The following is a 52,434-nucleotide window of genomic DNA, read 5'->3' on the forward strand; positions in this document are numbered from 1 at the left end:
CCGAACTCGCCGACGGCCGTCGCGAATCGCCCTTGGAAACGCAAACCGCGTGGCAGGCGCACGGGGAAGGGATCCGTCTTGAGCCGCAGACCGTCATCCGCGACAGGGCGGGCGAGTGGGTGGCCACGGTCGACTTCACCGTTGCGGGATACAAGGTCGTCGTCGAGGTCGACGGTTTGGGCAAGTACCGACGCCCGGACGACCTGAAGAAGGAACGGGTGCGTCACAACCAGATCGAGGAGCTCGGGTGGCTCGTTGTCCGTGTCATCGCAGACGACCTGCGGTTCGGTCGGTTCGTGCCGCGCCTTCACGCGGCAATGGCGCGCGCCGAGCGCCGCTAGCTGGTGACGTTTGCTGCGCTTGGCTGCGTTGCAACGTCACCAACCGCAGAAAACGTCACCAGTTAGGCGTCGGTTGGGGCTGGGGCTGCTGCCGCATTCGCTTTCCGAATGCAGACCATCACGGCCAGGACGAGGGCCACCACGGCGAGGAGGTGCACGGCGAGGGCCGCGATGTCGCTGACGAAGCTCAGCAGGAGCACGAGGGCCGCGAGTACCGCGAGGATGACGGCGTAGCGGCGCAGGAACGGGGCTGCAGCGCGGTTGCCGACGAGAAGGGCTTCCGGCGAACGACGGGTCGTCGCCGTCCGGATCGACACGCGGCCACCGAACGGGAGGCGTCCGTCGTCGGCACCGCGCGCCACCCACGTCATGACACCGGCAATGACGAGAAGCGCGACAGCACCGACCATGGCGGCCACCGAGAGGTCCGAAAGCATGCGCCCCAGGGTAGCGAGGAACACCGGCTCCGGAGGCACCGGCTGAGAACCCGGACGGCGCGCCCGCGGGCAACCTGCCCCCCTGCTGGCGCAATCGTGCCCCGCGGAGTCAACGGCGTACCGCCAGCGCCGACCCGCGCGACGAAGCGCGGCCTCACCATCCCCGGGATCCAGACGACCCTGCGCGCCAAGAGCGGCCACCGCGACTGGAGCGACCCCGCCTTCCGCCTCCACTCGCCGACGCGCGGAGTCGGGTCGAGTCGATCGATGCCACAGGTGCCTCACCCCTTCCCCAGGTGAAAGGATGAGGGCCATGCCCACCCCCGACGTCGCACGGCTGCTCGCCTCGGATCGTGACCACCTGTGGCACCCCTACTCGAGCGCCACGAACCCTGCGACGACGCGGTTCGTCGAGTCCGCGCACGGGCCGCGCCTCACCCTGCGTGACGGCGACGGCGCATCGCGCGAGGTGCTCGACGCGATGAGCTCTTGGTGGTGCGCCATCCACGGCTACAACGTGCCCGAGCTCAACGCCGCCGCCGAGGCGCAGCTGCAGCGGATGAGTCACGTCATGTTCGGCGGCCTGACGCACGAACCCGCCGTCCGCCTCGGTGAGAAGCTCGTCGAGATCGCGCCCGCACCAGAGGCCGACCGACCGACGCTGACGCGCGCGTTCCTCGCCGACTCCGGCTCCGTCAGCGTCGAGGTGGCCCTCAAGATGGCCCTCCAGGTCTTCGCCGCCGACGAACGTCCGCGACGCACCGTCCTCACGATCCGCGGCGGTTACCACGGCGACACCCTGCACCCCATGAGCGTTTGCGACCCCGACGGCGGCATGCACTCCCTCTGGCGCGGCACGCTGCCGCAACAGCTCTTCGCCCCGCTCCCACCTGCAGGCCTTGAAGCCGACCCTGACGAACTCGAGGCATGGAAGCGCGAAACCGCTTCCCTCTACACGGAACACGCCGACGAGATCGCGGCCGTCATCGTCGAGCCACTCCTGCAGGGCGCCGGCGGTATGCGCATCTACGACCCCGAATGCGTGCGATTCCTCACCACCCTCGCCCGCGAGCACGGCGCGCTCGTCATCTTCGACGAGATCGCCACCGGCTTCGGGCGCACCGGCACCTACTGGGCTGCCAGCCGCATCGGCATCACGCCCGACATCCTCTGCCTGGGCAAGGCCCTCACCGGCGGCTACCTCACGATGGCGGCCGTGCTCTGCACCGACGAACTCGCCCGCACCATCAGCGAGCGCACCGGCGCGATGATGCACGGCCCCACCTTCATGGGCAACCCGCTCTCGTGCGCCGTCGCGCTCGCCAGCATCGACCTCCTCGACACCAAACGTCTCACCCGCGCAGCCGAATTCGCCGACACACTCGACACTCACCTCGCTCCCCTGCGCGAACTCCCCCACGTCGCGGATGTTCGCACGCTGGGTGCGGTCGGCGTCGTCGAGCTGACCCACGACGTCGACGTCGACGCGGCCACGGCAGCCGCCCTCGACGCGGGCGCATGGATCCGCCCCTTCCGCCGCCTCATCTACACGATGCCGCCGTTCGTCTGCACCGACGACGACCTGGGCACGATCTGCGAGGCTGTCACCGCCGCGGTCCACGCATGCGCCCCGGCGAGCGAGCAGGCGCCGTGAACCAGTACCTCGACGCCCTCGACGCCGCCGCGAAACGGCGCACCGAGCGCGACCTCATCCGCACGGCCGAGGCCGACCAGCTCGACGGTGTCCGCATCGATCTCGCGGGCAACGACTACCTCGGCCTGCGGCGCCATCCCGCGGTGCTCGACGGCGCGCAGCGAGCCCTCGACGAAGCCGGCGGCGGCGCGGGCGCGAGCCGCCTCGTCACCGGAACGCACGCCGTCCACACGACGCTCGAAGCCGAGCTCGCGGCGCACATGGGGCACGAGTCCGCGCTCGTGTTCTCCACCGGGTACCACGCGAACCTCTCCGCCATGACGGTGCTCGGCACCGCCGACACCCTCGTCATCAGCGACGCTCACAACCACGCGAGCCTCATCGACGGCATGCGCCTCGCCAAGGCTCGCGTCGCCGTCACACCGCACCTCGACGTCGACGCCGTGCGTCGCGCCCTCGCCGAACGCACCGAGCCGCGCGCCGTCATCGTCGTCGAGTCGATCTTCTCCGTGCTCGGCGACGCCGCCGACCTCCCCGCGCTCCTCGCGCTCGCCGTCGAGCACGACGCGCTGCTCGTCGTCGACGAGGCGCACGGTCTCGGTGTCGCGGGTGCGCGCGGCGAGGGGCTCGCCAGGGCCGGCGGCCTCCTCGACGGCGAGGGCGCCAACCGCGTCGTTGTCACGGTCACCCTGTCGAAGTCGCTCGCGAGCCAGGGCGGCGCGGTTCTCGGGCCGCGAGCGCTACGCGAGCACCTGCTCAACACGGCACGTCCGTTCATCTTCGACACGGGCCTCGCACCGGCTTCCGCTGGGGCCGCGCTCGGAGCGCTTCGTCATCTCGTCGCGCATCCCGAGCTCCCGGGCCGAACCCTCGCCGCGGCAGCCGCCATCGCCGATGCCCTCGGCGTCGAACCGTCGGCCGGGGCGGTGCTGTCCAAGGCCATGCCGTCACCCGCCGACGCCCTCGCCGCCGTCGACGCGGCCCGCGCGCAGGGTCTGCGCATCGGGTGCTTCCGCCCGCCGAGCACGCCGGACGGCATCAGCCGCCTGCGCGTCACCGCCACGGCGGGACTCACGGATGCGGAACTCGACGACGCCAGGCGTATCCTCGGCGTCGTCGCCAGCACGTTCGAAGGAGCACGATGAGCGCCCCCGTCATCCTCGTCACCGGCACCGACACAGAGGTCGGCAAGACGGTGACGACGGCCGCCGTCGCCGCGGCACTTGCCGCGCAGGGCATGCGGATCGCCGTCGTCAAACCTGTCCAGACGGGCCTGGCCCCGGGTGAGCCGGGTGACGTCGACGAGGTCGCCCGCCTGGCCGGCACCGAGGGCGTGACGACACACGAGTTCACCCGCCTGCCCGACCCCCTCGCGCCCGACGCCGCCGCGCGCCTCGCCGGCACGAGCATCCCGACCGTCGCGGAGCACGCCGAGCGCGTCCTCGAGATCGCCGACCGCGACGACGTCGACACCGTCATCGTCGAGGGCGCGGGCGGCCTGCTCGTCCACCTCGACGGCGGGGGCGCCACCCTGGCCGACCTCGCTGTTCACCTGCGCGACAAGGGCGTTCGCGCGGGCTTCGTGCTCGTCGTCGCGCCCCGTCTCGGCACGCTCAACGTCACGGCCCTCACCGCCGAGGCGCTGCGCCACCGGGGCCTCGACCTCATCGGCTACGTCGTCGGCAGCTACCCCGACGAGCCCGGCCTCGCCGAGCGCACGAACCTCGACGACCTGCCGAAGGCCGCCGGCGCGCAGCCGCTCGGGCGCCTGCCGGAACGTGCGGCCCAACTCGACCCGAACACCTTCCGAAACAACGCAAGCAAGTGGGTGCACCTGTGATGTTCCGAACCGACGGCCGTCTCGCCGATGGCCGCACGATCCGCTGGTACGACCGCGAGGAGGGCCGCGAAGCCGTGCCCGACCGGCGCGATCTGCCCGAGACGACGCCCATGTCGCAATTGCGCTACGACGTCCTCACCGACGAGTACATCGTGCTCGCCGCGCACCGTCAGAACCGCACCTTCATGCCGCCGGCGAACGAGTGCCCGCTGTGTCCGAGCCGCCCGGACTACGCGAGCGAAGTACCCTCGGAGGACTACGAGGTCGCTGTCTTCGACAACCGTTTCCCGGCGCTCTCGGACGCCGTCACGGGCGTCGAGGAGATCGACGACCCGCTGTTCGCCTCGGCGCCCGCGTACGGCGCGTGCGAGGTGGTCTGCTTCAGCTCGAACCACAACGCCTCGTTCAAGGACCTGTCGCTCGAGCAGGCCCGCCTCGTCGTCGACACGTGGGCCGACCGGACGCGCGAACTCTCCGCGCGCGAGAGCGTCGAGTACGTCTACCCGTTCGAGAACCGCGGCGCCGAGATCGGCGTCACCCTGCCGCACCCGCACGGCCAGATCTACGCCTACGACATGGTTCCGCCGCGGGCGCGCAAGGAACTCGACGCCGCCCGTCGCCACCACTCGCGCACCGGCCGCAACCTCTTCGGCGACATTCTGAGCCGCGAGCTGGCGGAGGGGTCGCGCATCGTCGCACAGAACGCGACGTGGGTGGCGTTCGTGCCGTTCGCGGCGCGCTGGCCCGTCGAGGTGCACCTCTACCCGCGCCGTCAGACGCCCGACCTCGCGGCCCTCGACGAGGCGCAGCGCGACGGCCTCGCGGAGCTCTACCGCGACGTCCTCGGCCGTTTCGACGCGATGTACGACGCCCCGCTGCCCTACATCTCGGCGTGGCAGCAAGCTCCTGCGAAGGGTGACCACCCGGACCGTCGCCTCGCGTGGCTGCACGTCGAGCTGTTCTCGATCCGGCGCAGCGCGGACAAGCTCAAGTACCTCGCAGGTACCGAGTCCGGCCAGGGCGCGTTCAGCAACGACGTGGCGCCCGAGGCGGTGGCCGAGCGCCTGCGCGAGCTGGGAACGTCGCGATGACGCAGGAGATCACCTCGAGCGACTCGCAGAGCCGCCTGCTCGCCGAAGCGGAAGCGCTGTTCGCGCGCGAGTTCGGCGACGTCACGCCGGACGGCGCGTGGTGGGCGCCCGGGCGCGTCAACATCGTCGGCGAGCACACGGACTACAACGGCGGCTACGTCCTGCCCATCGCTCTGCCGACCGGCACCGTCGCCGTCGCGCGGCGTCGTGACGACGACCTCGTCCGGCTCGTCTCCGAGGGCAAGCGCGTCGAGGCGCGCCTGGGCGACATCTCGCGCGAGGCGTCGCTCGGCTGGGCTTCGTACGCGGCCGGCGTCGGCTGGGCGGCCGCGCGTGACGGCCTCGACGTGCCCGGCCTCGACATAGCGTTCGCGGCCGACGTGCCGCGCGGTGCCGGGCTGTCGTCGTCCGCCTCGCTGAGCTGCTCGACCGCGAGCGCCTGGAACGACTTGGCCGGATGGGGCCTCGAGCGTCCGGCCATCGCCCGCCTCGGCCGTCTCGCGGAGAACGAGATCGCCGGCGCGCCGACGGGAACGATGGACCAGATGGCCTCGGTGCTGTGTGAAGCCGGTTCCGCACTACGCCTCGACACGCTGACGAACGACACCGAGCAGGTGCCGTTCGATCTCGACTCGGCCGGGCTCGTCCTGCTCGTCGTCAACTCCCACGCGCCGCACGAGCTCGTCGACGGGGCCTACGGCGAGCGCCGTCGCTCCTGCGAGGAGGCCGCTGATCTGCTCGGCATTGAGCGAGGTCACCTGTGCAGTGAGGTCGACGGACGCGACGTCAGTGCGGTCGATGCGCGCCTCGAGGAGTTGCCCGACGTTCCGCGCCGCCGCGCGCGCCACGTCATCACCGACTCGGCGCGGGTGCTTGCCGTGCACGAGGCGCTGGGGGCCGGCGTCACGCGCGAGAGCGCCCCCGCCGTCGGCCGCGTGCTCAGCGCGTCGCACGCCAGCATGCGCGACGACTTCGAGATCACCGTCCCGGCCGTCGACACGCTCGCCGCGGCCCTCGAGGACGGCGGCGCGTACGGCGCACGGATGACGGGCGGCGGCTTCGGCGGCTGCGTCATCGCCCTCATCGATTCGGGCCGTGTCGACGACGCCGTGGAGCTTGCGAAGCAGCGTGCCGCGAAGGGTGGCTTCGCCCAGCCGGAGCCGTTCGTCGCCCTCGCGAGTGAAGGTGCCAAACGTCTGAAGTGACCTCAGACGGCGGGCAGTTCGGCGCGCGCCATGCGTGACGCCCAGCGCAAGAGGACGACGTCGTCGGTGAGGCCGTTGGGCCGCGAGTCCGGGATGACGTCCTCCACGTCGACGAGGTAGACGAGCGCTGCCACGACGAGGCGCAGACGTGCCTTGCCGGTGATGCTGGTGGTGTGTGGGTCGTCGTGGCCGTCCACGGTGAGCATGCCCTCGTCGACGTAGGCGTCGACGACCGAGCAGATGATGTCGAGGTCAAGCCCTTGCGCGCCCTCGTACAGGCGCGGGTTGCTCTCGCGCTTCGACTCGACGCTGGCGAGCAGCCTGTGCAACTCCGTGCGGGAGGCGATGAGTGACGCCGCCCGGAGCCGCGCGCGCCGGAACGCTGCCGACGTGAGAATGCGCGCTTCGGCGGAGGGCTGGGTCACGGCGACAAGAGTAGGCCTCGTCGGGTCTTCATGGGCACGTATTGGACGCCTTATCCCGAACGTGCGACCCGATCACCGGGATCTGCGCAGGAGCCAGACACCCTGGCGGTTGTCGGTGGCCCGTGGTTGGCTGATGTCGAGCCGCTGAACTCGGCACTTCGAACGAAGGAGCTCCCATGCCCACCCGTGACACGAACTGGCCTGCAGGCACCCCGAACTGGGTCGACTGCTGCTTCGACGACGTGAAGAAGGCCGGCGACTTCTACGCCAAGCTCTTCGGCTGGGACGTGCAGGAGGGCCCGGCCGAGATGGGCGGCTACGCACTGTGCTTCAAGCACGGACGATCCGCCGCTGCCATCACGCCGCGTATGGCGCCAGAGGTTCCCACGGCGTGGTCGACGTTCTTCGCCTCCGACGACGTCGATGCCACCGCCGAGGCGGTGCGCGCCGCGGGAGGCAGCGTCATCGCCGAGCCCATGGGCGTCGCTGGTGCAGGCCGCATGGCGTTCTTCACCGACGCCGAGGGTGCCGCGTTCGGCGCCTGGCAGGGCGGTGAGCACCACGGTTTCGGCATCTTCAACGAGTCTGGCTCCGTGGGTTGGAACGACCTCATGACGCGAGACCTCGAGGGCGCGAAGGCGTTCTACGGCAAGGTCTTCGGGTTCAGCTACGACGAGATGGGCGCCGACTACGTCACGTGCAAGCGCGCCTCCGACGATGAGGTCGTCGCCGGAATCCATCTCGCGGGGCACCTGCCGGACGAGGTCCCGGCGAACTGGCTCACGCACTTCGTCGTGGCCGACCGCGACTCGAGCGTCGCCATCGTCGAGGAGCTCGACGGCGAGGTGCTCATGAGCTTCGACACCCCGTTCGGCCCCGAGGCCACCATCCGCGGCCCCGAGGGCGAGGTCTTCAACGTCATCTCCTACACCGCGGAAGCCGAGGAGGAGGCGGAGCACGATCGCGACGCCGAGTGACGAGCAGGTGAGGTGAGCCGGCCCTGACCCAGGAGAATCCCGGGGACTTGTCAGGTCTGCCGGTTCCGGACGAGAGCCTTCTCCTAGGTGGACGCGGTTGGCTGTGGGGACACTGCTTCATTCCACGCGAAGGACCATCATGACGAGCTCCACGCCCGCGAATTCCTCAGCCGCGACGGCACCCACTCGCACGTTCGCAGCACTCGTCGGCGTCGCGTCGCTCGCCGTGCTGCTGCAGGGCCTGTGGGCCGGATTGTTCATGTCGACGCCCGACACCGACCCGGAGAAGACGCCCTGGCTCGAGGTCCATTCGTGGTGCGGGAAGGCCACCATCGGGTTCGCGCTCCTCGCCACGGTGTGGGCGTTCCTGAAGCTGCGTGAACGCACCGACCTGACTTTCGGTGCGCTGGCGTTGACGGTGCTGTTGATCCTCGAGGCCTATGTCAGGTGGGCTCATCGTGGACGAGGGCAAGGACGTCATGGCCGCCGTCCATGTCCCGCTGGCGATGGCGCTCATGGGCCTGGCGGTGTGGCTCCCGCTGCGGGCCCGCAAGCGCTGACTCCACCGTGGGGATGAGCCTCGGATGCGACACGCGTCCGGGGCTCGTCGTTTGGAACAATGGGTGCATGCGCAGCCTCGCCGACACCCAGCCCGCCATCGCCCTCGGAGCCCTCGACGGCCGCTACCGCGGCGCCGTCGCCCCGCTCGTCGACCACCTGTCGGAGGCCGCGCTCAACCGCATGCGCGTGCACGTCGAGGTCGAGTGGCTCATCCACCTCACCGACACCGGCATCCTCGACGGCGTGCGCGCGCTGGACGACGGCGAGAAGGAGGCGCTGCGCGACGTCGTCGAGGAGTTCGACGGTGACGACATCGCCGAACTCGCCGAGATCGAGCGCGAGACGGTGCACGACGTCAAGGCCGTCGAGTACTACCTCAAGCGCCGCCTCACGCAGATCGTGGCCGCCGCGGGCCACGACGACGCCGAGCAGCTCTCGGAGCTCATCCACTTCTGCTGCACGAGCGAGGACATCAACAACCTCAGCTACGCCCTCATGGTGCAGCGTGCGACGCAGCAGGTGTGGCTGCCGAAGGCGACGACGCTCGTCGAGCAGGTCGCGACGATGGCCCGTGACATGCGTGACGTGCCGCTCCTGTCGCACACCCACGGCCAGCCCGCGACGCCGACGACGATGGGCAAGGAGTTCGCGGTGCTCGCCCACCGCCTGGGCCGTCAGCTGCGCCGCATCGGCGGGCAGGAGTACCTCGGCAAGATCAACGGAGCCACCGGCACGTTCGGTGCGCACACGGCTGCGGTGCCGAGCGCCGACTGGCCGGCACTGAGCAAGTCGTTCGTCGAGGGCCTCGGCCTCACGTGGAACCCGTTGACGACGCAGATCGAGAGCCACGACTGGCAGGCCGAGCTCTACGCCGACATCGCGCGGTTCAACCGCATCCTGCACAACCTGTGCACCGACGTGTGGACCTACATCTCGATGGGCTACTTCGCGCAGGTGCGCGGCCAGGGCACCGTCGGATCGTCGACGATGCCGCACAAGGTGAACCCGATCCGCTTCGAGAACGCGGAGGCGAACCTCGAGGTCAGCTCGGCGTTGCTCGACGTCCTCGGCTCGACCCTCGTCACGTCGCGCCTGCAGCGCGACCTCACGGATTCCTCGATGCAGCGCAACATCGGCACCGCATTCGGTCACTCGGTGCTGGCCATGGACAACGTCGCGCGGGGCCTCGGCGGTCTCGACCCCGTGCCGGGCGCCATGGCCAAGGACCTCGAAGCCAACTGGGAGGTGCTCGGCGAGCCGATCCAGACGGCGATGCGCGCGCTCGGCGCCCAGGGCGTGCCCGGGATGGAGCAGCCCTACGAGCGCCTCAAGGAACTGACGCGCGGACGCCGCATCACCGGCGACGACCTGCGCGAGTTCGTGCGCGGCCTCGGCCTGCCCTCCGACGTCGAGGAGCGTTTCCTCGAGATGACGCCTGCCACCTACATCGGCATCGCACCTCAGCTCGTCGATTACCTCGAGGTCTAACGAACCTGCGCTCACGCGACGCCCTGCCCGCAGCTGTGCTCCGCGGGCAGGGCGTCGTGCTGCGCGACGACAGGCGGCGTCAGGACACAACGTACGACCGCGCCACCACCGCACCCGAGCCACCCGCGGCTCTCACCCCCTAAGCACCCCTTGGGGCGGAGTGATTCGCCTATAGTTCTTGCATGTTCCGGGGGCATCGCGCAATCACTGCGCGTGGGGAACGGCCCCAGCCCTGTGTCGGCCGGGAAGGCGATGAATTCGATGACCGCATCCGATCTGCTCTACGACGTCGGGGCCATCGCGGCCTTCGCCATCGTCGGTTGTGCGCTCCAGGCGCTCGGCTACTTCATGACCGATCTGCTCACACCCGGTCGGCTCGCCGACATAGTGTGGCGTGACCGCAACCAGAACGCGGCCATCCTCGTCTCGGCGAACCTGGTCGCCGTGGGTCTCATCGTCTTCACGGCCATCCGTTCGTCCCACGACGGCCTCGCGGCGGGCCTCGTGAGCACCGCCGTCTACGGCGTCCTCGGGCTGATCTTCATGGCCCTGAGCTTCTTCGCCCTGGACGCCCTAACGCCGGGCAAGCTGGGCGCGTTGCTGCTGCAAGAGGACAGGCACCCGGCGGTCTGGGTGTCGGCGGCGGCTCACATCGCGGTCGCGCTCATGATCTGCGCCGCCATCTCCTGATCGACGCTCCCATGACCCACGACGCGCTGACCATCCGCCCCGGCTCGCACCTCTCGCTCGCGGGCGCTCCCGCGCGCGTCGAGGAGACCCTCGAACTCACCGTCGACGACTTCACCTGGCACTCGCACCGCCTCAGCGGTCATCCGGACGCCGACTGGCTCACCGTCGAGGACGACGAGGGCACGCTCAGCCTCACCCTGTGGAAGGACCGCCCGGCCCTGCCCGAGCGCGGCGAGCCTGGCGAACGCAACGTCGTCTGCGACGGCACGAAGCTGCGCCGCAACGAGGACGGCACAGGCACCTACCGCAGCCTTCCGTCGGGGCGCTCGGGCCGTTACGCCTACGCCGACTACCGCCTCGGCGGCACGCTCGTCGCCTTCGAGCGCTTCGACGACGGCGCGTGGGAGCCGTCGACCGGCCGTCACATCCCGGCGTTCGGCGTGCAGGTCACCGGGGGTTCGTCGTGACCCTTCACGCCATCGCGTCGCCGTTCGTCGACACCCGCGCCGCCGACCTACGCCTGGGGCTCGGCTTGGCCCCTGTGGAGCCTCTCGCCACCTGCTTCGTGGCGGGTGCCGACCTGCGCGTGCTCGGGGCCTCGCACCAGGTCGTCGTCGAGACCGAGGGCGTCACGTTCAGCGAGACGATCGCCTACCTCCCGAACGTGTCGCTGCCGCTGCCGTCGCAGCATGCCGCACCCGGCTACGCGTTGCGCTCGCGCGTCACGCACCTGACTCCGCACGCCCTGCGCGAGGAGGTTGACGCCCTCGTCCGCTCACTCGCCGACCGTGACGACGCCGTCGTCGCGCGATTTCCCGGCCACGAGCTCGCCGTGACGGCCCTCGTCGCCGAGCGCCGCGACGACGTCCTCACGTGGCGCACCTGGCACGTCTACCCGCAGCACGGAGAACTGGTCGAGACCGCGTCCTCGCTCGACCTGCAGCGACGGAGGGATCCGGCATGAAGCGCACCGTCAACGTACTGCTCGTCGCGGCCCTCGGCCTCGGGTTGAGCGGCTGCGGCACGAGCAAGGAAGAGGAAGCCTGCCGCGAGCAGCAGCGTCAGATGGCGCGAGCGCAGGGCTTCACGCCCAACGAGCGGGCCGTCAAGGAGGCCTGCGACAACGATCACCGCAGCTCGACGACGCGCCGTCACGGTAGTTCCTTCCGCGGTGGCGGTTCGGGCAGCGGAAAGTGAGCGACGCTGTTCGCAGCATTCGCGCGATCGAGGTGAGCCGTGCGCTCACCGTCTGAGGCTCCCCGCCTCGCCCGCGCCCTCGTCTTCGGCGCCGTCCTGCTGTGCGCCGCATGCGGTCTCGTCTACGAGCTCGCGCTCGTCGCGCTCGGCTCGTACTTGCTAGGCAACTCGATCACGCAGACGTCGATCGTCCTGTCGGTCATGGTGTTCGCCATGGGCATCGGCTCGCTCGCGGCGAAGCGGCTCGTCGGCCAGGCGGCCCGCAACTTCGCCCTGGTCGAGCTGGCCCTCGCCGTCATCGGCGGCACGAGCGTCATCGTGCTGTACGCCGCCTTCGCGTGGTGGTCGCTCTACGGGCCAGCGCTCGTCGCTCTCGCCTTCACGATCGGCGCGCTCATCGGTGCCGAGATCCCCCTGCTCATGACGTTGCTCCAGCGCATCCGCAAACAGAATGCGTCGGACGCCGTCGCTGATCTCTTCGCCGCCGATTACGTCGGCGCCCTCGTGGGTGGCCTGGCGTTCCCGTTCCTCCTGCTGCCCCTCTTCGGCCTGCTCCGCGGCACACTCGCCGTCGGCGCCGTCAACGCCCTCGTCGGTGTTGCCTTGTGCCTGTGAGTGTTTCGTGACTCGTTCACGACGTGGGGGCGGCGCCTCGTCGGCGGCGCGCTCGCCGTGACGCTCGTCGGGCTCGCGGGGCTTGCCTGGTTCTCGGGGAAGTTCGAGCTGTCCGCGCAGCAGCGCATCTACCGCGATCCGATCGTCGTGAGCGAGCGTTCGGCCTACCAGGACATCGTCGTCACGTCCGGCCTCGACGGACGCGACGTGCGGCTGTTCCTCAACGGTGACCTGCAGTTCTCGACGCTCGACGAGTACCGCTACCACGAGGCGCTCGTCGCTCCTGCGATGAACGGGCCGCGCACGAAGGTCCTCGTGCTCGGCGGGGGCGACGGACTGGCGGCACGCCGGGTGCTCGCGTACCCCGGCGTCGAGAAGGTGACGCTCGTCGACCTCGACCCGGCGGTGGTCGACCTCGCGCGCACGCGGCCCGAATTCGTCGCGGCCAACGCCGATGCGATGGACGACCCGCGCCTGACCTATCGCGCCGCCGATGCGTTCACGTGGCTGCGCACCCAGAACGAGACGTTCGACGCCATCGTCGTCGACTTCCCCGACGCCGACGACGTGGCCACCGCGAAGCTGTACTCGCAGGAGATCTACGGGCTGATGAACAGGGCCCTCGCCCCCGGCGGCCGCATGGTCGTCCAGAGCGGCTCGCCGTTCTTCGCCCGCGAGGCTTACTGGACGACGGAGGCGACCCTGCGCCGCGCCGGGTTCGCGACAACGCCGTACCACGTCGACGTGCCGAGCTTCGGCGACTGGGGCTTCCACCTCGCGACGCGCTCGTCGACGCCGCCGTCGCTCACGCTGCCCGATGACGCCCCGGCGCAGCGCTTCGTCACGCAGGACGTGCTGCGGGCCGCTGCCGTCTTCCCGCCCGACCGTGGCCGGCTGCCCGTGAAGCCGTCGACCCTGCTGGCACCCACCATCCTCGACGCGCAAAAGGGCGCCTACCGAGGCTACTGAGACCGCTACCGTCAGCGACGCGGGTTGAGGCGGGCGAGGGCGCCGGTGAGGCCGGCCGCGAAACCGGTCCACGCAGCATAGGGGGCGAGCAGGACGCCCCGCTCGGGACTGGTGCGGGCGGCGCAACGCACGAGGTCGGCGCTGCTCACGGCGAGCGCGACCGCGTCGACGCAGGCCGGGCGCACCTGTTTCCTGGTGAAGAGCAGCACGCTCCACCCCGCGTTGAGCGCGAGATTGCCGGCGAGCGCCGCCGCGTACCGCTTCTGCTCGCGCGTGCGCCCCTGCTCGCCGATTTCCGCGAGCACGAGGGAACTCGTGGGCGCGATGCCGGCGTACAGCGCGGTCCACGCCACGGGGAAGACCCACGCAGGCGGCTGGAAGGCGGGCTTGCGCAGCGTCCGGTACCAGAGCGAGTCCGGGTCCGTCGCGAGGCTTCCGACGAGCGCCGTCGTCACGGGGGTCACCAAGCCCACCCAGTACGCGGCAAGGCCGGGCGTCGTCACGGGTGCCGTGAGCACGAGACGCCGACGCAGCCCGACCGCCTTCGCGTACTCGCTCATCATGCCGGCGTACTCGATGGCCTCGGGTGCCCCGATGTCGAAGGTGCGGTTGACGTGCTCCGGCAGATCGGCCGCCGCCACGAGGTAGTGCACCGCGTCGGCCACCGCGACGGGTTGGATCGTGTTGCGCACCCACCGCGGCGCAACAGCCCCCGGCAGTCGCTCGGAGAGGTGGCGCAGCATCTGGAAGGACGACGGCCCGTCTCCGATGACGAGGCCGGCCTGGAGTGCGGCCGTCGGAACACCCGATGCCATGAGCGCGTCGCCGACCGCAACACGGGACGCGAGGTGCTCCGAGAGCTCTTCGCCCTCGGGGTGCAGGCCGCCCAGATAGACGATGCGTGCGACGCCGGCCTTCCGCGCCTCCGCGCCGAAGGTTCGCGCCATGTCCAGCTCTGCCTCAGCGAAGTCGGACGCGTCGCCCATCGAGTGCAGGAGGTACCAGGCGACGTCGACTCCGCTCAGTGCCTTGGCGACCTCGGCCGCTCGGGCGGCGTCACCCTCGACGACCTCGCACGACTGCGACGACCACCAGGGAAGTTGCTCGACCTTCTCCGCGCTGCGGCTGAGCACGCGCACCTGCCATCCTCGCCGGAGCAGTTCGGCGGCCACCTGCCCGCCGATGTACCCCGTGGCGCGCGTCACGAGAGCGAGGCGCGGGTGTGAACGGTCCATGGTCAGCTCCCGAGGTCGAGGGCTCGGGGAAGGAGGAGGACCATGCCGAGCGACCACGCAAGAGGCGCGGCGATGCACGCCGTGATGCCGCCCGTGCGGTGCCTCATCACGGCACACACGCCACCGAGCACGAGGCCGGTGAACGCGAGCATCCAGATACCTGCGGCGGCGGTGACGAGGGTGTAGACCACCGTCGTCGAGACGATCGGCGCGTACGGATGCAGAGCGTCGTAGAGGGCCCCGCGGAAGAAAAACTCCTCCGCGACGCCGTTGACGAGCGCCAGCGTGAGGACGACGGGGAAGATGCCGCGGTCGGCGTGGTCGAGCAGAGCCTGCACCGGATCCCGTAGGTCGGGAATGCGGGTCAGCACGAGGGCACCCGCGAGGAAGGCCAGGGCCAGGGCCACGCCGACGACGACACCGAGAACAGCCGCGCGCGCACGGACGACCGGCACGGACGACGTCGAGCGGGTGCCCGCCCGACGGGCCGCGTACCCACCACCGAACCACACCGCAGCCAGCGGTGCCGTCGCGGGATAGAAGAGGGAATCGGCGGGCTCGATCGACAGGCTCCACGCCAGGACGAGCGCGCCGATGACGAGTGTCACCGCGCAGACGAGGCGCTACTGAGCCATCTGCGTCATCGAGTCACCGCATCGTCCACTCGCTCATCCGACCACGTCGAACGCACGAGATCAACCGCGCCCGACGGGGACACCGACGGGCCGGCACCCGGACTGGGTGCCGACCCGTTGGCTGCATCGTGGAGCGTGGCTGCGTCAGATCGTGACGTCGCCGCGGGGCGTCGTGAACGCCACCGACAGCACCGATGGGGTGCCGTGCGGGGCGACGAAGGAGAAGTCGACGGACGGCTCCCACTCCTCGCGGTCGACACCCGGCTGGCCCGAGAGGCCGAGCCACTCGCGCACACGCTCGGGGGCACCCGCGAGGGTGATGCCCTTGAGGGAGACGTCGCTCGAACCGTCGGACGAGGGGTGCTGCGCGTCGTCGTCCCACTTGATGAAGTACGGCAGCTGCGGGTCGACGACGAGGTCGCTCACACCGATCTGCTGCCAGGTGATCTCCGCACCGTCGGGGCGGTGGCGACGGCCCTCCGTCGTACCGCGGCCCAGCTTCTCGACCGGGGCGCTCATGTCGTCGAGTTCGACGACCCAGCCGATCCAGCCGCCGCCGTTGGCCGAGCGCGCCTTGACGGCCTGGCCGTACGGCATCTTGTCGACGCTGGGGTGCTCGAGCGCCTCGACGACCTCGAGGAACCGGTGCTCGGTGAGCGGCAGGATGACGTTGCGGGTACCGAACCGGGGGTGCACACCACCGTCGAGTGCCTCCACGCCGAGCTGCTGCGCGAGTCGATCGGCCGTTGCCTGCAGACCGTCGGACTCGGCCGCATACATCACGTGGTCAATACGCATGGTGACACTGTGCCACGCACCGGCGCGAGGGGTGTAATCAGGGTCACGCTCCCCCGGCGTCAGGCGATGGGCGCGTCCCTCGCGATGGGCGCGAAACTGTGCCGGTGGGAGCGCTGCGGTGCTCCCACCGACGGTGTTCTGCTCCACCGCCAGGTTTGCTCCCGCGGGCGGTCAGCCGCGAACGCCCCGCTGACGCATCGCTTCGTAGAGCAGGACGGCGGCGCTCGTCGCCACGTTGAGCGAGTTGACCTGGCCCACCATGGGGATGCGCACGCGCGTCGTCGCGGCAGCGAGTGCCTCGTCGGTGAGGCCGTACTTCTCGGTGCCGACGGCGATGGCGACCGGTCCGCGGTAGTCGACGTCGGTGTGCATGACGTCGGTGTCCGGCGTCGCCGCGACGAGGGGGATGTTCTGCTCGACGAGCCAGCCGAGCGTCTCCGCTGTTGACGCGGCCGCCACGGGGACGCTGAAGACCGTGCCCTTGGACCCTCGCACGACGTTGGGGTTGCCCCAGTCGGTGACGGGGTCCGCCGCGATGACGCCGTCGACGCCCACGGCGTCGGCCGTGCGAAGCATCGCGCCGAGGTTGCCGGGCTTCTCGACGCCCTCAGCGACGAGCAGGAGCGGGTTCTCGGGCAGCTCGAGTTCGCGCGGGTGGGCCTGGACGCTCGGCACGACGGCGAGGAAGCCGTCAGGGCCTTCGCGGTAGGCCACCTTCTCGAACGCGGCGCGCGCCACCGTCACGATCTCGGCGCCCGCATCGCGAGCGGTCGCGACGACGTCCTGCTGACGCGACGCGTTGAGCATCAACTCCTCGCACATGTAGAGGGAGCGCGGGCGGACGCCGGCCTCGAGCGCCAACGCGAGTTCCTCGTAGCCCTCGAGGAGCGTGACGCCCTCGCTCTCGCGGGTGCGGCGCTTGCGCAAGCCGACGAGCCCCTTGAGGCGCGGATTGGTCGCGGAGGTGAGGTGAAGGTCGGCCACCCGCCCATTCTCCCACCGCGAACGCGCCCGGCCAGCACGGCAGAATGGGGACGTGACCGAACGAGCGCAGCGCGCGGAGCAGTTGCCCGTGGAGCGGGCGCGGGTGCTCGCCGACACCCCCACCACGGCGCCGACAGCCCTCTTCGCCGTCGACCTCGATGCGCTCGAGCTCGGCGATGCGGCGCCTCTGCCGCGCGGGTTCGACCGGCTGAGCGAAGCCGCGCCGCTTCGGCGTCACGACCTCGCCGCGGCCGGTGACGAGGTGCTCGCGTGGGGCCTCCAACTCGGTGCGGGGATGACCGTGCGAGCGAGTGACACCCCGATCGTCGCGGGCGCGCTCGTCGTGCTCGGACTCGGCGTCGGGCGCCTCCGACTCCCGATTCCGTGCCTCGTCGTCGAGGTGATCGACGAACCCGAGCGACGCGGCTTCGTCTACGCGACGCTGCCCGGTCACCCCGAGTGCGGCATCGAACGCTTCCTCGTCGAGCGTCGGGACGACGGCGTCTGGGTCCGCATCGACGCCATCAGCCGGCCGGGATGGCTCCTGACGCGTGTGGGCGCTCCCGTAGCGCGTGTGGCACAGCGCTGGATGACGCGCCGCTACCTGCGCGCGTTGGCGCGCTGAACGGACGGAACTGGCCTATCGGTCGAGACGTTGCGCCGCCGCGAGCACCTCGGGCGCGAGCATTCGGCGGGCTCCCAGCACCTCGACGCCCACGAGTCGGCCGTTGGCATCGACGTCGAGCACGACGTCGATGCCCGGCTCATCGCCGGTGTCGACGGGCACGCTGCGCGCCACGCCGCCGACGCCCGGATCGGGGCCGAGGGCGACGTACGCCGCGTCAGCCTCGGCATCGAACGTCAGCCGCGCCGCGCCCTGCAGCGCGTCCGGCCAGGGTTCGCTCACAACAACGAGCGCAGGACGTCGGCGGCGCCGTCGTCCTCGATGGAGGCGGTCACCTCGTCGGCGGCTTCCTTCACCTCGTCCGGGGCCTGGCCCATCGCCACGCCGCGCGCGGCCCACTCGAGCATCTCGAGATCGTTGCGCTGATCGCCCACGGCGACCGTGTTCGACGGCTCGATCTCCAGCTTTCGTCGCACCAACTCCAGCGCGGAGGCCTTCGAGACGCCCTCGGGGTTGATGTCCATCCACGCCGTGTAGCCGACGGCGTAGTTGACGTGGTGCAGACCGATGCGATCGGCGAGTTCGAGGAAGTCCTCGCTCGTACCGGACGGCGAACGGAACGTCACGCGCGTCACGGGCTCCGACATGAGCTCCTCCCACTCCACGACGGTCTGCTCACCGTCGAGTTCCCCGTCGGGGAAGGGCGCGGTGACCTTGAACCCGTCCGGCCCCTCGACCGCGATGACGGCGTCCTCCCACTGCCCGCGCAGCATCGACAGCGCCGGCGCGGGGTCGAACGTCACCCGGTCGACGATCTCGTAGCCCGCGTCGAGCGAACTGTCGAGGCGCAGCGTGATGGCACCGTTCGAGCACACGACGTAGCCGCGGTCGAGGTCGAGCATCCGCAGGATCGGCGTCGTCGCGACGACCGCACGCCCCGTCGACAGAACGACATGGTGGCCGGCGGCGACGGTGTCGCGCACGGCGTCGCGAGTCGCGTCGTGCATGGTGCCGTCGTACTGCAGGAGAGTGCCGTCGATGTCGAGGCAGACCATGAGCGGTGGCCATTCGTGCGAGCCGGCACCTGCGCCGGGTCGGGCGCTGTTCGCGGCCGCAGCCTCGGGAATGACGGGCGTCGTGTCGTCGGACGGAGTCACACGCACACCCTACGCGTCGCGCCTTCCCGCGAACGTCACGGCGTGAGTTGCACGGGCGGCAGGAGGAAGGACGAACAGACGCCCAGGGCCCCTTCCGATCGCTCGGAAGGGGCCCTCGTCAGGTAAGGCAGATCAGTGGTTCTGGCCGAACCCGCCCTGCGGGGCCGAGCCGTACTGCTGGCCGTTGCCCTGACCGAACTGCTGCTGGCCCTGCTGGTAGCCACCGTTCCACTGCTGGCCGCCGTTCGTCGCCGAGGCGCTCGAGCCCTTGCGGCTCTGCAGGAACGCGACGACACCGACCGCGAGCGCCGCGAGCCCCGCGAGGAGCGTCAACCACACGCCGGCGCCGATCGTCGCCGAGTAACCGGATGCGGCGCCACCGTCACCGACGGCACTGGCCGTGCTCGGGAACTGCAGGATGCCGATGATGAGCAGCACGACGCCGAGGGCGGCCGTGACGATGCCCGTCACCTTCGCGTTGAGCTTGCCCAGAGCGGCGAGCACGCCGGCCACGGCGAGACCGATGGCGAGGATGAGGACGAAGATGCCGCCCGTGTTGCTCGACTCACCGAGCGTCGGGTTGGCCGAGTTGCTGTTGCCGCCGATGCCGTTGAGCGCGACGGTCTCACTGCCCGACTTGAACGTCACCCACGCGACGAACGGAGCGATGAGCGCCAGGAGGGCTGGCAGGAACGGGCCGAACTTCGCCACGGGGGACGCGGTCGAGGCGCTCGAGGTCTTCGTCGGCTGGGCCGACTGCGACTGACCGTACGCGGCCGACGTGTACTGGCCCTGCTGGCCGCCGTGCGCCGGGGTCGTGTGCTGGCCCGAGCCGTACGTCTGGCCGCCCTGGGGCGACGAGCTGTACTGACCGGGCTGCGCGTAGCCACCCTGCGGAGCGGAGTTGTACTGCCCACCCTGCGGCGCCGAACCGTACTGCTGGCCGCCCTGGGGCGAGGAGTTGTACTGCTGACCCGCGCCGTACTGACCCTGCGGAGCGGAGTTGTACTGCCCACCCTGCGGCGCGGAGGCGTACTGCTGACCTCCCTGGGGCGACGAGTTGTACTGCTGACCCGCGCCGTACTGACCCTGCGGAGCGGAGTTGTACTGCCCACCCTGCGGCGCCGAACCGTACTGCTGACCCGCGCCGTACTGACCCTGCTGGCCCGCAGCACCCGGGTAACCCAGCGCGTAGGGAGCCGACTGCTGCTGGGCGATGGGCGCGCTCGGGTAGGCCTGCGATTGCGCGGACGCGTCGTTCGCCGCACCTTGGCTGGACGACTGACCGGCGCCGGGCGCGAACGACGCCTGCATCGGCGACTCCGCACGCTCGGGGGACTGCCCCGGCTGAGCTGCAGCCTGCGGCTGGTCACGGTAGGCCACCTGCGTGGCATCGTTCTCGAACCGCTGGGTGTTGTCGTGCGCCGGATTCGGCTCAGCCGCCGGCGTCGAACCGCCCGCGATGCGGGTCTCTGCCTCTGAGTCGCCGCCGCCCCAGGTGGAGGCGGGCTTCTCGTTGTTGTCGCTCATGCGACCCTCCCGTGTCGAGATGCTGAAGTGTGATCTGCGCCCAAATCTACCGGGGAGCCCTCACGCCTGCAGCTTGAAGGCCTCCTTGTAGCTCAGGCGCCCACCCGTCTGCATGACGCTGCGGCTGTAGAGGCGCGTCGCGACCCGAGTGATGGCGACTGCAGCGACACCCGCGATGACGAGCGCGACGAGCGGCTCCCACCAGGCTGCATCGCCGGTGATGACGCGCGCGGGCATCGCCACCGTCGAGACGACCGGCACGAACGAGGCCACCTTGAGGGCCGTTCCGGTGAGCATCATGCCGAGCATGAGCACGACGACGACGAGCATCGTCACCGGCTGGGCGGTCGTCTGGACGTCCTCGCTGCGTGACGCGAGCGCGCCGGCCACCGCGAACATGCAGGCGACGACGAGGAAGCCCGCGAGGAAGAACACGACGAACCACCCCGAGGCACTCGCCACGGTGCCGATGAGCGTGCTCCACCGTGTCTGCGACAGCCCGATGAGCGCTACGCCGACGAGCAGCGTCACCTGGGCCAACGCGAGGACGGCGTTGCCGATGACCTTACCGGCAAGCAGGTGCTTGAGCGGCACCGCGCTGGCCAGGATTTCGACGATGCGTGACTGCTTCTCCTCGACGACGCTCTGCGCGATCGGCATGCCGAAGATGAAGGCGACGAAGTAGAACAGGAACGCGAAGACGAAGGTGACGAGCTTGCCCAGCCCGGCGTTGACGGATCCGGGGTCGAGCCGTTCGTCCGTCACCCTCGCTCCGCTCGAGAGCTCGGCGAGATCGACGCCCTGAGCCTTCGCGTTCGCGGCGAGCGTCTGCTCCGCGGCGGCGCTCGTGACGAACTTCTTCACGTCGGCGTCGACGTCCTTGTCACCGACGAGCGTCCAGCCGCCGGAGGTGGGCAGGAGCGCCAGATCGGCGCGACCGCTCTTGACCGCGTCGCGGGCGTCGGCGGGCGACGACGCGGAGACGCTCGTGTACTCGACCTTGTCGTGGTCGGCCTTCGCCGCCTTCTCGGCGGCGTCGACGAGTGAGCTTCCCGAGAGCCCGGCCGCGTTCTTCTGCGTCACGACGGCGATGGACGACGTAGGCGTCTTGCCCGAGAGCCAGATCTGGACGCCGAACGTGCCTGCGACGAGCAGGAGCGTCACGACGAGCGACATGAGGAAGTTCTTGTCCCGCGCCTTCACGGACAGTTCGCGCAGGGCGACGATCTGCCAGGCGGGGCGGGTCTGGGTTTCTGCGGCGGCGTTCATTCCTCAGGCCACCTCTCGGTAGATGTCGGCGAGTTGGGGCACGATCTCGTGGAACTCGCGCACTCGGCCGCGCTCCATGGCGCTGCGCAGGAGCTCGTCGGCGGCTGCGTCGCCGTTCGCGCGCGGCAGTTCGAGCAGGGCAACCGGGCCGTCGACGTCGGCGACGAAGATGCCGAGCGAACCGGCGACATCGCGCACCCACCCGGCGTCGGCGTCGAGGACGAGGCGGTGGCGAACGCGACCGCGGCGGCGCAGATCCTGCGCGCGCCCTTCGGCCACGACCTCGCCGCGCGCGAGGATGACGAGCCCGTCGCACAACCGCTCGACGAGGTCGAGCTGGTGGCTGCTGAACAGCACCGGCACGCCACGCGCCGTGTACTCGCGCAGGAGATCGGCCATCGCGTCGACGGCCTGCGGGTCGAGGCCGCTGAACGGCTCGTCGAGGATGAGCGCGGACGGTTCCGCGATGACGGCGGCCGCGATCTGCACGCGCTGCTGGTTGCCCAGCGAGAGCGATTCGAGCTTGTCCTTCGAACGGTCGGCGAGACCGAAGCGCTCGAGGAGGTCGAGGCCGCGCGTGCGCGCCGCCGACGCCGTCACGCCGCGCAGCTGAGCGAGGTAGACGAGCTGGTCGATGAGCGGCTGCTTGGGGTAGAGGCCGCGCTCCTCGGGCATGTAGCCGATGGCCCGACGCTCAGCCGACGTGATGGGCCGGCCCTCCCACAGCACGTCGCCCGCGCTCGGCTCGAGTACGCCCATGATCATGCGCATCGTCGTCGTCTTGCCCGCGCCGTTGCCGCCGACGAAGCCGGTCATCCGAGCGTCCGGCACGCTGAACGACACCTCGCGCACGACGACCTTGTCACCGAACGCGCGGGTCAAGCCTCTTGCTTCGAACATCCTTCTCGTGACCTCCCGGCTCGTGTGCGTTCCCCGTGGTGGAGCTACGAGAACCATCCTGACCAGCAGCGCGTATGAACGCCTCCGCCGCAGGGATGAACTTCAGGTGTCGGAGCGCTCCCCCGCGCGGACGAGTCCGGTCTCGTACGCGGCGACGACGGCCTGGACGCGGTCGCGCAGGCCTAGCTTCATGAGGACGTTCGACACGTGGGTCTTGACGGTGGCTTCCCCGACGAAAAGGTGCTCTGCAATCTCCGCGTTGGAGCAGCCCCGGCCGAGCAGGCCGAGAACGTCGCGTTCGCGCGGGGTGAGCGCGGCGAGGCGCTCGTCTGCCTCCTGCGAGGTGGAGGCGGAGGCAGCGGCGCGACGTTCGATGACGCGCCGGGTCACCTCCGGCGCAAGGAGGGCGTGGCCGTGGCCCACCGTGCGCACGGCGTCGGCGAGTTCGTCGGCCTCGGCGTTCTTGAGCAGGAATCCGCTCGCGCCGGCGTCGAGCGCGCTGAAGAGGTAGTCGTCGCGATCGAAGGTCGTGAGGATGACGACGCGGCCCAGCCCCTCTTCGACGAAGCGGCGCGTGGCCTCGATGCCGTCCATGACGGGCATCTGTACATCCATGAGCGTGACGTCGGGGTGCAGCTCGCGCGCGACCGCAAGCGCCTCCTCACCGTTCGCGGCGGTGGCGACGACGTCGAGGTCGTCCTCCACCGACAGGATGAGGGAGAACCCGCCGCTCACCATCCGCTGGTCGTCGACGATGAGGACCCTGAGCGATTCGGTCACGGCGTCTCCTTGTTCCTGGTCGAGGCGGCGAGAGGCAGGCGCACGCGCACACGGTATCCACCGGTGAGGCGCGGCCCGATCTCGGCCGAGCCGTGGTGGGCGCGCACCCGTTCACGCATGCCGAGCAGGCCCAGCCCGCTGCCGGACGTACCCGCGCGGGGGCGGCCGTCGTCGAGCACCTCGACCTCGACGTAGCGGCCGTTGCCCTCGCCACCCGCGCGCAGCGTGACGGTGGCTGCCGTGGCCGTCGAGTGACGCTGGACGTTGGCGAGCGCCTCCTGCACGGTGCGGTAGATGCTGTGCCCGACGTTGGCGGGCACGTCGACGTCGACGAGGTCGTCGAGGCGCACGTCGAAGGTGGGGGTGCGTACGCCCGCCACGAGGGCGGCGACGTCGTTCAGGCCCGGTTCGGGTGCGCGTGCGGCGCCGTTCGTGGGCTCGCCCGAGCCGTTCGCAGTGTGTTGTCCGTCGGCGCGCAGAGTGCCGAGCAGGGTGCGCATCTGCGTGACGGCCTCACGCGACGAGGCCTCGACGTTGCTCAGCGAGTCCGTCGCGCGCTCAGGGTCTTTCACCATCACCTTGCGGGCCGCTGCGGCCTGGATGCCGATGGCCGCTACGTGGTGGGCGACGACGTCGTGCAGTTCGCGTGCGATGCGCAGCCGCTCCTCGACGACGGCCTGCTCGGTGAGTTGGCCGGCCTGACGGGTGATCGTCTGGGCCTGCTGGTGGGCGAACGCGCGGGCACGGGCGCCACGCCACGAGTTCGCCCCGGCCCCGACCGCCGTCGCGAAGTAGAGCACGTTGATCATCAGCCCCTGCAGGACGGCTGCGGCCGTCGCGCCGAACCACGGGTCGCGCGCCTTGGCGGGCTGGGCGTTGTAGGAGTCGAGGAGGTCATCGTTCATCGCCGCCACGGACCACTGCACGCTCAGCCAGCCGAACATGAACAGCACGAGGCCCGCTGCCGCGAGGGTGACCAGCTTGCGGTCGGGCGCCCAGGCGAGCGCGGTGAAGATGGCGAAGAAGTACACGCCCTGCATGGCGATGGACGACATCACCGGCACCTGCGTCAGCCCCATGACGAACATGTGCGCGGCCGTGACGAGCATGACGGTGACGGGGAAACGTCGGCGCAGCACGAGCGGGCCGGCTCCGATGGCGGCGCTCAGATACAGCGCCCAACGCGGCCACAGGGAATCGGCCGAGAAGCCGAGTGCGCGCCACACCTCGAGACCCAGCAGCGCGCCGAGGAAGAACAGGATGGCGATGAGAACATCTCGCCTCAGCCAGGCGTCAGGTCGCCTGCGCACCCATTCGTCGTCGAGGCCGAAGAACTGTTTCACCCGACCGAGGGTAGAGCGCAGTCGCCGGGAGCACCTCCCTCAAGCGGCGGAGATGCTCGCACGGGGCTAGGTGTACTGATCGGGGACGTTGGTCAATCGTGAGAAGGGCGGCTGGTTCCCGCAGGCTGTATGGGGACGGTGCTGGTTGTAGTAATGGAGCCATCCGGCGAGTTCGCCTCGGCGCTCAGCCTCCGAGGTGTAACACCGGGCGTAGGCCCAGCCGTAGGCCATGGTGCGATGGAAGCGTTCGATCTTGCCGTTGGTCTGCGGCCGATACGGCCTGGTGCGTTTGTGCTTGATCCTCAGTTCAGCGCAGGTGTCGCGCCACAGATGTGAGCGGTAGGCGCCACCGTTGTCGGACAGGACTCGCTCGACCCTCACACCACGGGCCCTGAACCACTCGACCGCCCGGATCAGGACCGCCGTCGCGGTGAGGGCGGTTTCGTCGTCGTGGATCTCGGCGTAGGCGACGCGGGAGTGGTCGTCGATGACGGTGTGGACGTAGGCCTTGCCCATCAACGGATCGCTGTACTTGTTTCGGGGCTTGTCGGGAGTGGCGGCTCTGTTCTTCTCACCTTGCCTGCGCCCTACGTAGCGCCAGCCCCCGCCATCGGGAATGTTCCCGAGCTTCTTCACGTCGACATGCAGCAGGGAGCCGGGATGGTCATGCTCGTAACGGCGGACTGGCTCTCCGGTGGCGCGGTCTGCGTGTGAAAGCCGGTTTAGGTGCGCGTGGACCAGGATGCGGTGGACAGTGGACGGCGCGATCCCGAGTCGGCACGCCAACTGCACCGGCCCCTCCCTCAGGCGCAGCCGCAGATTGATGCAGCGCCGAGTGGCCTTCTGACTCGTCTTGTTCGGGGAGCGACGCGGCCGGGAAGACCGGTCTTGCATGGATTCGCCGTCTCGGTAGCGGTCGGCCCAACGCTTGACGGTGGGCCAGGAGACTTGGAATCGGGCGGCGACCTCGCTGATCGGCCAACCGTCGTCAACAACCATGCGAGCGACGATCAGGCGATGCCGTGGGGTGAGCGCCGCGTTGGTGTGGGACATGACTGAGCCTTCCTGGGGGTATGTGCCGCCCAGGAAGGCCAGATGCCGCCGCGGGCGGCGAGATTGTTTGGGTGAAGGGCAACGGGTGTGTGGGACCTCGTGGGCCTTGTCATCAGCCGCCGCCGAGGGCGGCTTCCCGGCTCAGGCTCCCGGGTAGGAATCGATGTTCCACCAGTGGCCATCGAAGTCGGCGACGCATGCGTTGTGGCCGCCGTGAAGTGCATAGTTGGGCTCGGTGACGGTCGATGCTCCGTGTTCCAAGGCCGTGGCGAAGAGGCTGTCGACGTCCTCGTCGCTGGCGACCACCAAGTTGCAGATCCCTGGCCCGTAATGCGGGTCACCGTCCTGAGTAGAGCCGAGCATGATGCCCCCATTGTCGCGCCAGGCAAGTTGCGCATGGGTCACCACGGTCGAGTCATCCGGGTCCCGCACGACCATCGCCGTGGTGAAGCCGATGGCTTGAAGGAAGTTGATGCCTCGATCGGCATCTGTGTAGCGCAGGCAGTGAAACAGCTGTGGTCTCGTCATGGCTACAGCCTTATCCTTGGAGCGCTTGAGCGTCTTGAAGCAATGGGAAATCAGCCCTCGACTGGCGCAGCGTCCATCCCGTCATCGACCTCCATTCTCGGGACAGGTGCGCCTGGTCGCTGTAACCAGCCGCTGCCGCAATGTCCGAAGGAAGGGCGCCGCTCTGGACAAGTTTCTTGGCGTGCTCGAAGCGAGCGATCCGCGCCACCTGCTTGGGCGAGAGACCGGTCTCGAGGTTGAACAGGCTGGAAAGTCGCCGTCTGGACAGACCAACGTCTCGAGCTAGGTCGGCGATGGGGATTGTGCCCCGGGCCTGATGGATCCGCGCCAGCGCTTCGAACATGTCTGCTCGCGGTGTGTGGGGATGCTGCTCGAGTCGTTTGGTGAGGAATGCCGCCAAGAGTTGGAACCGTCCTAGCCAAGTTGACTGCCGCAGCTGGTCGAGCAGGTGTGGGGGCCACTGGAGATCTGTCACATCAACCATCAACCCCGCCAAGGCCCCGGCTGGTAGTCCAAGTGAATCGCCCTGGGTTTCGTTCCGTTCTTCAAGCAAGGATGGAACCGATGAATCAGAAGTACTCGCCCGAGATGCGCGAGCGCGCGCTGCGGATGCTCGACGAGGCCAAGCCCGAGCATCCGAACCTCATGTCCGCGGTGCGACATGTCGCGGGCCTGCTCGGCATGAGTCCGGAGACGCTGCGCGTGTGGCACCGCCGCCGTGAGATCGACGCCGGGCAGCGCCCCGGCGTGCCGACCGACGTCGCCGAGGAGAACAAGCGACTTCGCCGTGAGAACGCCGAGCTGAAGAAGGCGAACGAGGTCCTCAAAGCCGCGAGCGTGTTTTTCGCGAAGGAACTCGACCGTCCCTGACGAGCATGATCCGCTTCATCGACGAACACAGGGATCAGTTCGGGGTCGAGTTCCTCTGCCGCGTCCTCCGCGACGCGGTGCCGGGGTTCCTCACCTCGCGCGGGTATCGCGCGGCGAAGACGCGCGTGCCCTCCGCCAGGCAGCTGAAGGACGAACTCCTCGTCCCCGAGATCCAGCGTCTTCACGAGGAGAACTACGGCGTCTACGGCGTCCGGAAGATGCATGCTCTCCTCCGGCGGGAGGGGTGGGACATCGGGCGTGACCAGACCGCGCGGCTCATGAAGCTCGCCGGGGTGCGCGGGGTGGCGCGGTCGAAGAAGGTGTTCACCACGAAGTCCGACCCGACCATCGCGCAGCCGATGGATCTCGTCGAACGCGACTTCACCGCTCCCGCGCCGAACCGGTTGTGGGTCGCGGACATCACGTATGTCGGAACGTGGGCGGGGATGGCGTATGTCGCGTTCGTGATCGACGTGTTCTCCCGCATGATCGTCGGCTGGAACGTCGCCGGGACGCTGCGCGCGGAGGTGCTGCCGTTACAGGCGTTGAACATGGCCGCGTGGGGCGCGCGCGGGTCGCTCGATGACCTCGTCCACCACGCCGATCATGGGTCGAACTACCTCTCGGTCGTCTACACGGATCGCATCAACGAGCTCGGCGCGACCCCGTCGACAGGGAGCGTCGGTGACAGCTACGACAACGCCCTCGCCGAGGCCGTCAACGGGCTCTACAAGACCGAGCTGATCCGTCGGAAGGGCCCGTGGCGGACGGTCGAGCAGGTCGAACTCGCGACGCTCGAGTACGTGTGGTGGTGGAACAACGCTCGTCTCCACGGCGAGCTCGATTACCGCACGCCGGTCGAGGTCGAGGAGGCGTACTACGCTGGCCTCGAATCAGCCCAGCCAGCGCTCGCTGGACAGGGAAGCAGGTAGGAACGAAACCCAGGGCGATTCAAAGAAGCCGGCGGGCCGAAAGGGGGTGAATCGACAGTTCGAGTCCCTGCTGGCGTCCCCTCGACTGGATCAAGGCCGGCGCGGTGTGAAGACCGGAAGCCAGTACGTCCAGTAACTGCCGTTCACCGCCAGCAAGCCAGCCACAGTCGATGGGTTCTGCGAGCGACAGCACCACCGTGACGCCCATCGAGGGAACCCCGTGATGGACGGCTTCGGTACTGGCGAAGTCGTACCCCACCCAGGAAAGGAGATGGGGCTGCAACCTCTGCGGGATGGATGGCTGCCAGACGGGCATGCCACCAACTCTAGAGAAGCCCGGCTCAGAGAACCGACAGTGATCTGGCGCTCATGGTGGTGTCCGCTACACCCTCGCCAGCCACCCACTGCCATGCCCGTGGCGGCTCAATCAACGTCTCCGGTCAGTACAGCTAGGCCACCCCTGGGGTCGGGTGACAGACGACGTACCTCCTGATTGGCTGAGTGGGTGTCCTACTCGCGGCGGCGCCTGAGCGTAAGCCGCACGCGGGCAGACAATTTCGGCAATCATGGCCGGGGCGGCACTCCCACGTGTGGGCCGGCCGTCCACTGCCTTGCACGAGACTCGATGTGGAGGAACTGACATGACGGTAGCGACTGACGCTGTCTTCGAGATGCCGGACGACGGCGACAACGAGGGCGGGCGCCCGAGCGAGCGCGACGAGCGCAACATCACCGACCCGGAGGCGGGCGGCGAAGCAGACCGCGTCGACGAGGACAACGTGCCCCAGTCCGGCCTCGACAAGGACCGTCTCCAGGGCGAGTGACGGCACCAACCCACCCCGCCGGAACACACGAAAGGGACATCACCCATGAGCCACACCCCCGAAGAACTCGAAGCTGCGCGCGAGGCCGCCCAGGCCGCCGTCGACACCGCGACGTCGTGGGACTACAGCGCCGGCGACGCCAAGATCGACAGCAAGCTGCGGGAGGGCCTCGATGCAGCGGGCGTCACCATCGACGATGACGAGTTCGAGCGCATCGTCCGCGAGATCGACGCGCTCACCGGTGACGAGGACGCGGGCACGCCCCAGGTGGGCGCCGCTCGCCCGACGACCGGCGCCTGAGCGCTCCCCGATCGGGCGGCCGCCGGCTGCGCGGGCGCGCTTGCGAGACATCGCGACCAAGCGTCGCAAGTGCGCCCCTGCAGCGTCCTCGTGACGCGCTCACCGGCGGCCACCCGACTGCCTGCCCTTGATGTGCCCGCGCCGGCCGGGCACGGGCACGCCAAAAACCACGCACACCAGAACTCGCACCGAACAAGGGAGATCCCATGGGTATCGACAAGCTCACCGACGCGTTCTCGAACGACGAGGACCACGACGAGGGCGGCGAAGACGCCCGCAACGAGGCTCGCGCGATCGACGAGGGCTCGCCCGAGCGCGAGATCGTCAGCGACGACCCCGGCACGCCCACCGAAACCACCGACTGACGGCGCGGTCTAGCTCGACGCGAGCGACACGACGAGGTTGAGCATCGTCGCGACGACGCCGACGCCCAACACGTAGCTCAACAGCGTGTGGGCGAGCACGAGGCGGCGCATCTGGCGGTTCTTCAGCGTGGTGTCGGAGATCTGGTACGTCATGCCGAGGTCGAAGGCTACGTAGGCGAAGTCGTAGTAATCGGGCTCGCCACCCTCGAAGTCGATGCCTCGCGCGCCCGGCTCGTCGCCGTAGTACAAGCGCGCGTAGCGGGCCATGTACGTGAGGTGCACGAGGAACCACGACGCGACGACGCTGCCCGCGCCGAGCAGCGCTTCCGGGGTGCCCGAACTCTTGTGCTGCCCCGCCGCGAGCAACAGGCCCACCCCGGCGAGGCTCGCCACGGTTCCACCGATGACGGTCGCCTCGGACAGCGCCACGCTCGGATCTTCCTCGCGCGCGTGCTCGGCGGCCTCGTGCTCGTTCATGGGTCGAACGGTGAGCCACGTCCACAGCCCGTAGATCGTGGCCGCCGCCGTCCAACCCGCCATGACGTGGAAGGCCAGGCTGCGCTCGAGGTACGTCATCGAGGCCAGGGCGACGAGGGCCCCCAGTGCCATGCATGCGGCAAGCCGGACGCCGATGCGCTGCGTCAGCGCGCGACGATTGTCTGAAGCCATGGCGGAACGTTATCGCTCGCGCGGGGTGGACGCCGTCGGTCGGCCGTGCACGGCCGATGTGAGGTACGGCCCGAGGTGTGAGCTGCGCCGGTCACAGACCGGGCCAGAGCTCACACCGTCCGGCCTGCAGCTGCCTCGGGTCAGATGCGCGCGGCAGCCTCACGGTGCAAGCCCGCGAGTACGTCGAGCTGCTGATCGGCGCGTCGGAGCAGTTCTTCGAGTTGCGCCGCGTCGAGACGCGGTTCACCCTCGGCTCGGGTGAGCAGCGTGAGCCAGCACCGCTTCTTGCCTTCGACGCCGAGGCTGAGGGCCTCGAGCTCGACCAGATCGCTGAGCGGCGAACGACCCTTCAGGGCCCCGTTCGGCTTGAAGCGGCCGAGGTATTCGCCGATGCGCGCGGCTGCCTGCTGAACCCGCGCCTCGCGCACCCCGAACCTGTCGGCGATGTCGCGCAGGGCCTGACGATCCTCGGTGACCTCGCGGGCGAGTGTCGCGAGTTGCTCACGTGCGCGAGCGTCGGAGTGGGAGGAGGCGGCGCGGTCGAAGAGGTCGCGTCCCCCGGTCGAGCCCACCCAGTGATGCTGAAGGTAGATCTGCAGAAATTGGTCGTCGCGCGGCAAGGTTCCTCCAAGGTCGTTGGGTTCGTTCCCGAGGCTACGGGCCGGAGACCTCCCCGCGGACCACCTCCCGGGGCGGGGGCGCGGACGAGCACACTTCGCGAACACGTGAGTTCGCGACAAGCGTTCGTGCCCGCCGGACAACAACCGGAACGCTTACAGGTGGTCACCTGTGCACTCCAAGCTCATCGTCGACAGTTGGCGCGAAGCATCCTTCGTGGCGGGAAAGAACCCGGTCGGAGCGCGTATTACCCACGAGACCACCACAGCGATAGCCCGGTCACTCGACAAGAAGGCAGCTAGCGGAATGCCGAGCCTCGGCCAGCTCACCGATTGCGATGACACCCGAACCCTCGTGACGGTTCCCGTCCTCACCGATGACTGGCGACGCTGGGCCGACAACTGGCGAGGCACCGCCTTCGTGCAGGTTCAGGGCTTCGTCACGCCGGTAGGTGAGCAGCGGCGTTACCCGGAAGATGCTCCGCACTGAAACCGGCACGAATCGACGCGGTCAGGGTGGCGTAGGTCGGGGAGCTGAACCAACGGGGTGCGCAAAGAACGCGCGAGTGCCCACACCGTCCTCATGACGATGCGGGCACTCGCGCGCGGGTCGGCGCGTCAGGCAACCAGGTCAGGCGATGACGGGCAGCACCTCGAGGCCGCCCATGTACTTGCGCAGCGCCTCGGGCACGCGCACGGAACCGTCCGCCTGCTGGTGGGTCTCGAGGATGGCGACGAGCCAGCGAGTCGTCGCGAGCGTGCCGTTGAGCGTCGCGACGGCGCGGGTGGCGCCCTCGCCTCGCTCACGAACGTTGAGACGGCGCGCCTGGAACGTCGTGCAGTTCGACGTCGACGTCAGCTCGCGGTACGTGCCCTGCGTCGGCACCCACGCCTCGCAGTCGAACTTGCGCGCAGCGGACGTGCCGAGATCACCTGCGGCCGTGTCGATGACGCGGTAGGAGAGCTCGCACTTGGCCAGCATCTCCTCCTCCCACGCCAGCATCTTGGCGTGCTCCGCTTCGGCGTCCTCGACCTTGCAGTACGTGAACATCTCGACCTTGTTGAACTGATGCACACGGATGATGCCGCGCGTGTCCTTGCCGTACGACCCGGCCTCGCGGCGGTAGCAGCTCGACCATCCGGCGTAGCGCACCGGCTCCGTCACGTCGATGATCTCGTTCGCGTGGTAGCCGGCGAGAGCCACCTCGGAGGTGCCGACGAGGTAGAGGTCGTCCTCCTCCTGCACGCGGTAGATCTCGGCGTCGTGCTTGACGTCGAAGCCCGTGCCCTGCATGGTCTCGGGGCGCACGAGCGTCGGCGTGATCATGGGCGTGAAGCCGTTGGCGATGGCCTGGTCGAGTGCCATCTGCAGCAGCGCCAGCTCGAGGCGAGCGCCGACGCCCTTGAGGAAGTAGAAGCGCGAGCCCGACACCTTCGTGCCGCGCTCCATGTCGATGGCGCCGACCTTCTCGCCGATCTCGAGGTGATCCTTCGGCTCGAAGTCGAACTGCACCGGCTCGCCGACCGTCTTGACGGTGACGAAGTCGTCCTCGCCGCCGGCGGGCACGCCGTCGAGGACGACGTTGGGGACGGTACGCATGAGTTCGTCGAACTTGGCTCCGGCCTCGTCGGCGGTGGCCTCGAGCTCCTTGACGCGGGTGCTCAGCGCGGTGGCGTCCTCGCGGGCCTTGTCCGCGTCGGCCTGCAAGCGCGCGACCTCGGCGTCGTCACCCGACTTCTTCGCCTTGTTGAGCGCGCCCATCGCGGCACCGACGCTCTTGGAGACCTGCTTCTGCTCGGCACGCACCTTCTCGAACTCGCCGAGGGACGAACGACGCGTCGCGTCGAGTTCGAGAATCTGGTCGACGACGCTCTCGTCGGCGCCGCGAGCCCGCTGGCTCGCGCGGACGGCGTCAGGGTTTTCGCGCAGAAGCTTGATGTCGATCACGAGGTAAGGCTATCGGGTAGGGGCAACCGGGTTGCCCGGAGACGCCCCGACGAGCGCAGAACCCGCCTGAGGGGAGAGCGTTGAACAACTCGTACCGTCCCAACGCACTCGTCACGGGCCTGTGAGGCCCTCCATTCATGGCCTCGACCACACGCGCGAGTCCTCCTCAAACCAGTCCGCAGCATCCAGCAGCATCTCGGCGGCCGGTTCGTTCTGCGTGCGCTCACGTGGCGCATCGACGCGTCGGCCGTTCACGAGAAGGTGGACCGAGGTAGACGTCACCAATGCATCGACTCGGATGCCCGCGCGCTCTACTGTCACGGTCGCTTCGGTCGCGCTCGCGGTAACACCTCGCAGCAGGAGAAGGTTCCGCAGATGCGCCGCAGCCGCCTCATCGCTGACGCCCTGGTCAACCGCAAACCGTTCGACGAATCGCTCCACTTCAGTTGCCGGATACCACTCGACGTCCTTTGGCAATCTCGCGTCGAACAGTTACGACCACGCGCCGGCGAAGCCCGGGCCCCAGCTCACGTTGGGCTCGCGCCCGGGTATCGGCCAGAGATACACGTACGCCAAGCCGAACTCTCCGTACCGTTCCCGCGACCGCCGGACAGCATCACAGAGTCGGCGCATAAGTCCGTGTCGCGGCTGGACGAGCAGGACGGGGACTTCCGTGTCCGCTAGGTCGCCGGAACCACCCGCCCGGCGGGAAGAGCGTTTCGCCCCCGATTCACCTTGTCGCGCGCCGGTCGACCCTCGCCGCACCGAATCACCCACCCGAACGCAAGACGATCGAGCAGGTCATCGAACGACCTCATCGGCATCTCCTCGCGAGAACCGCCCGGTCCACCACCACCTCATCGCCTTCGGCGGCGACAAGCGCGTGAACGTCGCGTCCTGGCCGCGAAAGGAAAACCTCGTCGAAGGTGCCCGACACCGCGTGTTCGATCTCGACCTGCCATCCTCGAGCCTGCCACCGCTCGACGGATGCCGCGCTGTTATCCCTCGATGCCACGTCGGCACCCTATCGATGAGGCACCGACGAAACCCCGGTTCGGTCGGTTCACAGCGGCCATTCCCACAGCGGCCTGGTCCAGGTGATGCGCTGCGCCGGGTCGTTGGAGTCGAAGAGTATGCAGATCAACCGGAAACGGGAGTAGTCGTGGTCGATCTCCCAACTGACCATCGACGGCGAATCCACCATCGGCGCGCTCGCCATGCACCGGTCGAGCTCTCGGTGGCCCTGCCGCGAGGCCTCGACGAGAAGCGGCGCTGCGAGAACCATCAGCGTCAGGATGACGAAGACAACACGGCGAGGGTTCACGCCCTGACCTTAGGGCGCCTCCCGACGGGAGCAGAACCCGCGACGGGCGCGGATTGTGGTGTCGGGAGCGCTGCAACACTGCCATCGGCACTGCTCAACCGGCGAGATACTCGTCCAGGGCTCGACGCAGGATGTCACTGGCACTCGTGTGCTCCCGACGCGCCCGCGCGCGGACAGCATCGATGCGCTCAGGGTCCAGCCGTACTGTCACGGTTTCGGCCGGACGCTTCCCCACGGTGCGCGGACGCCCGACCGGAGCCACCCGAGCCTTGGGAAATCCCGCCTGGGCGTCAGCGACGAGGGCCTCGATCGTTTCCTCTGTGATCGGCTGCCCATTCACCGTGCCCCACGAGCCACCGTCGGGGCGGGTTGCCGTGTCGAACTTCTCGTTCATCGCTTTCTCCCCTCTGGTAGGTCGAGCGTGGCCTTGCGTACCGGCATCGCGTGAATGATGAGCGTCCGCCTCTGGTCGAACACCAAAGCGACGACCTCCACGGGCCGCCCTTTCGTGTCGACTCCGATGCGTGGATACCGCTCGGCTGATCGTCTTCAAGGCGAGCTTGTCGTGCGAAACCAGTCGTCCACGCCTGCGTCACGTCCTCGGCGGACAATCCGTGCTTGAAGGCCGAGGGATGGAGTGTGACGGCGTCATCCACAACAATATTGTGTCACGAAACTCGCCCGAGAGACAGAACCCGCGACGGGCGCCGAAGACGGGGCCCGCAACGCTCGCATCGAGGGTGTTTCGCTCCCACAGCGAGGCATGCTCACCTCGGCAACCAGCCGTCGCCCGGCGCCGACGCTCGCCGACCGATACAGTCGTGAGGTGCCGAACTCCTCACCCTCGCAGGGCGCCCGCAAGCGCGCCGGCATCGTCGTCAACCCCACCAAGGTCGACGACCAGGACAAGCTGCGCCGCGAGTGCACCAAGGCCGCCAAGGAGGCCGGCTGGGACGAACCGCTCTGGCTCGAGACGACGCTCGAGGATCCCGGCGTCGGCCAGGCTCATCAGGCCGTCAGCGCGGGCTGCGACATCGTTTTCGCCGCGGGCGGCGACGGCACGGTCCGTCTGGTCGGCTCCGCGCTCACCGGCACGGACATCCCGCTCGGCCTCATGCCGCAGGGCACGGGCAACCTCCTCGCGCGCAACCTCGGCGTCTCCGTCGACGGCTCGGCCGCGCAGAACTTCGCACGCTCCCTCGTCGGTCACGACACGCGTATCGACGTCGGCCGCGTGCACGCCACGTTCGACGACGGCTCGGCCAAGAACGACACGTTCCTCATCATGGCCGGGTTCGGTCTCGACGGCGACATCATGGATTCGACGAGCGAAGGCCTCAAGAAGCGCGTCGGTTGGATGGCCTACCCCCTCGCCGGCATCAAGTACTTCACCGAGCGCCCCGAGCGCATGCTCGCCAGCTTCGACGACGGCGCCCCGCGCACGAAGAAGACGACGACGCTGCTCGTCGGCAACTTCGGCCGCCTCACCGGCGGGGTCAAGCTCATGCCCGACGCCACGGGCAACGACGGATGGTTCGACGCCGTCTGGCTTTCGGCCGACGGCCCGCTGCAGTGGGGCGCGCTGACGCGCCAGATCCTCACCAAGTCGCGCCGCAACACGAACCGCGTGGAGCGCGTGCGTGCGCGCCGCGTCGAGGCCCGCGCCATGGGCCGCGAGCGCGCCGTCGAGCTCGACGGAGACGTGATCGGCCAGGCACGCGACGTCAGCATGTGGATCGACTCCGACGCGCTCGTCGTGCGCATCGCCGACCCGAAGGACTCCAAGCTCTCCGACCTGCGCAGCCGCCTGCCCGGGCCGTTCGGTCAGGACTTCAAGGGCCTGCCCGCGAAGGCGAAGAAGTCGAGCACGTAGTCGGGTGAACCTCAGGCCGCGAGCGAGCTGACGATCGGCACGCCCGGGCGGTAGGCGATGTGCAGGTAGCTCGGGGCGTCGAGCATCGCCAAATCGGCGCGCGCGCCGACGCGGATGACGCCGACGTCGTCGCGCCGCAGCGCTGCAGCGCCCCCGGCCGTCGCGGCCCACAACGCCTCCGCGGGCGTCATGCCCATCTCGCGCACGGCGAGCGCGATCATGAACGGCATCGAGTTCGAGAAGCACGTGCCCGGGTTGCAGTCGGTCGCGAGCGCCACCTCGACTCCGGCGTCGAGGAGGTCGCGCCCGCTCGGGAACGGCTGACGGGTGGAGAACTCGACACCCGGCAAGAGGGTCGCAACGGTCGACGAACCGGCCAGTGCCGCAACGTCCTCCGTCGACAAGAACGTGCAGTGGTCGACGCTGGCCGCGTCGAACTCGACGGCCAGCTGCACACCGGGTCCCTCCCCGAGCTGCCCCGCGTGAAGGCGCGGCATGAGGCCCGCAGCTACGCCGGCGCCAAGGATCTCGCGCGTCTCGTCGCCGTCGAACGCGTGCGCGCTGTGCGGTTCGCAGAACACGTCGATCCAACGCGCGAGGGGCGCGCACGCTTCGAGCATCGCGCCGGTGACGAGGTCGACGTACTCGCGCCGATCCGTGTCGCTCGGCACGACGTGGGCGCCGAGGTAGGTCACTTCGTCGGTGAACTCCCCCGCAATGCGCAGCGCCCGCGCCTCGTCGTCGACCGACAGCCCGTAGCCCGACTTGATCTCCACGAGCCCGGTGCCCTGCGCCCGTGCCTGCTCTACGCGGGCGGCGACGAGTTCGCGCAGACGCTCGTCGGACGCCTGGCGTGTGGGGCGCACCGTGTTCGCAATTCCGCCGCCGTCGTAGGCCTCCCCCGTCATGCGCGCGGCGAACTCGGCCGAGCGGTCGCCGTCGAAGACGAGGTGGTTGTGCGAGTCGACGAACGCGGGGATGACGGCGGCCCCCTCCATGTCGAGGCAGCGGTCGGCGTCCGGGGCGTCGGAGGCAGCGCCCACCCACGCGATGTGTTCACCGTCGATGACGAGCGCGGCGTCACGCAGGAGCGCGATGCGCTCCTCTCCCCGAAGCGCCGCGCCACCCCCGTTCCGCGCGGGATCGTTCGTGACGAGTTCCCCGATGTTCGTGACGAGCGTCGTGCTCATGCGTCCTCCCAGAGTGTGGTGATGGCTTCGGTGAGCAGGGCCCCGACGTCACCGAGGCGGTGACGACCTGCTGTGACGACGTGGGCGCCGTCCGCGACGACGTCCGTGATGTCCTCGGCGGTGGCCGCGAGCAGCACCTGCTCGGGCAGGCACCCGGCGGTGCGGCGCGAATCGAGGCGCACGGCAACGGCGTCCGCGCGCATTCCGACCTCGAGGCGTCCGGCGTCCGGCCACCCGATCGTGTCGTGACGCGTGGCCGCGTCGAGCAACTCCTCGGGGCTGAAGCGGCCGCGGTCGTTCGTCACGAGGCGCTCGTGCATCTCGAGCGCGCGGGCGTCCTCGAACGTGTCGACGACGGCGTGCTGGTCGCTGCCGAGGCTGACGCGCACCCCGGCATCGGCGAGCGCGCGGGCGGGGCCGATGCCGTCGGCGAGGTCGCGCTCGGTCGTCGGGCAGAAGCACGCGACGGCGTTCGCGTCGGCGAGCAGCGCGATGTCGTCATCGCTCAGGTGCGTGGCGTGGACGGCCGAGAACCGGGAGGTCAGCGCGCCTGCGTCGGCGAGAAGCGCCACCGGCGAGCGTCCGTAGAACGCCTCGCACGCCTCGTTCTCCGCGGGCTGCTCGGACACGTGCGCGTGCACGGGCTGGCCGTCACTCGCGGCGAGCACCTCACCGATCTCGTCACGGGCGACGGCCCGGACGGAGTGGACGGCAGCGCCGATCCGCGTCGTTTCGTCGTCGGCGAGCAGGGCGTGTCGCGCGGCCCAGGCGGCCGCGGAACCGTCGCTGAAGCGCTGCTGGTCGTCGCCCAGCGGCGCGTGACCGTCGGCGGTGAGCCCGCCGTGGAGGTAACAGGTGTCGAGGAGCGTGAGGCGGATCCCGGCCTCCCGGGCGGCCTCGCGGAGCGCTTCGCCCATCGCGTTCGGGTCGTCGTACGCCGCGCCGCCGGGGCGATGGTGGACGTAGTGGAACTCGGCCACGCTCGTCATGCCGGCCATGACCATCTCGGCGAAGACGGCTCGCGCGAGCGTGCGGTAGTTCTCTGGCGTGAGGCGCCTCGAGACGGCGTACATGCGCTCGCGCCACGTCCAGAAGGTGCCGCCGTCGCCGTGGGTACGTCCGCGCAGCGCGCGGTGGAACGCGTGCGAGTGACAGTTCGCGAAACCGGGCAGGACAACCCCACCCAACGAGACGTCACCGTCGCCACGCTGGACGCCGGGTTCGATTGCGCTCCAGCGCCCTTCGGCTTCCGTCAGGCGAACGTTGTGCGCCACGCCCTCCGGCAGAAGTGCATGTTCGGCCCAGTACGTCGTCATCCGGCGAGGTCCTCGAGCACGCGGACGAGAGCTTCCACGCCGCGCACACAGTCGTCGGTCTCGGCGAACTCCTCGGGCGAGTGCGACGTGCCGGTCGGGTTGCGCACGAACAGCATCGCCGTGGGCACGCCGTGGTTGGCGAGGATGCCTGCGTCGTGGCCGGCGCCCGTGCCGAGCAACGGCACGCCGCTGAGCGTCGCGTCGAGCTGCTCGACGAGGCCCGCGTCGAAGGGCGTCGTCGGCGTCCACGACTCGGCGCGCCAGGACCCCCCCAAGTGCCCTGGCGCGCTCCTCGAGCTCGCCGACGACGGCCCGCACGTCCTCCTCCCGGGAGCCTCGTGCGTCCACCCACGCCGTGACGTGCGACGCGATGGCATTGATGCCTCCCGGCACCACGTCGAGCTTGCCGACGGTGGCGACGACGCGGTCGCCGCCCTCGCCCGAGCGGTCACGCGAGCCGCCGCGCCCCGCGTCGCCTCGATGAACTGCGCCGCCTTGAGCAGCGCGTCGTCGCGGTTGCCGAGGGCCGTCGTGCCGGCGTGGTCGGCGCGTCCGGGCAGGTCGGCGCGGAAGCGGCCGTGCGGCCAGATGTCGGTGCCGATGGCGACCGGGGCGTCGTCGAGATCGATGAGCGCGCGGCCCTGTTCGACGTGCAGCTCCACGAAGGTCCCGACCCGCGCGAGGGTCTCGTCGTCGCGCCCGAGCGTGCCCGGGTCGCGCCCGGCGCGCTGCCATGCCTCGGCCATCGTGACGCCGTCGGCGTCGGTGAGCGAGCGGGCGCGGTCGGCGTCGAGCGCACCGGTGATGATGCGCGAACCGGCGCAGGCGACGCCGAAGCGAGCGCCTTCCTCGTCGACGAAGTTGACGACCCCGATCGGCTTGCGCGGAGCGAATCCTTTCTCCTGCAACGCCTTCACGGCCAGGAGCGAGGAGACGACACCGAGCGGCCCGTCGAACGCGCCGCCGTCGGGCACCGAGTCGAGGTGCGAGCCGGTGACGACGCCCTCGCCGGGCGCGTCGTCCGGGTTGCCCCACCACGCCCACTGGTTGCCGGCGCGATCTTCGGTGACGTCGAGCCCCAGCGCCGCGCACTCGCCGACGAACCACTCGCGCAGTGTCGCGTCCTCACGCGTCCACGCGAAGCGCCGGTAGCCGCCGGAGCCGCCGTCACGGCCCACGGGGTGCAGGTCGTTCCACAGCGACTCGAATCGGCGGGTCTCGCTCACGTCAGTACCTCGCACTCGCTCAGTTGCCGGCCTTGGGCGCCGTGCGCTCGGCGGCGGCTCGCGTGGCGGCAGCCTGCGCGGCGTCGGCGCCGTCGGCGTCACGCACGGTGGGCGTCATCGGAATGCGCGCGCCACGCTCGTCGGCGACCTCGACGGCGCGGGAGTACCCGGCGTCGACGTGGCGGAAGACGCCCATGGCGGGGTCGTTCGTCAGCAGCGCGGTGAGCTTCGCGGCCGCGAGGTCGGTGCCGTCCGCGACGCCGACCTGGCCGGCGTGGATCGAGCGGCCGATACCTACGCCGCCGCCGTGGTGCAGCGACACCCACGTGGCGCCCGAACTCGTGGCGGTGAGGGCATTGAGCAGCGGCCAGTCGGCGATGGCGTCGGAGCCGTCGAGCATGCCCTCGGTCTCGCGGTACGGCGAGGCGACGGAGCCGGAGTCGAGGTGGTCGCGGCCGATGACGATGGGCGCGGAGACCTTGCCCTCGGCGACGAGCCGGTTGAACAGCTGTCCGGCCTTGTGACGCTCGCCGTAGCCCAGCCAGCAGATGCGCGCGGGCAGGCCCTCGAACTCGACGAGTTCACCGGCGGCGTCGAGCCAGCGGTGCAGGTGCTCGTCCTCGGGGAACAGTTCCTTGAGCGCGGCGTCGGTGACGGCGATGTCCTGCGGGTCGCCTGAGAGCGCCGCCCAGCGGAACGGGCCGAGGCCCTCGCAGAAGAGCGGGCGGATGTAGGCGGGCACGAAGCCCGGGAACTCGAAGGCGCGCGTGTAACCAGCGGTGCGGGCCTCGTCGCGGATGGAGTTGCCGTAGTCGAAGACCTCGGCGCCCTCGTCCTGGAACTCGACCATGGCCTGCACGTGGGCCGCCATCGACTCGCGTGACTTCTTCGTGAAGCCCACCGGGTCGCCCTCGGCCTCGCGCTGCCACTCGTCGACGGCGACCTCCGACGGCAGGTAGCTCAGCGGGTCGTGCGCCGATGTCTGGTCGGTGACGACGTCGATCGTGATGTCGCCTGCGCGGTGGCGCGCGAGCATCTGCGGGAAGACGTCGGCGGCGTTGCCGACGATGCCGATGGAGACGCCGCGCTTCTCGGCCTTCGCGGCGTTGGCGCGTGCGATGGCGTCGTCGAGGTCGTCGGCGATCTCGGTGAGGTAGCGCTTGGCGACGCGGCGCTCGAGGCGCGTGCGGTCGACGTCGGCGATGAGGCACACGCCGTCGTTGAGCGTGACGGCGAGGGGCTGCGCCCCGCCCATGCCGCCGCAGCCGCCCGTCAGCGTGATGGTGCCGGCGAGCGTCCCACCGAACCGCTTGCGGGCGACGGCGGCGAACGTCTCGTAGGTGCCCTGGAGGATGCCCTGCGTCGCGATGTAGATCCACGAACCGGCCGTCATCTGGCCGTACATCATGAGGCCCTCGGCCTCGAGACGGCGGAACTCGGGCCACGTGGCCCAGTCCGGCACGAGGTGGGAGTTGGCGATGAGCACGCGCGGCGCCCACTCGTTCGTCGTCACGACACCGACGGGCTTGCCCGACTGCACGAGGAGCGTCTCGTTCGGCTCGAGGTCCTTGAGCGTCTCGACGATGGCGTCGAACGCCTCCCAGGATCGGGCTGCGCGGCCGGTGCCGCCGTAGACGACGAGGTCGTCGGGGCGCTCGGCGACCTCGGGGTCGAGGTTGTTCATGAGCATGCGCAGCGGGGCTTCCGTCTGCCAGCACTTCGCGTTGAGTTCGGTTCCGCGCGGTGCGCGGACGGGGCGGGCGCCCTCCATGGCGGTCTCCTTCGGTTCGTGCTGGGGGTCAGTTGAAGTCGCCGGCTGCGCGCGTGGCGGCGGCGAGGACGTCGCCGTCGGCGACACGGGCGACGACGGATTCGATCTCGGGCGACAGGTAGCGGTCGGGGCCGGGGCGGCCCGCGCCGTCGAGCGTTTCGATGACGGCGGCGCGACCGGGCCCGGCGTGAGCGGGGCGCGCATCTGGATGCCGCGCGTGGCGGTGAGCAGTTCGATGGCGAGCACGCGCGTCAGGCCGTCGACGGAGCGGCGCAGCTTACGCGCACCGGCCCAGCCCATGGAGACGTGGTCTTCCTGCATGGCGCTGCTGGGGATCGAGTCGGCGCTGGCCGGGTTCGCGAGGCGCTTGAGTTCGCTGACGATGCCCGCCGCCGTGTACTGGGCGATCATGAGGCCCGAGTCGGTGCCGGGGTCGTCGGCGAGGAACGGCGGGAGGCCGTTGTTGCGGGCGCGGTCGAGGAAGCGATCGGTGCGGCGTTCGCTCATCGAGGCGACGTCGGCGATGACGATGGCGAGGAAGTCGAGCGCGTACGCGACGGGGGCGCCGTGGAAGTTGCCGTTCGACTCCACGCGGCCGTCGAGCGTGACGACGGGGTTGTCGACGGCGGCGGCGAGCTCGCGCTCGGCGACGGTGGTGACGTGATCGAGGGTGTCGCGGGCGGCGCCGATGACCTGCGGCGAGCAGCGCAGCGAGTAGGCGTCCTGCACGCGGGTGCAGGCGTGCGGGTCGCGGTGCGAATCGCGGATGCCGCTGGCGTCGAGCACCTTGCGCAGGTTGGCGGCCGACTTGGCCTGGCCCGGGTGGGGACGCAGCTTCTGCAGGTCGTCGGCGAACACGTCGTCGGTGCCGAGCAGGCCCTCGACCGAGAGGCCCGCGGCGATGTCGGCGGTCGACAGGAGCATCCGCAGGTCGGCGATGGCGAGGCACAGGGTGCCGAGCATGCCGTCGGTGCCGTTGATGAGGGCCAGGCCCTCCTTCTCCTGCAGGACGACCGGCTCGATGCCCGCGGCCTTGAGCGCGTCGGCGGCGTGGACGACGTCGCCGTCGGCGGTGGCCACCTCACCGTCGCCCATGAGCGCGAGCGCGCAGTGCGCGAGCGGCGCGAGGTCGCCGGAGCAGCCGAGGGAGCCGTACTCGCGCACGAGCGGCGTGATGCCGGCGTTGAGCATCGCGATGTAGGCGTCGAGCGTCTCGGGGCGGATGCCGGTGCGGCCGGTGGCGAGGGTGGAGATCCGCAGCAGCATGAGGGCGCGCACGATCTCGCGCTCGACGGGTTCGCCGGAGCCCGCGGCGTGGGAGGCGACGAGGCTGCGCTGGAGCTTCTGCCGCTTCTCGGGCGGGATGCTCGTGTTCGCGAGCGCGCCGAAGCCCGTCGAGATGCCGTAGTGCGGGATGGTGTCGCTCGCGAGGGCGTCGATGATAGCGCGGGATTTCGCGACTTCGGCGACGGAGTCGGCGCTCAGCTCGATGGTGGCGCCGTGGCGGGCGACGGCGACGACGTCGTCGATCGTGAGTGGGCCGACGCCGACGGTGACGCTGCCGGTGGGCTGTGCTGCAGAAGTCATGCGCCCATTGCATCGTGCGAGCCCGGGCGCGGCGTGACACGGGCGACGCGAACTGTCCCAGCATTGAGACAGTTGCCCTCGAATGGCTACCGTTGGTGCGTGAGTTCTGCCCCCGCCGCCGCCCAGGTCATTGCCCTGTTGCAGCTGCTCGCGGGGCGACCGTCGGCGCAGCCTGCCGCGACGTTGGCGCGCGAGTTGGGGCTTCCACGGTCGACGACGTACCGGCTGCTCGGGGTGCTCAAGGACGCGGGGTTCGTCACGCACTCGGAGGAGACGCGGCGCTGGGGGCTGGGCATCGCGGCGTACGAGTTGAGCTCGGCCTACTCGCGGCAGCAGCCGTTGCAGCGCATGGCCCGCGCGGTGATGACGCGCCTCGCGGAGAGCACGGGGCAGGCAGCGCACCTCGGGGTGCTGCACGGCTCGGACGTGCTGTACGTCATCGAGGAGCGGCCGCTCGGGATTTCACCGCTCGTGACGGACGTCGGCGTGCGCCTGCCTGCGAACGTGACGGCGAGCGGGATGGCGATGCTCGCGCACCTGCCGGCCGCGCAGGTGCGGGCGCTGTTCCCCTCCGGCGCGGAGCTCGTGCAGCGCAACTCCGGGGCGGATCAGCCGGAGACGGTGGCGGGCCTGCGTTCGGAGCTCGCGCAGGTGCGTCAGCGCGGGTACGCGCGGGAGGTCGGGCGCGTGACGCCGGGCTTCCAGACGGTGGCAGCGGCGGCACTCGACCTCAACGGCCTGCCTGCCGCGAGCCTCGCCATCACGTGGCCTCAGGACGCGGGCGACCGCGAGACCGAGTACGCCACAGTGGTCAAGGATGCCGCCACAGAACTGACATCTCGTCTGGCTGGATGAGGCAGCGGGGTCTCGGCACTGGCGGCTGTGCCCGCTGACCCGCACCTTCGGGTGGCACATGCCCACGACCCATTGGCGTGGTCACGACGGCCTTTGATGATGGAGAGTGGGCGCCGATGAGGTCGGTGACTGCCGCTGGCCACTGCGCCCCCGCCGTCACCCGATGGTCTTGGGCTGGACCGCCCGGCCCCGTCCTGACACCCCGCCCGCTCTCACAGCATCGGAGATGCAACCATGAACGACCGACCGATCGCTCTCGTCGTGGGAGCCTCCCGCGGCTTGGGACTGCTCGTCGCCGCCGACCTCGCGAAGCGCGGGCACCAGGTCGTTCTCGCTGCCCGCTCTCAGGAAACGCTCGACGCGGCGGCCCGCTGGATCACCCGCCAAGGGGTACCAGAAACATTCGTCCACACGGCCGTGATGGACGCCTCCGATGCGCGCAGTGTTGCCGACGCGGTCGAAGACGTCGAGACCACCGTCGGCCCGGTCGACGTGGCAATCCATGTGGCAGGCATCATCGAGGTGGGCCCGGCCGAGAACACGACGCGTGGGCACATGGAACACGCGATGAACATCATGGCGTGGGGGCCCGTCAACCTCGCGGACGCCGTGGTCGCGCGTATGCGCGAGCGGCAACGCGGCCGCTTCGCAGTCGTCACCTCGATCGGCGGCATGCTGAGCGCGCCACACCTGCTGGCCTACTCGACGGCCAAGTTCGCCGCGGTCGGTTTCACGGAGGGCTTGGCGGCCTCGCTCGCCGGCAGCGGCGTCACGGCCAGCGTCGTCGCGCCGGGTCTGATGCGCACCGGTTCGCACGCCGCCGCCGAGTTCTACGGTGACCGTCAGCGCGAGTACGCCTGGTTCGCGCCCGCCGCATCGCTGCCCCTCGTGAGCATGGATGCCCAACGCGCCGCGCACGCCATCGTCGGCGGGGTCCTCGCCGGCAAGCCCTACGTCATCCTCACCCCCGCGGCAAAGGTGGGCGCGCGCGTCCACGGCCTCGCGCCGGGGCTGACGACCCGCCTCCTCGGCGTCGTCAACCGGTTGCTTCCCGGCCCGGTGGACGGGGCCACGAAGCCGATACCGGGTGCCGAACTCGCGCCGTCCGCCGGGCGACTCGTCAAGGTGCTGACCTCACTCGGCGACCGATCCCGCCGGCGCAACCTGGAGCCGTGAAGCGGCCACCCCACCGGAGGTAGTGACACCCGACGGCGCCTCGTTAGCGTTGCAGGAGAGCAACGTAACGCCCCGACGGAGGTTCGCACCCGCCGAGACAGCGATAGAAAGGTTCAACATGTCCGAGATCACGCAAGAACAGGTCGTCGAGATCATGCGCGGTGAGCGCTTCGTCATGATGACCTCGATCGCCGACGACGGAACGCTGCACAGCCACCCGATGACCCCGAAAGAGGTCACCGACGACGCCGACGTGTGGTTCTTCATCGGTCTTCAGGGCGAGCAGGCTCAGGCGCTGCGCACCCAGCCGGAGGTCAACCTCGCCTTCGCCGAAACCGGCTCCTGGCTCTCCGTCGCTGGTCGCGTCGAGTTCGTCGAGGACCGACAGAAGATCGACGAGCTGTGGGACGACGGCGTGGCGGCGTGGTTCGACGGTGGCAAGGAAGACCCGAACCTTGGTCTCATCCGATTCGAGAGCGACTCCGCGCAGTTCTGGGGGCAGCCCGGCGGCAAGGTCTCAGCGCTCGCGAGCATCATGAAGGCCCGCGTCACCGGTGAGCGCCCGTCCGCCATCAGCGCGACGACCGAGATGTAGATCCGGACGAGCACGCGTCAGAGCTATCGCTCGACGAATGCTCGGGTGTCGGCCGGGTGCGCGTGGCCCCCGGCCGACGGCTCGTTCGAACCGAGCACTCCGACGCTGACGGCACTTGCCGTCACACCTCGAACCGCGAAAGGTGCTATGAGACATCCGCCCAGCTTTCGCATCATACGGAGTTCGGCCCACGCTCGGTCGGCCGTGTGGGACGCACTGTGGGATCTCGAGATTCACTCACGCGTGATCCCGTTCACCACCGTGACCCTCGTGCCCACCGAAGTCGGACACGAGAGCGGCCTGCGAGAAGGGTCACGGTTCGACGCCCGCACGCACCTCGGGCCCCTGACGATCGACGACGTCATGCGCGTCGACCGCTGGGATCGCCGGCGGAGGCTCGAATCGTGAAGGTCGGGAGAGTGTTCGGTGGCACAATCACCGTGCGTCTGAGTGACGTCGATGGCGGGAGCCGTCTCGACTGGCATCAGACGTACAGCGTTCACGGGCTGCCCGACATCGTCGCGTGGTTGGCAGTGCCTCTCGTTCGTGCCGGATACGTGAGAACTCTGAGCCGCATCATCGGATCTCAGGAACCGGCTGGGTGAGCGTGGCCTGCGCGGCCGCTACCGGCATCGCTCAGACTATCTCCCACTCGGCGACGGGGCCGGGAATCAGCGTGAACATCGGATGCGGCCGCGGCGCGCTCGCGGCCAAGTGCGCGCGGAACCACGGCGGGTCTCGCTGCTCGACCTTTCGGCACAGATGGGCCCACTCGTAATCGAGTTGCCCTTGCGCGAGCGTCAGCGATACGGAGGGCTCGAGGGGCCTCAAAAGCTTGTCCGAACGAAACGTGTAGCCACGTCGATCCGCTTCCTCAGCGAGTCGCCAAAGATACGACGTGATGGCGCGGATCGGGTCGTCGGTGGCACGAAACCTCAGCAGCTGCGGGTGGTTCCTGTACCCCGTGGTCTCGCCGGCGAGAACCTTCTGCGCGAGCAGCCCTTCACGCCATCCCGCCACGAGAGCGCGTCTGTCCAGCTGGGCAGGGTGAAGGCTCCATATGCGCATACCCTGAATTTACCGGCACCCCTAAGCCGTCGACATTCGGCTCCGAAGGGAAAATCGTGAACTCTACTGCCCGACATCGCTTCGACGGGTACATCCTGGGCGTCGGCACACCGTGTGGTCGCCGATTCGTCGTGGGGTGCTGGCAGCGCTCCCCGTTCGGCGCGTTCGCCGACATCATGGTGGCCCACCCGGACGGCGCGCGCGAACTCATCGCTCCCAACGAAGAAGTGGGAGCGTACGTCTGCGAGACGTACTAGTTCGATCAGGTCACGTTGTCGGACGTTCACGTCGCGCGCACCTCTTCGAAGTGGGTCATCGCCACCGATCGGTCGAGGCTTAGCTACGTTCGGTCGTCGCAGGCTCTTGGGCTACCCCTTGCGCCTGGTCCGTGGACCGCTCATCCACCCTGTGACGGCACGATTGTCGAACCCGCTGGCTCGTCGCCTCGTGGAGGGGGTTCAGACGCACGGGTCCGCAGGCCACGGGGCGCACGAGTATTACGTCGCCCAGGACCTTCGCCGTGTGGCGACGCTGAGCGGCTCGTGGGAAGGAGAGCCGATCGGCGTCCTGGCCCCCGTGACCCCGGCCCCGCAGTTCGGGTTCAGCTCCACACCGCAGATTCCCTCTCTGACGCGTGTCACCACGTTCATTGACCGGCCTGGCGCGTGATCTGAACGAGGCGGAAACGCCGCGGCCCCGCAGAACCTCAGAGGTTCTGCGGGGCCCGGCGTTGTGCGACGTTCAGCAGCAGCGGCTGCGCGGGTTGGTGTCCTGCGCGTCGGTGCGTTCGCGCCAGTACTCCTTCTTCGTCATCGGAGCCTCACCGGGGTGAGTGCGCTCGTGATGCGCGAGGTAGCGCTCGTAGTGGTTGTCGCCCATGACGGACGCCCAGTACCACCGCACCGAGTCGAAGGCCCGACGAAGACCGCCCGGCTGCTCCTGCTCCAGCCGGCAGTGCGTGTTCGTCTGCTCAGGCATGGACGCGACCTCCCGCGGGCGCACCCTCCGAGTCGAGCCCGGCCTCACGCCACTGCTCGAGAACGGCCTTCTCGTCGTCCGTGGCGGAGAAGCCGGCCGGCGCGAAGATCTTCGACGGCACCTTCTCGCCGGTGACGCCGTCGTCGGCTTCGCCCGCACGAACCGCCTTGATCGCGGCGATGACACCGGCGATGACGACGATGAGAACGAGACCCGCGAACAGGATCGACAGCGACTGCTGGATGAACGTGTTGCGGATGACCGCGTCGATCGCCTCCGGCGTCTTGGCCGTCTTGAAGCTCGTCAGGCCCTTCTCCTTGGCGTCGACGAACGCCTTGTGCTGCGCCCAGTAGCCGAGCTTCGGGTCGGAGGAGAAGATCTTCTGGTAGCTGGCCGTCATCGTGACGATGACGTCCCACGCGAGCGGAATGCCCGGGATCCAGGCCCACTTCAGCTTGCCGCTCTTGACGACGACGACGACGACGACCGTCAGCGCCACCGCGGCGAGCAGCTGGTTGGCGATACCGAACAGCGGGAACAGCGTGTTGATGCCGCCCAGCGGGTCGGTGACACCCATGAGGAGGATGGAGCCCCAGCCGGCGACGACGAGGAACGTCGTGATCCAGGCGCCGACCTTCCAGGACGTCTCACGGAAGCGCTTGAGGCCCGGGACGTTGCTGAGCGTGTCGGAGAGCATGAAGCGCGCGACGCGGGTACCGGCGTCGACCGTCGTCAGGATGAACAGCGCCTCGAACATGATGGCGAAGTGGTACCAGAACTGCTTCATTCCGGCGCCGGGGATGACCTGCGAGAACACGTTCGACATACCGAAGGCGAACGTCGGGGCGCCACCGGTGCGGGAGACGACCGACTCCTCGCCGACGTCCTTCGCGGCCTGCGCGATCTCGGCCGACTGGATCGGCGTGCCGCCGAGTCCGAGAGAGTTGACCCACGCGGCAGCCTTCTCGGGCGTGCCGCCCGTGACACCGGCCGGGGAGTTCATGACGAAGTAGAGGTGGTGGTCGATGATGGCGGCCGCGATGAGCGCCATGATCGCGACGAACGACTCCACGAGCATCGAGCCGTAGCCGATGAGGCGAGCTTGGCTCTCCTTCTGCAGCAGCTTCGGCGTCGTGCCCGACGAGACGAGGGCGTGGAAGCCCGACAGCGCGCCACAGGCGATCGTGATGAAGAGGAACGGGAAGAGCGAGCCGGCGAAGACCGGGCCGTTGCCCTCCTTGCCGAACGAGGTGATGGCTGGGATGTCGATGGCCGGGCGCGCGATGACGATGCCGAGCGCGAGCAGAACGATCGTGCCGACCTTCATGAAGGTCGACAGGTAGTCACGCGGAGCGAGCAGCAGCCACACCGGAAGGACGGCGGCGGCGAAACCGTAGATGATGATGGCCCACGCGAGCGCCGTCGGCGAGAGCGTGAACAGGTCCTTGCCCCAGTCGGTGCCGGCAACCCAGCCGCCGGAGACGATGGCGAGGAGCAACAGCGCGACGCCGATGCCCGAGACCTCGGAGACGGCGCCGGGGCGCACGAAGCGCAGGTAGCACCCCATGAAGAGGGCGATCGGGATCGTCATCGCGAGCGAGAAGACACCCCAGGGTGACTCGGCAAGGGCGTTGACGACGACGAGGCCGAGCACCGCGATCAGGATGATCATGATCGCCATGACGGCGAACATGGCCGCCCAACCGCCGACCGGGCCGAGCGTGTCACGGGCCATCTGGCCGAGGCTGCGACCGCCGCGGCGCGTGGAGATGGCGAGCACCATGTAGTCCTGCACGGCGCCCGCGAAGATCACACCGAAGATGATCCAAAGCGTGCCCGGCAGGTAACCCATCTGCGCGGCGAGCACGGGGCCGACGAGCGGGCCGGCGCCGGCGATGGCGGCGAAGTGGTGACCGAACAGCACGCGCCGGTCGGTGGGCAGGAAATCCTGGCCGTTCTCGAACTGCTCGGCCGGGGTGGCGAGATCGTCGCGCGGACGGATGACCTTGTACTGGATGAGGCGGCTGTACAGCATGTAGCCGATGACGTAGCTGCCGACGGCAGCCATGACGAACCAGATCGAGTTGACGTGCTCGCCGCGGACGAACGCGACCATCGTCCATCCGATGGCGGCGATGACGGCCGCGACGGCGATGACGATCTTCTGACGTCCCGTGATCTGGCGGGGTAGGTCGACCGCGACCGGGGGCGTGTTCCCGTCGCGCTCGGGGGTTTTGGTGCTCGACGCGGGCACGGAGACCTCCCTTTTCGTGTGAGTGTGAGCAGGGCCACGTTATGCGGTGTCGGGTAGGTCACAGGGCTTTGACAACGCACGCGCAGGTCACGCCTTCATCACGAATTTGGACGAACGTCACGCAGTGGGGCCGGTGGGGCGCGGTCCGTCGCCGAACCAGTAGCGACGGCTGTCTTCGCGGACGTCCTCGAGCCGGCCCCCGCAGGACTCGATGACGGCGCGCGAGGCGCCGTTCGTCTGCGCGCAGCAGACGAGCACGGGGTCGATGTCGAGCGCGGCGGCTTCGGCGAGCCCGAGCTTCAGAGCCTCCTTCGCGATGCCGCGTCCCCGAGCGGCCGGCCGCACGGAGTAGCCGATGTGGCCGCCGAGTTCGTAGAGGAACTCGTTGAGCGCGTGACGCAGGGCGAGGTGACCGACGAGGGCGCCGTCGTCGACGATCCAGAAGTAGGAGCAGTGGACGAGGCCGGTGTGCGGCGGACACATCGTGTTGCCCTGGCGGGCGCAGTCTTCGACGTAGGCGGCGAAACCGTCGGGGGTGATGTCGACGTCGGTGCCCGCGAAGAAGCCCGAGCCGTCCATGCCGCCCGCGCAGACCCAGTGGTCGTCGCGCGAGCCGGTGGTGGCGTCGCGGAACTCGCGCAGCATGGCCGACCAGTCGTCGTAGCGCGCGGCGTCGGGGGCGATGAGTTCGATCATGTCGGTCATCTCATCACCCCCGACGGTGGAGCGTCGATCAGTTTTCGGTGCGCTTACTGAGCGCGCAGTCCGTCGACGCCGCGGGGCTCGTCGCCGCGCAAGGTGACGCGGTGCATGACGCGGGTGTTCGTGTAGTCGCGGTTGGCGTAGTGGGAGGTGGCGCGGTTGTCCCAGATGCCGACGTCGCCGGGCGCCCAGCGGTGACGGATCGTGTGCTCGGGCTGCGTGAGGTGGGCGTAGAGGGCGTCGAGGATGGCGCGCGACTCGGCGTCGGAGACGCCACTGACGTGGGAGGTGAAGCCGGGGTTGACGAAGAGCCCGCGGCGGCCGGTTTCGGGGTGGACGCGCACGACGGGGTGTTCGACGGCCGGCAGTTCGGTGACGATCTCGCCCTCCCACTCGTGGCCGCCGTTCTTCTTGAGGAAGGCACCCCACTCGCGGTTGCCGTCGTGGACGGCGAGGAGCTGATCGGCGAGCACCTTGAACGGTGCGGAGAGCGAGTCGTAGGCGGCCTGGCTGTCGGCCCAGGACGTGTCGCCGCCGTACGGGGGCAGGGTGACGGCGCGCAGGATGCTGATGGCCGGCGGCTGCTTCATGAACGTGACGTCGGTGTGCCAGACGTCGGAGAAGGAGAACTCGGGGTCGCTCGAGTCGATGTTGTAGATCTCACGGCGCTCGTGGTTGCCCCCGACGGGGTGACCGGGCGTCAGCTCGCCGAGCAGGTTGCCGAGGCGCACCTGGGCATCGTCGTCGAAGGCGTGCTGGTCGCGGAAGAAGAGCACCTTGTGGGCGAGCAGGGCGCGGCGGATGTCGAAGGCCGCGATCTCGTCGATGGACGCCAGGTCGATGCCGTGGATAACGGCGCCCAGGGCGGGGCCGAGGCGCTCGATGCGCAGGCCGGGCGTCGTGGCGGGAGCGTGGGTGGCGAGAAGTGTCATGACAGCCTCTTTCGTTCGTTGCGCTTGCGCAGACGCCGGGCGGCGACGCGCCAGGTCGTTACTCGGGGCACCCCACCGCAGCGGAGGGTTGCCGCCCGACTAGCCGAGACTTGTCGCCGGGACTCGTGACCTGCTCATAAGGTAACAGGGGCCGACGCCAAACAAAAAGTTATATGTCCGGCGTCGTCCACATCGCGAACCCGCGTGTCGCCCGGCGCCCGCCGGCTGCACCGCTTGAAGAAAGTGCGCGCTCCAGTCGGCCACCTACAGCCCCGTGTCGACGCTCCAATTCAGATACCCGAGTTAGTCTGGAGTCTTGACAACGTGCCCAGGCAACGCACGGGGGTGGGCAAAATAATCGATGTAACAGTCGGAGCCGAGGTGGTGTCGATAGACCGAGCCACGTTCGTCGCGCTTCTCAATAACTCCGTGGTACATAGCCTCGTCGCCTACACCAAGACACTCGATCGGGGCCACATCGCCTTCAGAGACCTCGTCGAGCTGTGCCGTAAGGCAGAAGTTCCGTACCCGCTACTGTTCGCCCCGCGCTCAGTAGTCGAGGAACAGCTGGCCGCAAAAACGGAGAAGCTCCTGGCAGGAGTATCAAAGAGTCAATACTCAATGGCCGCCCGAGGGGGGCGTGTCAGATGGTCTGTGTAAGCCGTACCGAGAGGAACGGTAAGAATCATGACCATGACCGACGAGAAGAACCCAGGCGAGCCCTCGGGCCAGGAC

At 69.4% G+C, this 52,434-nt stretch carries 59 protein-coding genes, 1 pseudogene and 1 riboswitch (1 of these 61 cut by a window edge); of the genes and pseudogenes, 26 read left to right on the forward strand and 34 right to left on the reverse strand.

The features are described 5' to 3' along the window. A protein-coding gene (locus D1832_RS15740) for a DUF559 domain-containing protein (protein ID WP_241510875.1) crosses the window boundary here: on the forward strand, positions 1–341 show its 3' portion. 169 nt of this gene lie to the left of the window's left edge; 341 of the gene's 510 nt are visible here — the last part of the coding sequence; its start codon lies off the left edge, out of view; it ends in the stop codon at positions 339–341. A gap of 62 nt (positions 342–403) precedes the next feature. On the opposite strand, the gene D1832_RS05590 is transcribed toward D1832_RS15740, so the two are convergent. Next, positions 404–778: a hypothetical protein gene (locus tag D1832_RS05590; protein WP_047310667.1), complete on the reverse strand. Its 375-nt coding sequence runs from the start codon at positions 776–778 to the stop codon at positions 404–406. 313 nt (positions 779–1,091) lie between these two features. On the opposite strand from D1832_RS05590, the gene D1832_RS05595 reads away from it, so the two are divergent. From D1832_RS05595 to galK, 5 genes are read left to right on the forward strand one after another with little or no spacing between them, the layout of a single operon-like run. Then, a complete protein-coding gene (locus D1832_RS05595; protein ID WP_118912972.1) occupies positions 1,092–2,432 on the forward strand; it encodes an adenosylmethionine--8-amino-7-oxononanoate transaminase in 1,341 nt (446 codons plus the stop codon). Beyond that, positions 2,429–3,577, forward strand: a complete 1,149-nt coding sequence (locus tag D1832_RS05600) for an aminotransferase class I/II-fold pyridoxal phosphate-dependent enzyme (protein ID WP_241510876.1) — start codon at positions 2,429–2,431, stop codon at positions 3,575–3,577. Before D1832_RS05595 ends, D1832_RS05600 begins: the two co-directional genes overlap by 4 nt. After that, positions 3,574–4,272: a dethiobiotin synthase gene (gene bioD, locus D1832_RS05605; RefSeq protein ID WP_118912974.1), complete on the forward strand. Its 699-nt coding sequence runs from the start codon at positions 3,574–3,576 to the stop codon at positions 4,270–4,272. Before D1832_RS05600 ends, bioD begins: the two co-directional genes overlap by 4 nt. Continuing rightward, on the forward strand, positions 4,272–5,363 hold the full coding sequence (galT, locus tag D1832_RS05610; protein ID WP_047310670.1) for a galactose-1-phosphate uridylyltransferase: 1,092 nt from the start codon (positions 4,272–4,274) through the stop codon (positions 5,361–5,363). Before bioD ends, galT begins: the two co-directional genes overlap by 1 nt. Beyond that, positions 5,360–6,568, forward strand: coding sequence for a galactokinase (gene galK / locus D1832_RS05615; RefSeq protein ID WP_118912975.1), 1,209 nt, complete (start codon positions 5,360–5,362; stop codon positions 6,566–6,568). The genes galT and galK overlap by 4 nt, the downstream gene beginning before the upstream one ends. Before the next feature lie 2 nt (positions 6,569–6,570). On the opposite strand, the gene D1832_RS05620 is transcribed toward galK, so the two are convergent. Continuing rightward, positions 6,571–6,993, reverse strand: a complete 423-nt coding sequence (locus D1832_RS05620; RefSeq protein ID WP_047310671.1) for a YkvA family protein — start codon at positions 6,991–6,993, stop codon at positions 6,571–6,573. A gap of 176 nt (positions 6,994–7,169) precedes the next feature. On the opposite strand from D1832_RS05620, the gene D1832_RS05625 reads away from it, so the two are divergent. Beyond that, the gene (locus D1832_RS05625; protein WP_118912976.1) at positions 7,170–7,970 is read left to right on the forward strand and encodes a VOC family protein; all 801 of its coding nucleotides are present in this window, start codon (positions 7,170–7,172) and stop codon (positions 7,968–7,970) included. Between the two features lie 117 nt (positions 7,971–8,087). On the opposite strand, the gene D1832_RS05630 is transcribed toward D1832_RS05625, so the two are convergent. Next, complete coding sequence (locus tag D1832_RS05630; RefSeq protein ID WP_182434673.1) at positions 8,088–8,357, reverse strand: hypothetical protein; 270 nt, start codon at positions 8,355–8,357, stop codon at positions 8,088–8,090. A gap of 240 nt (positions 8,358–8,597) precedes the next feature. On the opposite strand from D1832_RS05630, the gene purB reads away from it, so the two are divergent. The 7 genes from purB (at position 8,598) to D1832_RS15750 (ending at position 13,490) form a co-directional block, all read left to right on the forward strand. Beyond that, positions 8,598–10,019: an adenylosuccinate lyase gene (gene purB, locus D1832_RS05635; RefSeq protein WP_118912978.1), complete on the forward strand. Its 1,422-nt coding sequence runs from the start codon at positions 8,598–8,600 to the stop codon at positions 10,017–10,019. 261 nt (positions 10,020–10,280) lie between these two features. After that, positions 10,281–10,709 (forward strand): DUF350 domain-containing protein, encoded by a 429-nt coding sequence (locus D1832_RS05640; protein WP_118912979.1) that lies wholly within the window; start codon positions 10,281–10,283, stop codon positions 10,707–10,709. An 11-nt stretch (positions 10,710–10,720) separates the two neighbouring features. Continuing rightward, the gene (locus tag D1832_RS05645) at positions 10,721–11,176 is read left to right on the forward strand and encodes a DUF4178 domain-containing protein (RefSeq protein ID WP_118912980.1); all 456 of its coding nucleotides are present in this window, start codon (positions 10,721–10,723) and stop codon (positions 11,174–11,176) included. Further along, positions 11,173–11,673 (forward strand): DUF2617 family protein, encoded by a 501-nt coding sequence (locus D1832_RS05650; protein WP_182434674.1) that lies wholly within the window; start codon positions 11,173–11,175, stop codon positions 11,671–11,673. Before D1832_RS05645 ends, D1832_RS05650 begins: the two co-directional genes overlap by 4 nt. After that, positions 11,670–11,906: a hypothetical protein gene (locus D1832_RS05655; protein ID WP_118912982.1), complete on the forward strand. Its 237-nt coding sequence runs from the start codon at positions 11,670–11,672 to the stop codon at positions 11,904–11,906. Before D1832_RS05650 ends, D1832_RS05655 begins: the two co-directional genes overlap by 4 nt. Before the next feature lie 39 nt (positions 11,907–11,945). Next, positions 11,946–12,521: a hypothetical protein gene (locus tag D1832_RS15745; protein ID WP_241510877.1), complete on the forward strand. Its 576-nt coding sequence runs from the start codon at positions 11,946–11,948 to the stop codon at positions 12,519–12,521. Next, entirely contained in the window at positions 12,522–13,490 is a 969-nt protein-coding gene (locus D1832_RS15750; RefSeq protein ID WP_241510878.1) for a spermine/spermidine synthase domain-containing protein, read from the forward strand. Between the two features lie 11 nt (positions 13,491–13,501). Here the strand turns inward: D1832_RS15750 and D1832_RS05665 are convergent, their stop codons facing one another. The 4 genes from D1832_RS05665 to D1832_RS05680 all read right to left on the reverse strand — a co-directional run bounded on the left by D1832_RS05665 (position 13,502) and on the right by D1832_RS05680 (position 17,142). Continuing rightward, entirely contained in the window at positions 13,502–14,725 is a 1,224-nt protein-coding gene (locus D1832_RS05665; protein ID WP_118912983.1) for a tryptophan-rich sensory protein, read from the reverse strand. A gap of 2 nt (positions 14,726–14,727) precedes the next feature. Then, positions 14,728–15,333: a CPBP family intramembrane glutamic endopeptidase gene (locus D1832_RS05670; protein ID WP_118912984.1), complete on the reverse strand. Its 606-nt coding sequence runs from the start codon at positions 15,331–15,333 to the stop codon at positions 14,728–14,730. 171 nt (positions 15,334–15,504) lie between these two features. Then, on the reverse strand, positions 15,505–16,158 hold the full coding sequence (locus D1832_RS05675; protein ID WP_118912985.1) for a VOC family protein: 654 nt from the start codon (positions 16,156–16,158) through the stop codon (positions 15,505–15,507). Between the two features lie 171 nt (positions 16,159–16,329). Continuing rightward, the gene (locus tag D1832_RS05680; protein ID WP_118912986.1) at positions 16,330–17,142 is read right to left on the reverse strand and encodes a TrmH family RNA methyltransferase; all 813 of its coding nucleotides are present in this window, start codon (positions 17,140–17,142) and stop codon (positions 16,330–16,332) included. 52 nt (positions 17,143–17,194) lie between these two features. Between D1832_RS05680 and D1832_RS05685 the strand changes: the two genes are divergently transcribed. Further along, complete coding sequence (locus D1832_RS05685) at positions 17,195–17,767, forward strand: DUF1990 family protein (protein ID WP_206609357.1); 573 nt, start codon at positions 17,195–17,197, stop codon at positions 17,765–17,767. 15 nt (positions 17,768–17,782) lie between these two features. On the opposite strand, the gene D1832_RS05690 is transcribed toward D1832_RS05685, so the two are convergent. The 10 genes from D1832_RS05690 to D1832_RS05735 form a co-directional block, all read right to left on the reverse strand. Then, positions 17,783–18,049: a DUF2283 domain-containing protein gene (locus D1832_RS05690; protein WP_182434675.1), complete on the reverse strand. Its 267-nt coding sequence runs from the start codon at positions 18,047–18,049 to the stop codon at positions 17,783–17,785. Further along, a complete protein-coding gene (locus D1832_RS05695) occupies positions 18,046–18,924 on the reverse strand; it encodes an HAD family hydrolase (RefSeq protein ID WP_415557188.1) in 879 nt (292 codons plus the stop codon). The genes D1832_RS05690 and D1832_RS05695 overlap by 4 nt, the downstream gene beginning before the upstream one ends. 132 nt (positions 18,925–19,056) lie before the next feature. Then, positions 19,057–20,454: a hypothetical protein gene (locus D1832_RS05700; RefSeq protein WP_118912988.1), complete on the reverse strand. Its 1,398-nt coding sequence runs from the start codon at positions 20,452–20,454 to the stop codon at positions 19,057–19,059. A gap of 60 nt (positions 20,455–20,514) precedes the next feature. Continuing rightward, positions 20,515–21,723 (reverse strand): ABC transporter permease, encoded by a 1,209-nt coding sequence (locus tag D1832_RS05705; protein WP_118912989.1) that lies wholly within the window; start codon positions 21,721–21,723, stop codon positions 20,515–20,517. Between the two features lie 3 nt (positions 21,724–21,726). After that, entirely contained in the window at positions 21,727–22,623 is an 897-nt protein-coding gene (locus D1832_RS05710) for an ABC transporter ATP-binding protein (protein WP_118912990.1), read from the reverse strand. 102 nt (positions 22,624–22,725) lie between these two features. Next, positions 22,726–23,403, reverse strand: a complete 678-nt coding sequence (locus tag D1832_RS05715; RefSeq protein ID WP_118912991.1) for a response regulator — start codon at positions 23,401–23,403, stop codon at positions 22,726–22,728. After that, positions 23,400–24,746 carry a sensor histidine kinase gene (locus D1832_RS05720; protein ID WP_241510879.1) on the reverse strand — a complete coding sequence of 449 codons (1,347 nt, stop codon included), beginning with the start codon at positions 24,744–24,746 and terminating at the stop codon, positions 23,400–23,402. The genes D1832_RS05715 and D1832_RS05720 overlap by 4 nt, the downstream gene beginning before the upstream one ends. Before the next feature lie 66 nt (positions 24,747–24,812). Beyond that, positions 24,813–25,799 carry an IS481 family transposase gene (locus D1832_RS05725; RefSeq protein ID WP_118912993.1) on the reverse strand — a complete coding sequence of 329 codons (987 nt, stop codon included), beginning with the start codon at positions 25,797–25,799 and terminating at the stop codon, positions 24,813–24,815. 141 nt (positions 25,800–25,940) lie between these two features. Next, positions 25,941–26,327, reverse strand: coding sequence for a VOC family protein (locus tag D1832_RS05730; protein WP_118912994.1), 387 nt, complete (start codon positions 26,325–26,327; stop codon positions 25,941–25,943). A gap of 10 nt (positions 26,328–26,337) precedes the next feature. Then, positions 26,338–26,727 carry a helix-turn-helix transcriptional regulator gene (locus D1832_RS05735; RefSeq protein ID WP_241510880.1) on the reverse strand — a complete coding sequence of 130 codons (390 nt, stop codon included), beginning with the start codon at positions 26,725–26,727 and terminating at the stop codon, positions 26,338–26,340. A gap of 155 nt (positions 26,728–26,882) precedes the next feature. On the opposite strand from D1832_RS05735, the gene D1832_RS05740 reads away from it, so the two are divergent. Then, a protein-coding gene (locus tag D1832_RS05740) for an IS3 family transposase (protein ID WP_428831076.1) occupies positions 26,883–28,129 on the forward strand; the annotation gives its coding sequence in 2 pieces (ribosomal slippage) (positions 26,883–27,171 and positions 27,171–28,129; 1,248 coding nt in all). 19 nt (positions 28,130–28,148) lie between these two features. Here D1832_RS05740 and D1832_RS05745 read toward each other — a convergent pair. Then, positions 28,149–28,445: a hypothetical protein gene (locus tag D1832_RS05745; protein WP_241510881.1), complete on the reverse strand. Its 297-nt coding sequence runs from the start codon at positions 28,443–28,445 to the stop codon at positions 28,149–28,151. A gap of 325 nt (positions 28,446–28,770) precedes the next feature. On the opposite strand from D1832_RS05745, the gene D1832_RS05750 reads away from it, so the two are divergent. The 3 genes from D1832_RS05750 to D1832_RS15295 all read left to right on the forward strand — a co-directional run bounded on the left by D1832_RS05750 (position 28,771) and on the right by D1832_RS15295 (position 29,618). After that, complete coding sequence (locus D1832_RS05750) at positions 28,771–28,953, forward strand: hypothetical protein (protein WP_118912995.1); 183 nt, start codon at positions 28,771–28,773, stop codon at positions 28,951–28,953. Between the two features lie 45 nt (positions 28,954–28,998). Beyond that, entirely contained in the window at positions 28,999–29,253 is a 255-nt protein-coding gene (locus tag D1832_RS05755) for a hypothetical protein (protein ID WP_118912996.1), read from the forward strand. Between the two features lie 206 nt (positions 29,254–29,459). Then, complete coding sequence (locus D1832_RS15295; RefSeq protein ID WP_156170135.1) at positions 29,460–29,618, forward strand: hypothetical protein; 159 nt, start codon at positions 29,460–29,462, stop codon at positions 29,616–29,618. A gap of 9 nt (positions 29,619–29,627) precedes the next feature. On the opposite strand, the gene D1832_RS05760 is transcribed toward D1832_RS15295, so the two are convergent. Both D1832_RS05760 and D1832_RS05765 read right to left on the reverse strand, forming a co-directional pair. Further along, the gene (locus D1832_RS05760) at positions 29,628–30,287 is read right to left on the reverse strand and encodes a DUF1345 domain-containing protein (RefSeq protein WP_118912997.1); all 660 of its coding nucleotides are present in this window, start codon (positions 30,285–30,287) and stop codon (positions 29,628–29,630) included. Positions 30,288–30,427: 140 nt separating this feature from the next. Further along, positions 30,428–30,907: a hypothetical protein gene (locus tag D1832_RS05765; RefSeq protein ID WP_118912998.1), complete on the reverse strand. Its 480-nt coding sequence runs from the start codon at positions 30,905–30,907 to the stop codon at positions 30,428–30,430. Between the two features lie 169 nt (positions 30,908–31,076). Between D1832_RS05765 and D1832_RS15130 the strand changes: the two genes are divergently transcribed. Beyond that, entirely contained in the window at positions 31,077–31,394 is a 318-nt protein-coding gene (locus tag D1832_RS15130) for a hypothetical protein (protein ID WP_147362623.1), read from the forward strand. 141 nt (positions 31,395–31,535) lie between these two features. On the opposite strand, the gene serS is transcribed toward D1832_RS15130, so the two are convergent. From serS to D1832_RS05790, 4 genes are all read right to left on the reverse strand, one after another. Then, positions 31,536–32,852 carry a serine--tRNA ligase gene (serS, locus tag D1832_RS05775; protein ID WP_118913000.1) on the reverse strand — a complete coding sequence of 439 codons (1,317 nt, stop codon included), beginning with the start codon at positions 32,850–32,852 and terminating at the stop codon, positions 31,536–31,538. 135 nt (positions 32,853–32,987) lie between these two features. Further along, on the reverse strand, positions 32,988–33,329 hold the full coding sequence (locus D1832_RS05780; RefSeq protein WP_147362624.1) for a hypothetical protein: 342 nt from the start codon (positions 33,327–33,329) through the stop codon (positions 32,988–32,990). A 586-nt stretch (positions 33,330–33,915) separates the two neighbouring features. Beyond that, a complete protein-coding gene (locus D1832_RS05785; protein ID WP_118913002.1) occupies positions 33,916–34,176 on the reverse strand; it encodes a hypothetical protein in 261 nt (86 codons plus the stop codon). A 94-nt stretch (positions 34,177–34,270) separates the two neighbouring features. After that, positions 34,271–34,570: a ribbon-helix-helix protein, CopG family gene (locus tag D1832_RS05790; RefSeq protein WP_118913003.1), complete on the reverse strand. Its 300-nt coding sequence runs from the start codon at positions 34,568–34,570 to the stop codon at positions 34,271–34,273. A gap of 432 nt (positions 34,571–35,002) precedes the next feature. On the opposite strand from D1832_RS05790, the gene D1832_RS05800 reads away from it, so the two are divergent. After that, entirely contained in the window at positions 35,003–36,049 is a 1,047-nt protein-coding gene (locus tag D1832_RS05800) for a diacylglycerol/lipid kinase family protein (RefSeq protein ID WP_165357959.1), read from the forward strand. A gap of 11 nt (positions 36,050–36,060) precedes the next feature. Here the strand turns inward: D1832_RS05800 and hutI are convergent, their stop codons facing one another. The 5 genes and pseudogenes from hutI to hutH form a co-directional block, all read right to left on the reverse strand. Beyond that, positions 36,061–37,239 (reverse strand): imidazolonepropionase, encoded by a 1,179-nt coding sequence (hutI, locus tag D1832_RS05805; RefSeq protein WP_118913005.1) that lies wholly within the window; start codon positions 37,237–37,239, stop codon positions 36,061–36,063. Then, positions 37,236–38,555 (reverse strand): formimidoylglutamate deiminase, encoded by a 1,320-nt coding sequence (locus D1832_RS05810; RefSeq protein WP_118913006.1) that lies wholly within the window; start codon positions 38,553–38,555, stop codon positions 37,236–37,238. The genes hutI and D1832_RS05810 overlap by 4 nt, the downstream gene beginning before the upstream one ends. Beyond that, a complete protein-coding gene (locus D1832_RS05815) occupies positions 38,552–39,781 on the reverse strand; it encodes an allantoate amidohydrolase (RefSeq protein WP_182434676.1) in 1,230 nt (409 codons plus the stop codon). Before D1832_RS05815 ends, D1832_RS05810 begins: the two co-directional genes overlap by 4 nt. 19 nt (positions 39,782–39,800) lie before the next feature. Continuing rightward, positions 39,801–41,552, reverse strand: coding sequence for a urocanate hydratase (gene hutU, locus D1832_RS05820; protein WP_118913039.1), 1,752 nt, complete (start codon positions 41,550–41,552; stop codon positions 39,801–39,803). Between the two features lie 28 nt (positions 41,553–41,580). Then, positions 41,581–43,139, reverse strand: a pseudogene (gene hutH / locus D1832_RS05825) (histidine ammonia-lyase). 99 nt (positions 43,140–43,238) lie between these two features. On the opposite strand from hutH, the gene D1832_RS05830 reads away from it, so the two are divergent. The 4 genes from D1832_RS05830 (at position 43,239) to D1832_RS15300 (ending at position 46,173) form a co-directional block, all read left to right on the forward strand. Further along, complete coding sequence (locus D1832_RS05830) at positions 43,239–43,994, forward strand: IclR family transcriptional regulator (protein ID WP_118913008.1); 756 nt, start codon at positions 43,239–43,241, stop codon at positions 43,992–43,994. 234 nt (positions 43,995–44,228) lie between these two features. Continuing rightward, the gene (locus D1832_RS05835; protein ID WP_118913009.1) at positions 44,229–45,170 is read left to right on the forward strand and encodes an SDR family NAD(P)-dependent oxidoreductase; all 942 of its coding nucleotides are present in this window, start codon (positions 44,229–44,231) and stop codon (positions 45,168–45,170) included. Positions 45,171–45,288: 118 nt separating this feature from the next. Then, entirely contained in the window at positions 45,289–45,765 is a 477-nt protein-coding gene (locus D1832_RS05840; RefSeq protein ID WP_118913010.1) for a pyridoxamine 5'-phosphate oxidase family protein, read from the forward strand. Positions 45,766–46,008: 243 nt separating this feature from the next. Next, positions 46,009–46,173 carry a hypothetical protein gene (locus D1832_RS15300; protein ID WP_182434677.1) on the forward strand — a complete coding sequence of 55 codons (165 nt, stop codon included), beginning with the start codon at positions 46,009–46,011 and terminating at the stop codon, positions 46,171–46,173. 228 nt (positions 46,174–46,401) lie between these two features. Here the strand turns inward: D1832_RS15300 and D1832_RS05855 are convergent, their stop codons facing one another. After that, entirely contained in the window at positions 46,402–46,833 is a 432-nt protein-coding gene (locus D1832_RS05855; RefSeq protein ID WP_047310698.1) for a pyrimidine dimer DNA glycosylase/endonuclease V, read from the reverse strand. Between the two features lie 56 nt (positions 46,834–46,889). On the opposite strand from D1832_RS05855, the gene D1832_RS15135 reads away from it, so the two are divergent. Beyond that, positions 46,890–47,090, forward strand: a complete 201-nt coding sequence (locus tag D1832_RS15135; protein ID WP_147362625.1) for a hypothetical protein — start codon at positions 46,890–46,892, stop codon at positions 47,088–47,090. A 484-nt stretch (positions 47,091–47,574) separates the two neighbouring features. On the opposite strand, the gene D1832_RS05865 is transcribed toward D1832_RS15135, so the two are convergent. The 4 genes from D1832_RS05865 to D1832_RS05880 form a co-directional block, all read right to left on the reverse strand. Beyond that, entirely contained in the window at positions 47,575–47,811 is a 237-nt protein-coding gene (locus D1832_RS05865) for a YbdD/YjiX family protein (RefSeq protein WP_118913040.1), read from the reverse strand. Beyond that, entirely contained in the window at positions 47,804–50,065 is a 2,262-nt protein-coding gene (locus tag D1832_RS05870) for a carbon starvation CstA family protein (protein ID WP_206609358.1), read from the reverse strand. The genes D1832_RS05865 and D1832_RS05870 overlap by 8 nt, the downstream gene beginning before the upstream one ends. Before the next feature lie 117 nt (positions 50,066–50,182). Then, the gene (locus tag D1832_RS05875) at positions 50,183–50,770 is read right to left on the reverse strand and encodes a GNAT family N-acetyltransferase (protein ID WP_241510882.1); all 588 of its coding nucleotides are present in this window, start codon (positions 50,768–50,770) and stop codon (positions 50,183–50,185) included. A gap of 44 nt (positions 50,771–50,814) precedes the next feature. Further along, entirely contained in the window at positions 50,815–51,699 is an 885-nt protein-coding gene (locus D1832_RS05880; RefSeq protein WP_118913013.1) for a TauD/TfdA dioxygenase family protein, read from the reverse strand. 15 nt (positions 51,700–51,714) lie between these two features. Continuing rightward, positions 51,715–51,830, reverse strand: a riboswitch (SAM riboswitch). Between the last annotated feature and the right edge of the window lie 604 nt (positions 51,831–52,434).

It is taken from the genome of Dermacoccus abyssi (assembly GCF_003515945.1).
Lineage (GTDB): Bacteria > Actinomycetota > Actinomycetes > Actinomycetales > Dermatophilaceae > Dermacoccus > Dermacoccus abyssi.

Coding starts and splice junctions, on each gene's coding strand:
- D1832_RS05590 (WP_047310667.1), bottom strand. CDS start 778: ATGCTTTCGGACCTCTCGGTGGCCGCCATGGTCGGTGCTGTCGCGCTT.
- D1832_RS05595 (WP_118912972.1), top strand. CDS start 1,092: ATGCCCACCCCCGACGTCGCACGGCTGCTCGCCTCGGATCGTGACCAC.
- bioD (WP_118912974.1), top strand. CDS start 3,574: ATGAGCGCCCCCGTCATCCTCGTCACCGGCACCGACACAGAGGTCGGC.
- galT (WP_047310670.1), top strand. CDS start 4,272: ATGTTCCGAACCGACGGCCGTCTCGCCGATGGCCGCACGATCCGCTGG.
- galK (WP_118912975.1), top strand. CDS start 5,360: ATGACGCAGGAGATCACCTCGAGCGACTCGCAGAGCCGCCTGCTCGCC.
- D1832_RS05625 (WP_118912976.1), top strand. CDS start 7,170: ATGCCCACCCGTGACACGAACTGGCCTGCAGGCACCCCGAACTGGGTC.
- purB (WP_118912978.1), top strand. CDS start 8,598: ATGCGCAGCCTCGCCGACACCCAGCCCGCCATCGCCCTCGGAGCCCTC.
- D1832_RS05640 (WP_118912979.1), top strand. CDS start 10,281: ATGACCGCATCCGATCTGCTCTACGACGTCGGGGCCATCGCGGCCTTC.
- D1832_RS05645 (WP_118912980.1), top strand. CDS start 10,721: ATGACCCACGACGCGCTGACCATCCGCCCCGGCTCGCACCTCTCGCTC.
- D1832_RS05655 (WP_118912982.1), top strand. CDS start 11,670: ATGAAGCGCACCGTCAACGTACTGCTCGTCGCGGCCCTCGGCCTCGGG.
- D1832_RS05665 (WP_118912983.1), bottom strand. CDS start 14,725: ATGGACCGTTCACACCCGCGCCTCGCTCTCGTGACGCGCGCCACGGGG.
- D1832_RS05675 (WP_118912985.1), bottom strand. CDS start 16,158: ATGCGTATTGACCACGTGATGTATGCGGCCGAGTCCGACGGTCTGCAG.
- D1832_RS05700 (WP_118912988.1), bottom strand. CDS start 20,454: ATGAGCGACAACAACGAGAAGCCCGCCTCCACCTGGGGCGGCGGCGAC.
- D1832_RS05705 (WP_118912989.1), bottom strand. CDS start 21,723: ATGAACGCCGCCGCAGAAACCCAGACCCGCCCCGCCTGGCAGATCGTC.
- D1832_RS05710 (WP_118912990.1), bottom strand. CDS start 22,623: ATGTTCGAAGCAAGAGGCTTGACCCGCGCGTTCGGTGACAAGGTCGTC.
- D1832_RS05725 (WP_118912993.1), bottom strand. CDS start 25,799: ATGTCCCACACCAACGCGGCGCTCACCCCACGGCATCGCCTGATCGTC.
- D1832_RS05730 (WP_118912994.1), bottom strand. CDS start 26,327: ATGACGAGACCACAGCTGTTTCACTGCCTGCGCTACACAGATGCCGAT.
- D1832_RS05745 (WP_241510881.1), bottom strand. CDS start 28,445: ATGCCCGTCTGGCAGCCATCCATCCCGCAGAGGTTGCAGCCCCATCTC.
- D1832_RS05750 (WP_118912995.1), top strand. CDS start 28,771: ATGACGGTAGCGACTGACGCTGTCTTCGAGATGCCGGACGACGGCGAC.
- D1832_RS05755 (WP_118912996.1), top strand. CDS start 28,999: ATGAGCCACACCCCCGAAGAACTCGAAGCTGCGCGCGAGGCCGCCCAG.
- D1832_RS15295 (WP_156170135.1), top strand. CDS start 29,460: ATGGGTATCGACAAGCTCACCGACGCGTTCTCGAACGACGAGGACCAC.
- D1832_RS05760 (WP_118912997.1), bottom strand. CDS start 30,287: ATGGCTTCAGACAATCGTCGCGCGCTGACGCAGCGCATCGGCGTCCGG.
- D1832_RS05790 (WP_118913003.1), bottom strand. CDS start 34,570: ATGAACGAGAAGTTCGACACGGCAACCCGCCCCGACGGTGGCTCGTGG.
- hutI (WP_118913005.1), bottom strand. CDS start 37,239: ATGAGCACGACGCTCGTCACGAACATCGGGGAACTCGTCACGAACGAT.
- D1832_RS05810 (WP_118913006.1), bottom strand. CDS start 38,555: ATGACGACGTACTGGGCCGAACATGCACTTCTGCCGGAGGGCGTGGCG.
- hutU (WP_118913039.1), bottom strand. CDS start 41,552: ATGGAGGGCGCCCGCCCCGTCCGCGCACCGCGCGGAACCGAACTCAAC.
- D1832_RS05835 (WP_118913009.1), top strand. CDS start 44,229: ATGAACGACCGACCGATCGCTCTCGTCGTGGGAGCCTCCCGCGGCTTG.
- D1832_RS05840 (WP_118913010.1), top strand. CDS start 45,289: ATGTCCGAGATCACGCAAGAACAGGTCGTCGAGATCATGCGCGGTGAG.
- D1832_RS05855 (WP_047310698.1), bottom strand. CDS start 46,833: ATGCGCATATGGAGCCTTCACCCTGCCCAGCTGGACAGACGCGCTCTC.
- D1832_RS05865 (WP_118913040.1), bottom strand. CDS start 47,811: ATGCCTGAGCAGACGAACACGCACTGCCGGCTGGAGCAGGAGCAGCCG.
- D1832_RS05875 (WP_241510882.1), bottom strand. CDS start 50,770: ATGACCGACATGATCGAACTCATCGCCCCCGACGCCGCGCGCTACGAC.
- D1832_RS05880 (WP_118913013.1), bottom strand. CDS start 51,699: ATGACACTTCTCGCCACCCACGCTCCCGCCACGACGCCCGGCCTGCGC.